Source organism: Actinoplanes sp. NPDC023801 (assembly GCF_040639655.1).
In the GTDB taxonomy this organism is placed as follows: Bacteria; Actinomycetota; Actinomycetes; order Mycobacteriales; family Micromonosporaceae; genus Actinoplanes.
Genome location: NZ_JBFAAI010000001.1, coordinates 851,364 through 908,135 on the forward strand (window position 1 = coordinate 851,364; position 56,772 = coordinate 908,135).

Consider the following 56,772-nt stretch of genomic DNA (forward strand, 5'->3'; position numbering starts at 1 on the left):
GCGACGACATCCTCCGCGGCGACGACAGTGTGCCCGCCACCGACGGCGCGATCGGCTGCGACGCCCTCGACGCCACCGGCATCGGCCGTATCCGCGGCCTCGACCAGGTGGTCACCGAACTGCCCATGCCCGCGAGCGGCGTCGCCAACCTGACCGGCCGGCCCTGCGACCTCACCGGCAACGTCTGGGGCGAGGGCAACATCCTGCTCGGCGGGGCCGGCGACGACCTCCTGCAGGGACGCGGCGGCAACGACATCATCGACGGCGACCGCTACCTCTCGGTCCGGCTCAGCGTCCGGGCCGCGGACGGCACCGAACTGCGTGCCGCGCGGAGCCTCACCGAACTCCGGGCCGACGTCTTCGCCGGCCGGATCAACCCCGACGACATCCAGACCGTACGGGAGATCGTGTCCTCCCACTCGGCCGCCGACCGGGACACCGCGCTCTTCACCGGCGCCCGCTCCGACTACGCCGTCACCCCGATCGCCGGCGGCGTCCTGGTCTCCGGCCCGGACGGCAACGACCTGGTCCGCAACGTCGAGTTGCTCCAGTTCGACGACCGACGCGTCGACGTCAGCGGAATGTCCGCCTTCCTCGGTGTCAGCGCCTTCGCCGGCGACTCGGCGGCGACCGTCCTGATCACCGTGCCGGACGCCACCGGCGGCGATGCGATCAGCGGCCTCACCCTGGAACGTACCGGCGGCGGCGACACCGTCCTGATGCCGCTCGCCGCGGACACCCGGAGCCTGATCGTCACCGGCCTCACCAACGGCACCGGCTACACCTTCCGGCTGCGCGCCGACACCACCGCCGGCCCCGGAGCCTTCACCGCCCCGTTCGGCCCGGTCACCCCGCTGGCCACGACTCCCGGCGACGACGGCCTCGGCGAACCCGGCGACGACGGCGTCCCGCCCGTGGTCACCCCCACCATCCCGCCCGTAACCCCCACGACGCCGCCGGTCGTCATCCCCACGACGCCGCCGGTCACCCCGACGACGCCGCCGGTCGTCACACCCACCACGCCGCCGGTTGTCACGCCGACCACGCCGCCGGTTGTCACGCCCACCACGCCGCCGGTCACCGGGCCGACCGTCAACCCGCCGCGCCCGGTCACCCCGGTGGCACCGGACGCCCCCGGTATCGGTGCCGCGACCGCCGGCCCCGAGAGCGCTGTGATCCGGTGGACCACTCCCGGCTACGACGGCGGAACCCCGATCTACGGCTACGAGGTTCAGGCACTCGACGCGGAGACCGGCATCGTGATCGGAGTCGACGTGGCCGACGCCGGGGTCACCGAACTGACCATGACCGGGCTGACCGGCGGAGCCGGCTACGCCTTCTGGGTCCGTGCCGTCAACGCGGCCGGTGCCAGCGCCTTCTCCGGCATCTCGAACACGGTCACCCCCACGGTGGTGACCGACCCCGGCACCGGCACCGACACCGGCGGAACCACGGACCCGGGAACCGGTGACCCGGGAACGACCGACCCTGGTACCGGCAACCCCGGCACGGGCAACCCCGACACCGGTAACCCTGGTACCGGTAACCCCGGCACCGGTAACCCCGGCACTGGCAATCCCGGTACTGGTAACCCCGGCACTGGCAATCCCGGTACTGGGAACCCCGGCCCGACGCCTACGCCGACCGTTCCCGGCACGCCCGTTCCTTCCGGCACGGCCACGCCTCGCCCGACGACGACCGCTACGCCCACACCCAGTGGACCGGCGACGCCGAACCCGACCGGTACCCCTGGCGGTCCCGGCCCGTCCCCCGACGTACGGACCGTCCCCGGAGCCGCCCGCATCGGCTCCCCGGCCCCGGCCGCCGGCGCGGCGGTGGTCCGCTGGACCGCACCCGCGGACAACGGCGGCAGCCCGATCCAGCGGTACGAGATCCAGGTCTTGACCGGAAACGATCGCCCCACCGGCAAGCTCCGTACCGCCTCCGCCTCGGCCGCCGTCCACACGGTGACCGGCCTCGCCAACGGAACCGGGTACCGCTTCCGGGTCCGCGCGGTGAACGCCCTCGGAGCCGGCGCATGGTCCGCCACCAGCACGGCGGTGACGCCGCGCACCACCCCCGCGAAGGTCCGCAACCTGACCGCCAAGCCCGGCGGCAAGGGCGGCAAGAACACGGCGTCCGCGTACTGGACGGCCCCCGCCACCACCGGGGGCGCCGGTATCACCGGTTACCGGATCACCTGGCAGCGTCTGAACGCCAAGGGTGCCCCACTCGGCTCGGCCGTGGTCACCACCGTGCCCGGCACGTCCCGGTCCGGGAGCTTCACCGCCCCCGGTGGAGTACCGGCCGGTGCCCGCTACCGGGTGACCGTTCAGGCCGTGAACACGGCCGGAGCCGCCGCCGGAGCCACGGTGACCACCACCGTCCGCTGACCCGTAACCGCCCCTCGACCGGCGCCGCCGACCCTGCCAGGGCCGGCGGCGCCGCCGTTTCCCGATCCGGACCGGCCGGACAGTGCCCGACCGCGTGGGGCAGGCTCACACGTCCGCTGGATGTCCGGCCATTGTGCTTGGTGCCTACGCTGAACCCGGCGGATGCCGGCTCACGAAAGGGCTGACGCGATGGCGAGTCCCCGGAGACGTTCGCGTGTTCATCCCCGGCGCCCAGCGGCGGACAGCGACCGTCCGGTCGTCCCCGCTCCACGCGGCGCGGCGGGCCGAGCCGCGGTCGATCAAACCGACGGCAAGGCCGGACCGCCGTCCGTGGCCGCTGGTCGAGCCAACGGCAACGCCGGACCACCGGCCGCCACCGCTGGTCAGACCAACGGCATTGCCGGACCGCCGTCCGTGGCGGCCGATGAGCCGGATCCCCGAAGCACGCCGTCCTATCCCGCCGTGATCAAGTCATCGGAGCCGGAGCCGGAGCCGGAGCCGGAGCCGGAGCCGGAGCAAGACCCGGGCTGGAAGGCGGAGGCGGAGGCGGGCAGGGCATCGGCGGCGCCGGTGGCCGCGCGGGAACAGCCGGCCTCGATGGTCAACACCCGGGAACTGGTGGCGATCGGCTCGGCGTTGCTACTGCTGCTCTTCCTGATCAAGATCTACGGAGTTGCGCGATACTCGCTGACCACCACGACCGCGCTGCTGGCCGCCACTCCGGTGCAGGTGGCGCTGGGTACGGTGACCATCTACGCCTACTTCGTGCTTCCCGCGATCGCGCTGGGCACGCTGTGGTTCGCGGTACGGTTCCGTGGCCGGATCCAGCCCGCCCTCTGGCCGCTGATCCTGATCGTCGCGTCCGTGACAGCGCTGGCGTCGCCGTACAAATATCTTCTTCAAGGTCTGGCTGTGGTCGTTGCCGCCCTCGGTGTGGAGCTTGTCGTGCGCCGTGTCCGCCATCGATGGCGGGACTCGTCCGATGAGCGGCTGGTCCGGCGTTCCCACCGGCTGTCCGGCTGGCAGGGTCTGTCGGTCGTCTACCTGGGCGCCGCCGCTCTCGCGTTTCAATTCATGCACAGCCTCGACGTGCCGTGGGTTTCCGCGCAGGCGTTTCTGCTGAACAGTCCGGCGGTGACCACGACCCAGGACCTGTTCGACGGCGCCAACCGGTTGAAGGTCCAGCCGGAGAGCCGGTTCGTCGGCTATCCCATCGCGGAGACCGAGGAGTGGCTGACGGTTCTGCACGTCGACACCCGCTACGTCATGCGTATCCCGCAATCCGCCGTGGACGCCCGCCTGACCTGCCACAACGAGGACGACCAACTGTCCGGTGACCAGCCTCTGGTGGAGGCTCTGCAGGGCAACACCTACAGCTCCCCGAACCTCGACTGTCGCGAGGTCATGCGTTACCTGTCCCAGAAGACGCCGGGGCAGCCCTTTCGCGCCGGCAACTGACCGCTGACCGGTTGATCACCTCGGCCGGCGCCCAGCGCTGTTTCGGGGCGCCGGATACAGCGCTGGGCGCTGGCCGGAGGGTGTTGATCTTCCGGGCTGGTACCCAGTGCTGTTTCGGGGCGCCGGATACAGCGCTGGGTGCTGGCCGGAGGGTGTTGATCTTCCCGGCTGGCACCCGGTGCTGGTGGATACAGCGCTGGATGCCGGCCGGTGGGTGTTGATCGATGCGGCGGAGGCCGGTGCTCGACCGGCCTCCGGAGGTGGAGCGATCCGGGCTATTCGGGGACGCGGCGGTAGGCGCCGTCGCTGGCCGCGGTCGCCATCGAGGCGTAGGCGCGCAACGCCGCGGAGACCGGCCGCTGCCGGTTGACCGGCGTGTACGGCTTGGGCCGCCGCTCCTGCTCGTGCCGTCGCTGGGCCAGGACGTCGTCGTGCACGTTGAGGGTGATGCTGCGTCCCGGGATGTCGATGGTGATCTCGTCGCCGGTCTCGACGAGGGCAATGAGCCCGCCGCCGGCCGCTTCGGGGGAGACGTGACCGATGGAGAGGCCGGAGGTGCCGCCGGAGAAGCGGCCGTCGGTGATCAGCGCGCACGCCTTGCCGAGGCCGCGGCCCTTGAGGAACGAGGTCGGGTAGAGCATCTCCTGCATGCCGGGGCCGCCGCGCGGGCCCTCGTAGCGGATGATCACGACGTCGCCCTCGACGACCTCTTTGCCGAGGATGCCGGTGACCGCGTCGTCCTGTGACTCGTAGACACGGGCCGGGCCGGTGAACTTCCAGATCGACTCGTCGACGCCGGCGGTCTTGACGACGCAACCGTCCGGGGCGAGGTTGCCGAAGAGGATGGCCAGGCCGCCGTCGACGGTGTACGCGTGCTCGACCGACCGGATGCAGCCCTCGGCCGCGTCGGTGTCCAGTTTTGCCCAGCGGTTCGTGGTGCTGAACGGCTCGACGGTGCGGACCCCGCCGGGTGCGGCGTGGAAGAGCTCGAGCGCCTCGGGCGACGGGTTCTCCCCCCGGATGTCCCATTTGCCGAGCCAGGACGACAGGTCGGGGGAGTGGACGGCACGCACGCCGTCGCGCAGGGCGCCGCCGCGGTGCAGCTCGCCGAGCAGGGCGGGGATGCCGCCGGCCCGGTGCACGTCCTCCATGTGGTACTTCGGGCTGTTCGGCGCGACCTTGGCCAGGCACGGCACCCGGCGCGAGACGGCGTCGATGTCGGAGACGCTGAAGTCGAGCTCGGCCTCGCGGGCGGCGGCCAGCAGGTGCAGGATCGTGTTGGTCGACCCGCCCATCGCCACGTCGAGGGCGACCGCGTTCTCGAAGGCGTCCCGGTTGGCGATCGCGCGCGGCAGCACCGACTCGTCGTTGTTCTCGTAGTACTCCTTGGCGATCTGCACGATCAGCCGGCCGGCCTCGGTGAACAGGGCCTTGCGGGAGGCGTGGGTGGCAAGTGTGGAGCCGTTGCCGGGCAGCGACAGGCCGATCGCCTCGGTGAGGCAGTTCATCGAGTTGGCGGTGAACATGCCGGAGCACGAACCGCAGGTGGGACAGGCCGAGCGTTCGATCGTCTCGAGCTGTGCGTCGGTGACCTTGTCGTTGGCGGCGGCGCTCATCGCGTCGACCAGGTCGAGCTTCTCGTGGACGATGCCCTCGATGGCGACGGTCTTGCCGGCCTCCATCGGGCCGCCGGAGACGAAGACCGTCGGGATGTTGAGCCGCAGCGCGGCGATCAGCATGCCGGGGGTGATCTTGTCGCAGTTCGAGATGCAGACCAGGGCGTCGGCGCAGTGCGCGTTGACCATGTATTCGACGGCGTCGGCGATCAGTTCGCGACTGGGCAGGGAGTAGAGCATGCCGCCGTGGCCCATGGCGATGCCGTCGTCGACGGCGATCGTGTTGAACTCGCGTCCGATGCCGCCCGCCTCGAAGATCGACTCGGCGACGAGGCCACCCATGTCCTTGAGGTGCACATGCCCGGGTACGAATTGGGTGTAGCTGTTGGCGATGGCGACGATCGGTTTGCCGAAGTCGTCGTCGGTCATGCCGGTGGCGCGCCACAGGGCGCGCGCGCCGGCCATCGTCCGACCGTGAGTAGAGGTCCGGGAGCGCAGCTCAGGCATGCCACCCATAGTGCCACTGCGCAGGCCGTCCACCACGGCTGACGTCCACAGCTCGGGACGCATGGGGTGTCGTAAAGCCCGGAGATCCGGCACAGTGTGTCCGTGCACTCACCGTCCGGTATGGAACTGGCGGGCCTCGCGGGCCTGCTCGTCGCCGTCCCGGCGGTCGCCTATCTGGGGCAGTCCGGCCGCCGGCACACCGGCGCGGCCCGGCGGGCACACCTGCTGATGGCGGCCGGCGGTGCGGTGGCGACCGGCGCGGCGCTGGCCGGCCTGGTCACCGCTCTGCTGACCGGGCACCACGACGTGCCGGGGCACAGCCGTGCGCTGGCCACCGCGGTGGCGGTCGGCATGGGACTGGGCACGCTGGCCCTGCTCGCCGGCACGGTGGCACTGCCCGGTGCGGCGCGCAGCCCGGCCGCCGCGATCCGGCACGTGCTCGACGGCCTGGTCATCGCGGCCGCGATCTGGTTCGTCGGCTGGGTGCTGCTGAGCCGGCCGACCCGGATCCTGGGCGACGCCACGCCGTACCGATGTCTGGCGGTCCTGATCCCGGCCGTGCTGCTCGTCCTCGGGCTGGGCCTGACCGCGGTGCTGGCGCTGCACGCCCACCGGCCCCGGCGGTACACCGTCCGGGTGGCGGCCGGGGTGACCGTGGTGGCCGCCGCGGCGAACGTGCTGGCGATCGGGATCTGCCGGCAACACGACGGGTATGCACTGGTCAGCGGTCTGCTGCTGACGGCCGGGCTGACGCATGTGGCGTGGGCGGTACGGGCTGCCGACCGGCCGGTCGAGGTGTCCGGCGACGTGCTCGAGCGCGGTGAGGCGTACGCGGTGGCCCCGATGATCGCGATGATCGTCGCCCTGGGCTACCACCTGTGCCGGGGCGGGAGCATGGACCTGTTCGGCTACCTCGGCGCCACCGTCGAGGGACTGGCCCTGGTCGGGCGTCAGTACCTGGCGCTCGGCGACGTGCGGCGTTACACCGTGCGGCTGCGGCAGAGCGAGGCGCACTTCCGCGAGCTGGCGCACACCGATCCGCTGACCGGGCTGGCCAACCGCCGTGGTCTGCAGCGGGCCCTGCGCGCGGAGCCGACCGCCCGGAAAGCGCTCGTCGGCATCGACATGGACGGCTTCAAGACCGTCAACGACATGCGTGGCCACGACGTCGGCGACCGGGTGCTGGCCGAGGTGGGCGCCCGGCTGCGGCGCAACCTGCTGGCCGGGGACGTGGCGGCCCGGCTGGGCGGGGACGAGTTCGCGGTGCTGATGCACGGCGACGCCGACGAGGCGGTGCTGGCCGCGCACCGGCTGCTTGCGGTGCTCGGCGAGCCGTACGAGGTGGACGGGGGTTCGATCTTCCTCTCGGCCAGCGTGGGCGTGGCCGCCACCGGTGAGCTGCTGCACGACGCCGACCTCGCGCTGCGGTACGCCAAGCAGCGCGGCAAGAACCGGGTCGAGCGCTATCAGGCCGAGTACGACGAGCTGCTGCGCCGCCGCGGCACGCTGACCGGTGAGTTGCGCCACGCCATCGACCGCGGCCAGTTGAGTCTGGTGTTCCAGCCGGTGGTGGCCCTGCCGTCGATGCGTCCGGTCGGCGCCGAGGCGCTGCTCCGCTGGACACATCCGGAGCTGGGCCGGGTCCCGCCGGTGGAGTTCATCCCGGTGGCCGAGGAGTCCGGGCTGATCAACCGGATCGGCGCCTGGGTGCTCGAGGAGGCCTGCAAACAGCTCGCGGAGTGGCTGGCCAAGGGGCACGACGTCTGGCTGTCGGTGAACCTGTCGCCGAAGGAGCTGCACGACGCGGACTACGCGGGCCGGGTCGCTGATGTGCTCGACGAGTACGGCGTACCCCCGCAGCGCCTGGTCCTCGAGGTGACCGAGCACGCCGTCGCCACCGACATGGAGGAGCTGGTCCGCAGGCTCGCCGAGTTGCGGGAGACCGGTGTCCGGATCGCGCTCGACGACTTCGGCGCCGGCTACTCCTCGCTGACCCAGCTGCGCACCCTTCCGGTGGATATTTTGAAGATCGACCACGCGCTGGTGGCCGAGCCGGAGTCGCGGACCGGGACGGCGGCGCCGCTGGTCGACGTGGTGGTCCGGCTCGGGCACCGGCTGGGACTGGAGGTGCTGGCGGAGGGCATCGGCACGCCGGCGCAGCGGGAGATCGTGGAGGAGGCCGGCTGCCGGCTGGGGCAGGGTTCGCTGTTCGGCTGGGGTGTGCCGGCCGAACACCTCGAATCGCGGCTGCTGTCGCTGCGGTCGCCGGGTCCGCGGCCGGCTCCGACGCCCCGCTCGACTCCGCAGAACGACGCGCCGGCCCGCAGCCAGGTGGTCCGCCTCGGTCCAGGAATGCGGCAGGTCAGAGCGCTGCTACCGAGCGATCCGGATTTCGCCACGGCGTCCCGTGATCAAAATGTGGGATCAGTTGACTCAGGCCGTGAGATGGGGCAAGGTTAGCCGCATGTGCTTCGCGTCCCGAGTACTTATCTGAGCGCACCGCTCCCCCTTGGGGAGGGTGCGCTAGGTCCCGTGCTTCCGCACGAGGGCCTTTTTTGTTGCTCAAGTGCCGGGACCGCTTACCGAAAAGGTCTGAATTGCCATGACTAGACCCACTCCTGAAACCCTCGCCCATCGAGCCACACCGGCCACCGTCGCGGCGGCCGTGAATACCGCTCCCACCACCGTGGCGCCGGTAGCCACGACCGGTGCCGGCGCGCTCGTCCGGTCGCTCGAGGCGCTCGGGGTCGAGGTCGCGTTCGGCATTCCGGGCGGGGCGATCCTTCCGGCGTACGACCCGCTGTTCGACTCGAAGGTGCGGCACATCCTGGTGCGCCACGAGCAGGGCGCCGGGCATGCGGCCACCGGGTACGCGCAGGCCACCGGCAAGGTCGGCGTCTGCATCGCGACCAGTGGGCCGGGCGCCACCAACCTCGTCACGCCGATCGCCGACGCGTACATGGACTCGGTCCCGATCGTCGCGATCACCGGGCAGGTGAGCCGGTCGTTCATCGGCACGGACGCCTTCCAGGAGGCGGACATCCAGGGCATCACCCTGCCGATCACCAAGCACAACTTCCTGGTGCAGACCCCGGAGGAGCTGCCCCGGATCGTGGCCGAGGCATTCCACCTGGCGCTGACCGGCCGTCCCGGCCCGGTTCTGGTGGACATCCCGAAGGACGTGCTGCAGGCACAGACCACCTTCCAGTGGCCGCCGACGCTCGACCTGCCGGGTTACCGCCCGACGCTGCACCCGCACGGCAAGCAGATCCGTGAGGCGGCCCGGCTGATCGCCGCGGCCAAACGCCCGGTGCTGTACGTGGGCGGCGGTGTCCACAAGGCCGGCGCGACCGACGGGCTGCGCAAGCTGGCCGAGCTCACCGGTATCCCGGTGGTCACCACGCTGATGGGCATCGGCGCCTTCCCCGACTCGCACCCGCAGCACCTGGGCATGCCCGGCATGCACGGCACGGTTCCGGCCGTCTACGCGATGCAGAAGTCGGACCTGCTGGTCACGCTCGGCGCCCGTTTCGACGACCGGGTCACCGGCCAGCTGGACTCGTTCGCGCCGGACGCCAAGATCGTGCACGCCGACATCGACCCGGCGGAGATCGGCAAGAACCGGCACGCGGACGTCCCGATCGTCGGCGACGCCCGGCACGTGATCGACGAGCTGATCGCGGCGGTCTCCGCAAGCGCCGGCGGCACCGAGCAGTACGCGGCCTGGTGGGCGACACTGAACGACATCCGGGAGCGCTACCCGCTGGGTTACGACGAGCCGACCGACGGCACGCTCTCCCCGCAGTACGTGATCGAGCGGCTCGGCGAGATCGTCGGCCCGGACGCGATCTACTGCGCCGGCGTCGGTCAGCACCAGATGTGGGCCTCCCAGTTCATCAAGTACGAGAAGCCGGGCACCTGGCTCAACTCGGGCGGCGCCGGCACGATGGGCTACGCGGTCCCGGCCGCGATGGGCGCGAAGGTCGCCCAGCCGGGCACCACGGTGTGGGCGATCGACGGCGACGGCTGCTTCCAGATGACCAACCAGGAGCTGGCCACCTGTGCTCTGGAGGGGATCCCGATCAAGGTGGCCGTCATCAACAACGGCAACCTGGGCATGGTCCGGCAGTGGCAGACGCTGTTCTACGACGGCCGCTACTCCAACACCGAGCTGGGCACGCACAAGCACCGGATCCCGGACTTCGTGAAGCTGGCCGAGGCGCTCGGCTGCATCGGCCTGCGCTGCGAGTCGAAGGACGACGTCGACAAGGTCATCAAGCAGGCCATGGAGATCAACGACGCTCCGGTCGTCATCGACTTCACGGTCGGCAAGGACGCCATGGTGTGGCCGATGGTCGCGGCCGGCACCAGCAACGACGAGATCATGTTCGCCCGGGACGTGCGCCCGACGTTCGAAGAGGACGACCTGTGACCAACAAACACACCCTGTCGGTGCTGGTCGAGAACAAGCCCGGTGTGCTCGCCCGGGTGAGCGGCCTGTTCTCCCGGCGCAGCTTCAACATCGACTCCCTGGCGGTCGGCGAGACGGAGAACCCCGACGTCAGCCGCATCACGATCGTGGTCAACGCGGACTCGAACCCGTTGGAACAGGTCACCAAGCAGCTCAACAAGCTGGTCAATGTCCTGAAGATCGTGGAGCTGGACCCGGCCCAGTCGGTCCAGCGCGAGCTCCTGCTGGTCAAGGTGCGTGCCGATCGGGCGCAGCGCAGCCAGGTGCTCGAGACCGTCGAGCTGTTCCGGGCACGAGTGATCGACGTCGCTCCGGACACCCTGACGATCGAGGCCACCGGTAATCCCGACAAACTGGATGCGTTGCTGCGCGACCTCGAGCCGTACGGCATCAAGGAGATGGTCCAGTCGGGTCTCGTGGCCATCGGCCGCGGATCCCGGTCCATCACCACGGGCCCCGCGCTCCGCGCCGCCTGATCCCCGTCCAACCGCCCCACCCGCCGCCCGAAAAGCGGACTGAAGGCGTTATCAGCCAGCCACAGAAGAAGGAAGTCATGACCGCGGAAGTGTTCTACGACGGCGACGCCGACCTGTCGATCATCCAGGGCAAGAAGGTCGCCGTTATCGGCTACGGCAGCCAGGGCCACGCGCACTCGCTGTCGCTGCGCGACTCGGGTGTCGAGGTCGTGGTGGGTCTGCAGGAGGGCTCCAAGAGCCGTCCGAAGGCCGAGGAGCAGGGGCTCACCGTGAAGACCCCGGCCGAGGCCGCCGCCTGGGCCGACGTGATCATGGTGCTCGCGCCGGACACCGCGCAGCGCAAGATCTACTCCGAGTCGATCGCCCCGAACCTGTCCGCGGGTAAGGCGCTCTTCTTCGGCCACGGCCTGAACATCCGCTTCGAGCTGATCAAGCCGCCGGCCGACGTCACCGTCGCGATGGTCGCTCCGAAGGGCCCCGGCCACCTGGTCCGCCGTCAGTACGTCGACGGCAAGGGCGTCCCCGCCCTGATCGCGGTCGAGCAGGACCCGACCGGCGACGGCCAGGCGCTCGCCCTGTCGTACGCGAAGGCGATCGGCGGCACCCGCGCCGGCGTCATCAAGACGACGTTCAAGGAGGAGACCGAGACCGACCTCTTCGGCGAGCAGGCCGTCCTCTGCGGCGGCACCGCGGCCCTGGTGCAGACCGGTTTCGAGGTGCTCACCGAGGCCGGCTACGCCCCGGAGATCGCCTACTTCGAGTGCCTGCACGAGCTCAAGCTGATCGTCGACCTGATGTACGAGGGCGGCATCTCCCGGATGCGCTACAGCGTCTCGGACACCGCCGAGTTCGGTGACTACGTCTCCGGCCCCCGGGTCATCAACGCCGAGACCAAGAAGGAGATGCAGGCGATCCTCGCCGACATCCAGTCCGGCGAGTTCACCCGCCGCCTGATCGAGGACGACGAGAACGGTGGCCCCGAGCTCAAGAAGTACCGCGAGCAGGGCGCCGAGCACCCGATCGAGATCACCGGCAAGAAGCTGCGCGGCATGATGAGCTGGGTGGACCGGCCCATCACCGAGACCGCCTGACAATCTCGGCACCTCGAAACGCCCGGCTGGGACATCCAGCCGGGCGTTTTCGTGTCTAACATCGACAGTCATGACTTCCGTCGTGCTGGTGACCGAGGAACTGGCCCCTGCCGCACTCGCTGTCCTGGCCGAGGAGTACGAGGTCAGACAGGTCGACGGCACCGATCGGGCGGCACTGGCCGCGGCGCTGCCGGACGCCGATGCGGTGATCATCCGGAGTGCCACCCGGATCGACGCCGAAGCACTGGCGCACGGCGTCCGGCTGCGGGTCGTGGCCCGCGCCGGGGTCGGCCTCGACAACGTCGACGTCCCCGCCGCCACCGCTCGCGGCGTGCTCGTCGTCAACGCGCCCACCAGCAACATCGTTTCGGCGGCCGAGCAGGCGGTGGCGCTGCTGCTGGCGGTGGCCCGGCACACCGCGGCGGCGAGCGCGGCGCTCAAGGCGGGCGCCTGGCGGCGGTCCGCCTACACCGGCGTCGAGGTGCACGGAAAGACCGTCGGGGTGGTCGGCCTGGGCCGGATCGGCGTCCTGTTCGCGCAGCGCATGGCAGCTTTCGGGGTACGGCTGATCGCCTACGACCCCTACGTGCAGCCGTCCCGCGCGGCCCAGCTCGGCGTGCATCTGGTGACGCTCGAGGAGCTGCTCCGGGAGAGTGACTTCATTTCGGTGCACCTGCCCCGTACGCCGGAGACCGTGGGTCTGATCGGGGAGAAGGAACTGGCCCTCGTCCGGCCGGGGCTCCGGATCGTCAACGCGGCCCGCGGCGGCCTGATCGACGAGGCCGCGCTTGCCGACGCGCTTGCCGACGGGCGGGTGGCCGGTGCCGGGCTGGACGTCTTCGAGACCGAACCGCTCACCGCGTCGCCGTTGTTCGCGTACGACAACGTGGTGGCCACCCCGCACCTGGGCGCCTCGACGGTGGAGGCGCAGGACAAGGCGGGACTGGCGGTGGCCCGCAGTGTGCGCCTGGCACTGCGCGGCGAGTTCGTGCCGGACGCGGTCAACGTGCGGGCCGGTGGTGCCGTCGACGAGGAGGTGCGCCCGCTGCTGCCGCTGGCCGAGAGGCTGGGCCGGCTCTTCACTGCGGTGGCCGGCGGGGTCGCCGACGGCGTCACGGTCGAGGCGCGCGGTGAGATCGCCGGGCGTGATCTGTCGGTGCTGCGGCTGGCCGCGGCCAAGGGACTGTTCGCCCCGATCGTGGACGAGCGGGTGACCTATGTGAACGCCACGCAGCTGGCCGCGGACCGTGGCGTGGAGGTGCGACTGGCCACGGCCGAGGACGCGGGCGAGCACGCGAACCTGGTCGTGGTGCACGGCGCGCTGCCCGACGGGCGTACCGTCACGGTGGCCGGTGCCGTGACCGTCACCGGGACCCGGCTCACCGAGGTCGACGGGTTCGACCTGGACCTTCCGGCCGAGGGGGTCCTGGTCTTCCTCGCCTACACCGACCGGCCCGGCGTGGTCGGGGCGATCGGCACGGCGTTCGGCACGGCCGGCATCAACATCGCCGCCATGCGGGTCGCCCGCCGGGCCGCCGGCGGCGAGGCGCTCATGGTGCTGACCGTGGACTCGCCGGTGTCGCCGGAGCTGCTGGCCGGCGTGGGCGCGGTGATCGGCGCGTCCCGTACCGCGGTGGCGGACCTGAGAGCCGACTGATCACACCGGGAAGGACCGGTAGACCGAGCCGTCCTGCAGGTCGAGCAGGTCGAGGCGGAACTGCACGGCGTACTTCTCGATCATCTCGAGCACGATGTCGGCGCAGTTCTCGTCGAGTTTCATGTGGATGTGGTCGGCTTCGGCGTGCAGCGGCGCGTGGGCCCACGGCGAACCGGGCTCGGCGACGTTCGGCCCGCGATCCGGGTAATGGCTGGTCACGGCGTCGTAGAACGCGACCACACGCGGGTCGGCGGGCCGATGCGGATGCTCGCCGCGAACGCAGCGTGCATTGGCGGCCCGGACCGCGTCCGGCTCGGCCGTCTGGCCCATGGCCCACACCACAAGGTCGAAACTCACCGGCGCATGGTGCCATCACCGGCAGGCGTACGCGACGAACCGGATGCCCGACACGCGGGCGTGCGCCTTGCGCGTCTTTAGTCCGCATCGCTAGCGTTGTCCCCTGACCGCACGTCTTGACCGGGCCTGTCTTCGGGTGATGGTGCCCGGATCCGGGCGAGCGGTGCGTATCCCGGCGGGACTTCTCGTCGCTTCAGCCCCCGTGACCGTTTGCCGCGGTCCGGGGGCTGTTCGCATCCTGTGTTCGTCCATTGGATGGGACTGTCCGTCCGATGATCGGGACAGGCGGGTAGCCTGGCCGTGGTTCACCAGAATGGTTGGGGGAGTTGACGTGAGCGTGGCGCGGATCGCGGTTGTCGGCGGTGACGGCATCGGTACCGAGGTGACCGCCCAGGCTCGCAAGGTCATCGACGCCGTGCTCCCCGGAGTCGCCTACAACGAGTACGACCTGGGTGCCCGCCTCTACCACCGCACCGGTGAGGTCCTCCCGCAGTCGGTCGAGGACGAGCTGGCCGGTCACGACGCTATCCTGCTGGGCGCCATCGGCGACCCGAGTGTGCCGCCGGGCGTCCTGGAGCGCGGCCTGCTGCTGAAGCTCCGCTTCGACTTCGACCAGTATGTGAACCTGCGCCCGTCCAAGCTGTGGCCCGGCACGTCCAGCCCGCTCTCCGGCGTCAAGGCCGGCGAGATCGACATGGTCGTGGTCCGCGAGGGCACCGAGGGTCTCTACGTCGGCGCCGGCGGCGTCCTGCACAAGAACACGCCCGCCGAGATCGCCACCGAGGAGAGCCTGAACACCCGGCACGGCGTGGAGCGGGTCATCCGTGACGCGTTCGCCCGCGCCCAGCGCCGCGACCGCCGCCACGTCACCCTGGTGCACAAGACCAACGTGCTCACCCACGCCGGCAACCTGTGGTCGCGTGCGTTCGCCGCCGTCGCCTCGGAGCACCCCGAGGTCACCACGGAATACCAGCACATCGACGCGGCCAGCATGTTCATGGTCAGCAACCCGCAGCGGTTCGACGTGGTGGTGACCGACAACCTCTTCGGTGACATCCTCACCGACATCGCCGCGGCCGTGACCGGTGGCATCGGCATGGCAGCAAGCGGTTCCGTCAACCCCGAGCGGATCTACCCGTCGACGTTCGAGCCGGTGCACGGCTCCGCGCCGGACATCGCCGGCAAGGGCATCGCCGACCCGGCAGCCGCCATCCTCTCCGCCGCCCTGCTGCTGGAGCACCTGGGCAAGCCCGACGAGGCCCGGCGAGTAACCGAGGCGGTCGCGGCCGAGGTCGCGTCCCGGACTCCGGGCGCGCCGCTGCGTACCGCCGAAGTCGGCGACCGCGTCGCTGCCGCTCTCTGAGCCTGCCGCTTCCTGAGGTCGCCGCCGCCGTCCGAGCGAGTCGGCCCGTCACCGAGCCCCACGGGGCTCATCACCCATGGTCATTATTTTTTAACGACCGTTCGGGGTAAATTCATGGGGCACTACGGGTGCCCCCATGCATGCTTCCAAACTTCTGCGCAGAAAGCAGGTCCACCTGTTATGAGCGGTGGTGACCACCTCGACTTCGAGATCCGTCCGAACCCGGCACCCGTCAGCGACGCGGACCGCGCCGCCATGCTGGCCAGCCCCGGTTTCGGCCGCATCTTCACCGACCACATGGTCACGGTGCGCTACGCCGACGGCAAAGGCTGGTATGAGCCTCGCGTCGAAGCCCGCGCGCCGATCCCGATGGACCCGGCAAGCGCCGTCCTGCACTACGCGCAGGAGATCTTCGAGGGCCTGAAGGCGTACACGACACCGGACGGCGGTGTCGCGATGTTCCGCCCCGACGCCAACGCCAACCGGTTCAACCAGTCCGCGGCCCGGATGGCGATGCCGGCCCTGCCGGTCGAGACGTTCCTCCAGTCCCTGCACGAGATCATCAAGATCGACCGCAACTGGATCCCGGAGGATCCCGAGGGCAGCCTCTACCTGCGCCCGTTCGCCTACGCGAGCGAGGTGTTCCTCGGCGTCCGCCCCGCGAACGAATACCTCTACCTGGTCATCGCCTCCCCGGTCGGGCCGTACTTCTCCGGCGGCGTCAAGCCGGTCAGCATCTGGGTGACCCCCGACTTCACCCGTGCGGCCCCCGGCGGCACCGGTGCGGCCAAGTGCGGCGGCAACTACGCGGCCGGCCTCTCCGCCCAGGCGGAGGCCTCCGAACACGGCTGCGACCAGGTCGTCTACCTCGACGCGATCGAGCGCAAGTACATCGACGAGCTCGGCGGCATGAACGTTTTCCTCGTCCTCGACGACGGCAGCCTGATCACCCCGCCGCTCACCGGCACCATCCTGCCGGGCATCACCCGCGACTCGGTTATCAAGCTGGCCGAACGGGCCGGCCGCAAGGTCGAGGAGCGTCCGATCAGCCTGGCGGAATGGCGCGAGGGTGCCGCCTCCGGCCGGGTCCGGGAGGCCTTCGCGTGCGGCACCGCCGCCGTGATCACGCCGATCGGCACGATCAAGAGCGAGGACGGCGCCTTCACCGTCGCCGACGGCGGCTCGGGCGAGGTCACCATGGCCATCCGCAAGGAACTGGTCGACATTCAGCGTGGCCGGGCCGAGGACCCGTTCGGCTGGGTCCACCGAGTCCTTTAACCCTTCTCCGGTACGGGTGGGAGCGCCGGCAAACGCACCCACCCCGTCCCGTGGCTACCACGCGAGCGCTGCGGTCCGTCCGGACCGCAGCGCGCCCGCCGGGCGTGAGCGATCCCCCGCCGGTCATCGGCACCGGGTCACCGTATGACCGCCCGGTCCCGGGAGGCGGGGTGTATACCGGTTGGCACTCACTCGGCGAGAGCGCCGCCCAGGTCCTCGACGCGTTCAGCGACGGTGGCGCGCTCAAGCCACTGATCAAGCTGTGCGCGATCGATGCAGGCCGTGATCTTCGCTTGAGCCTCGTCGGAGACGTCAATTCCGCGCGCCTTGAGGACCTTGATGATGGAGTGCGCCTCACCGGCGGCGTATTGGCGTTGCGCCCACTCGCTCTTGTACGGGTGATCTGTGGTGGTCATGTAATCCTCCAGCAGCTTGCGGGTCGCAGCCGGCAGCACCGTGAGTACAAAGTCATGGTACAGAGCTGCGCGGTCGGCCTCGATGGCGTCAAGGGCGCGAAACAACGCCTTGAACAGGGGAATCGGGTCGTTCTGGTCGGCGTGGGCGAGGGTGGACAGAATCGTCAGTTCAGGGAGGCGTTGCGCGGTCTCCGGGTCGGTGATGAGCGGTGTTTGTGCCGGGCCGAACGCCACCGGAAAGATCCGTGATGGCGGCAGGCTGATGAGGATCGGCTTGGCCGCCCAGTCGGCGACCGGCTGTTGCGGGCACAGCACCAGAAGAGTGACCGGGCAACCCAGCCGGGCATACAGAGTGGCCACGTAGGCGGGCCAGCTCCGCAGCTTTCGAGGGTCGATCTGACGCTGCACCTCGACCACGACTGAGAGGACCTTCTTCTCGCCGCGGGTCAGTGTGACGACGGCGTCGGCTCGGTACTCGGTAGGGGCTACGTCGGTCAGGTCGGCTGAGGCGAGGTGAGCCTCGTCGTAATCGGGGAGGGCGCCTTGAAGGGGGCCGTCCAGGAGTTCCGCGGCCAGGGAGGGGCGGCCGCGGAACATGTCGATGAGGACTTCGTGCACCTGTGAGGGCATGGGGTTAGCGTACCGCTAGGTGTCGTATGAACGGTAGTCGCTAGTCACCATGACACGCGCCGAGTGCTGTCTAGAGGTCGGTGAGCAGGTGGGACCTCATGGCGGCCAGTTCGTCGTCGGTGATGCCGATGTCCTTGGCGTAGGCCTCGACCGATCCGTGCAGTGCCCGCAGGTCGTCGAGGAACAGCAGTATCGCCTCGGCGGGGGAGTCGAACATGTGCTCATTGCCCTTGACCGCCTCGGGAGCGGTGCGCAGGAGGTACTCGGTGAGCGGGCGCATCGCCTCGGTGGTCAGGGCGTAGTCGGCGGCGATGTCCCCGTCGGACACCCCGAGCAGGGACAGCGTCAGCGCGCACACCGTGCCGGTCCGGTCCTTGCCGGCCATGCAGTGCACCACGACGGGGGCGGCCGCCGGGTCGGCGATCACACGCAGCGATTCGGCGATGCCCTCGCGGCCGTCCTCGACGAAGTTCAGGTAGCGGTCGGCGAGCCAGCGTTCGTGCCGGGCGTCCTCGGGATGTTCGATCTCCTCCCAGTCGACGTGCCGGATCACCAGGTTGCGGTAATCGACGCCGTGTTCCTCGGGGACGCGGCCGAACTTCTCCACCTCCAGCTCGCGCCGCAGGTCGATCACGGTGCGGATGCCGAGGGCGGCGAACGCCTCCCCGTCGGCCTCGCGCATCCGGTGCAGGGAGTCGGCCCGGAACATCCGCCGCCAGCGGACCCGGCGTCCGTCGAGGCCGGCATAACCGCCGACGTCACGGAAGTTGTAGGCCTTCGTGAACGGAAGATTGCGTGAATACGATTCGGCCACCACGGCTCCAACCTAGCCGGAGCCGGCGACCTCCTCACCGGTCGATTTCGTCACCCTCGTCGTCTCAGCAAGTGGATTTCGGGCTCATGCCGTCCCATCCCGTGGCATGCTTCGGATCGTGACCCACACCGTGCTGATTATTCGCACCTAGCGCGCCGGCTGACTTCTCGCCGACGCGCAGACCTCCCGCATCCGCGGGGGGTCTTTTTGTTGTTGCTTGTGGGTGATCGATGAAAGGACTTCCCCGATGGACTACCAGGTGTTCGACACGACGCTGCGCGACGGCGGACAACGTGAGGGAATCAGCTACACGGTCGCCGACAAGCTCGCGGTCGCGCGCCTGCTGGACGAATTCGGTGTGGGTTTCATCGAGGGCGGGTGGCCGGGTGCCATGCCCAAGGACACCGAGTTCTTCGAACGGGCGAAGACCGAACTCGATCTGAAACACGCGGTTCTGGTCGCTTTCGGCGCGACCCGTAAGGCGGGCGTCGACGTGGCCGCGGACGCCCAGGTTCAGGCGCTGCTGGACGCCGGTACGCCGGTGGTGTGCGTGGTGGCGAAGTCCGACATCCGGCACGTGGAACGGGCGCTGCGCACCACCGGGGACGAGAACCTGGCCATGGTCCGCGACACCGTGCGGCACCTGGTCGCCAACGGCCGCCGGGCGTTCGTCGACTGCGAACACTTCTTCGACGGCTTCCGGTACGACCCGGAGTACACGGCGAGTGTGGTGAAGGCGGCGATCGAGGCCGGTGCCGAACGGGTCGTCATGTGCGACACCAACGGCGGCATGCTCCCCTCCATGATCACCAAGGCGATCGACGAGGTGGTGGAGCGGACCGGCGTGACCCCGGACCGGCTCGGCATCCACTGCCAGAACGACACCGCCTGCGCCGTCGCGAACACGGTCGCCGCCGTCGAGGCCGGTGTGAAGCACTTCCAGTGCACGGCCAACGGGTACGGCGAGCGCCCCGGCAACGCCGACCTGTTCGCCACGGTCAGCAACCTGCAACTCAAGCTCGGGCTGAAGGTCCTACCGGACGGATGCCTGGAGAAGGCGACGCGGGTCTCGACCGCGCTCGCCGAGATCGCGAACATCGCCCCCGACACCCACCAGGCCTACGTCGGGGCTGCCGCATTCGCTCACAAGGCGGGGCTGCACGCGAGCGCGATCAAGGTGGATCCGCTGCTCTACAACCACGTCGACCCGTCGGTTGTGGGCAACGACATGCGGATCCTGGTAACCGAGATGGCCGGCCGGGCCAGCATCGAGCTCAAGAGCCGTGAGCTCGGGCTGGACCTGGCCGGCCACCCGGACACCCTGACCGCTGTGACCCGCAAGGTCAAGGACCTGGAGGCGACGGGCTGGTCGTTCGAGGCCGCCGACGCCTCGTTCGAGCTGCTGGTTCGCAGCGAACTGCCGGGTGCCGAGCTGGCCCGGCCGTTCACCCTGGAGTCGTACCGGGTGCTCGTCGAGCACCGCGAGGACGGCACGGTCGTCTCCGAGGCGACGGTCAAGGTCCGGGTCCGTGGCGAGCGGGTGATCGCCACGGCCGAGGGCAACGGCCCGGTCAACGCGCTTGACGAGGCGTTGCGTACCGCTCTGACCGGCCACTACCCGCACCTGCAGTCGTTCGAACTGACCGACTACAAGGTGCGGATCCTGGAGGGCAGCCACGGCACGAACGCGGTGACCCGGGTGCTGCTGGAGACCAGCGACCACAACCGGGAGTGGACCACGGTCGGCGTGCACGAGAACATCGTCGAGGCCAGCTGGACCGCCCTCGTCGACGCCTTGACCTACGGTCTGGCCCGCACTGAGCCTGCTGGCTCCGCTGGGCTTGCCGGCTCCGCTTCGCTCCGCGGGTAATCGCTGGGCCTGCTGGCTCCGCTTTGCTCCGCGGGTAATCGCCTTGTAACCGGTGAGTTGGCATCCGGTTTCCCGCCGCCCGCAAACCCCGCGGGCGTCGATAAATCGGATGCCAACTCACCGGCGGCGATTACCGGTCCTGGCAGTAACGTCTTAGGGGCGGGCGGCGGCTCTGATCAGTTCGAGCGCCGCCGCCCAGGGCATCGGGTCCATGTGACTGCCGTGCCGCAGCCGTAGGCTCACTTCGCCTGATGCGGCCTCGCGGGTGCCGATCACTGCGATGTATGGGACCTTGCGGTTGTCGCGGATGCGGGCGCCGACCGAGCCCTCGTGGAGGACCTCGACGCGCAGGTCGGGTGCCGCGGCGGCGAATGAACGGGCCGCGGCGTCGTGATCGGCGCCGACCGGTAGCACGGCTAGCTGGACCGGTGCGTACCAGACCGGAAACGCGCCCTCGTGCACCTCGATCAGGTGCCCGAAGAGCCGCTCCATCGACCCGGCGAGGCTGCGGTGCACCATCACCGGCCGCCGGCGTTCGCCGCCCGCGTCCACGTACTCCAGCTCGAACTGTTCCGGCTGGTGGTAGTCGATCTGCACGGTGGCGAGGGTCCACTCGCGGCCGGACGGATCGGCGACCTGGATGTCGATCTTCGGTCCGTAGAACGCGGCCTCACCCGGCACCGCCACGTACTCCACCCCGGCATCCGCCAGTGCGCCACGCAGCAGCGACTCGGCCCGTGCCCACGAGTCGTCGTCCCCGCCGTACTTCTTTCCCGGCCCGCGCAGCGACAGCTGGTAGGAGACCGGTCCCATGCCGAGCGCCGCGTGCACCTGCCGCATCAGCGCCAGCACTCCGGCCACCTCGGCACCGGCCTGATCCTCGGCGCAGAAGATGTGCGCGTCGTGAGGAGCATCGAACGCACCCGGGACAGTCCGCCGAGGACCCCGGACCGTTCCGCCCGGTACATCGGGCCCAGTTCGGCGATCCGCAACGGCAGGTCACGGTACGACCGCCCGCGCGACCGGAAGATCAGCGCGTGATGCGGGCAGAGGCTCGGGCGCAGCACCAGTTCGTCGTCGCCGAGCCGCATCGGCGGGAACATGTCGTCGGCGAAGTTGCGCCAGTGGCCGGACAACTCGTACAGCCGGCGTTTGCCGAGCGCCGGGGAGTAGACGTGCCGGTACCCGGCGCGGCGCTCCAGGTCGTGCAGGTAGGACTCCACCTCGTGGCGGGGGGCCGCGCCGGCCGGAAGCCAGAACGGCAGGCCCGCACCGATCAGCGGGTCGGAGTCGAAGAGGTCCAGCTCGCGGCCGAGCCGGCGGTGATCGACGGACATTTCAGGGTCTCCCTCGCATCGGGACCCCGGACGACAAAGCCCCGGGCATGTCGCCCGGGGCCGGTCGTCGCTTCTAGCTCAGCATCGACTCGTCGCCGGGTCTTCCCGGCGTGGTCGTCATCAAGCTGAGCATCATGGAAGAGGATGTTAGGGAGCGCCGGTGCGGCCGGCCAACCAGTTTTCCGAGAGGATCTGGTAAAGGTAGTGGTCCTGCCAGCTGCCCGCGATCTTGAGGTAACCGGGTGCCATGCCGAAGCGCTGGAAGCCGTTGCGTTCGAGGACGCGCTGCGACCGTACGTTGTGAAGCATGGTGCCCGCCTCGACCCGATGCAGACCGTAGGTGAGGAAGGCCGCCTCGAGCACCGCCGCGACCGCGGCAGTGGCGACGCCGCGCCCTGCGGCGTCCGCAGCCACCCAGTAGCCCAGGTTGGCCGACTGGAAAGCGCCGTGCACGACGTTGGAGAGGTTGACCCGGCCGATGATCCGGCCACCCTCGACGATCGCGTGCGGCAGCGCGTTGCCGGCCCGTAGCGAGTCGGAGATGATCCGCCACTGACCCTCGATGGTGTAGTAGCTCTCGTCGCGCAGCGGATCCCAGGGGGCCAGGTGTTCCCGGTTGGCCCGGATCAGGGCCGCCATCTCCTCGGCATCGGCCGGGCTGATCAGCCGGATCGCCACGTCGCTCATGCCGCCGGAACCGTCACCCAGGCGATCACCGCGCGGTGATCGGAATCCTTCACATCGTGCACCTGGACATCCTTCACGCCGATGCGCTCGTCCACCAGCACGTGATCGATCGTCACCGGGGGAATCGGATCGGAGTCGTACGGCCCCCACGTGCCGATCCAGCCCTTCCCGACGGCGTCGGCGGCGTCCCGGTAACCGGTCGCGATCAGGTCCCGCATCAGCCTGTGGTCGAGGGTCGCGTTGAAGTCGCCCAGCAGGATCTTGGGAAGACCGCCCTCCGCGGGCAGCTGGGCGCGCTGGTCGGCCGACCAGCCGGGGAGCACGTCGGGGTGGGACGGGGCGAGCGGGTGCACCGACTCGACGTAGATCGTCCCGGCGCCGGGCACCTGCACCGCCGCGTGGGCCTGCTGGAAACCGCCGTCGTTGCGTTTGGCGGCCTGCTCGGCGAAGTCGTGGCGGGAGTACAGGCCGGAGCCGCTCGCGCCGGGTTCCGGGGCGAGCTGGTTGAACGGCAGGATCGCCTCCAGCCCGGCCGCCTTCAGAGCCGCCTGGCCGCCCTCGGTGAACTCCTGCACGGCCAGCACGTCGACCTGATTCTCCCGGACCAGCCGGACGATCTCGTTCGCGTCGGCGCCACCGAACAGCATGTTCGCCGTCATGACGCGCAGCTCGACACCGGTGGACGGGCCCCGGTCACGGTCGGTGACGAGCCGCGGCACCACGGCCGCCCCGAAACCGAAGGCGATCAGCACGGCCACCGCGGCGGCGGCCCAGCGCCGCGCGATCAGTGCCACCACGGCGGGGACCAGGGTCCAGACCGCGACGTACGGCGTGAAGGCCAGGAACTGCACCCACAGGCCGGCGTCCCAGCCGAACGTCCGGGCCGGGAGCCAGATCGCCGCCGGGACCAGCGACAGCCACAGCAGTACGGTCCAGACGATGCGCCGCCGGCGGACCGGTCGGGTCACGGGCGGCGCGTCGGTGATCGTCATGGCGGCGACGTTATCCGGCCGCCGCCACCCGCCACCGGTGAAGGAGGCCCAGGTCACATCATCCAGACATGGCCATATACGCAGGTGAGGCCGGGTGCGCGGCGGAACACCGCACACCCGGCCCGTCGTCAGATGTCCGCGTCGACCAGCTCGCCGAACTCGCCCAGCTCGTCCCGGATTACCGAACCGTCGCCCTCGACCACGAGGGTCAGCGCGTCCACGGCCAGGTGCTCGGCGGCCGCCTTCGACACCTGCTCGACGGTCGCCTCGAGGTATTCCGTGCGCAGCGTCTCGTAGTAGTCGTCCGGCAGGCCGTGCACCACGAGCGTCGACAGCGCACCGGCGATCGCGCCCGGCGTCTGCATCTCCACCGACAGCTGACCGGCCCGCCACGAACGGGCGACCTCCAGCTCCGCCTCGGTGACGCCCTCCGCCTGGGTACGGGCGATCTCACCGAGCGTGTCCCGGATCGCCGGGGCGGTCACCGCGGTCTGCACCCCGGCGGCCACCTCGAAACGACCCCAGCGGCGGCTCATGGCGTACGACCCGCGGATGCCGTACGTGTACCCCTTGACCTCCCGGATCAGGTGATTCAGGCGGGACGTGAACGCGCCGCCGAGCACCGTGGCGGCAAGCGTCATCGGCACGTAGTCGGGGGTGGCCCGTTCCGGTGCCCGGTGCCCGAACCGCAGCGTCGACTGCACCGAGTCCGGCCGGTCCACCAGGATGGTGCGCCGGCGTGGCGGCAGCACCACGCCGAGCGGGCCGGCCTGCTCCAGCGGCTCGCCCGAGGTGCCCTCGAACGCGGCCTCGGCCAGCGCCGCCAGATCGAGTGCGTCCAGGTCACCGGCGACCAGCAGGACACCCGGCCGCCGCAGCCACGCCTCGTGGAAGGCCAGCACGTCCTCCACGGTCACCGCCGCGACCGACGTGGGATCGCCGTGCAGCGGGCGGCTGTACCGCCCGTCGGCGCCGAACAGGTCGGCTCGCAGCGCGGCGTCGGCCCGGGGGCCCGGCTGCGCCCAGTCCATCCGCAGGGCGGTCACCTCGTCGTCGCGAACCCGTGCCACGTCCGCCGGATCCAGTTTCGGGGTACGGGCCGCCTCGGCGGCCAGGCGCACCGCGTCGGCGAGCAGCGGACCCGGTGCCGACACCCCGACCCGGAACGTGTCCCAGTCGACCGCTGGGGACAGCTCGGCACCGAGGCTCTCCAGCGCCAGGGCGTACGCCGCCGAATCGCGTTTGCGGGTGCCCTCCTCCAGCGACTTGGCGAGCACGGTGGCCGTGCCCTCGCGGCCGTCGGACTCGCGGGCCGCGCCCGCGTCCAGCACCAGCAGCGCGCTGGCCAGGAGCTGCCCCGGCAGGTGCGCGGCGATGACCGTACCGCCGTGTGCGGTGACCCGGCGGATCTGCGGGAACGCGTACGGCCGGGCCGTGCCGGTGCCCGGGCGGGTGGTGACGAGGCTCATGAGGGCTCCCCGGGAACGTAGGTGAGGGTGACGCGGGACTCGGGGCGCAGCACCTGCCTGGCCGCCTCGGTGACGTCGGCGGAGGTGACGGCCAGCCACTTCGGCAGGCGGTCGGCGGCGGTGGCCGGGTCACCGAACTGGGTCGCGTACCGCCCCAGCAGGTCGGCGCGGCCGCCGACTGTCGAGACGCCGCGCCACCACGCGGTCGTCAGCAGCGCCTTGGCCCGGTTCAGCTCGTCGTCGGTCACCGGCTCGTCGATCAGGCTCTGCACCACCTCGGCCAGACCCGCCTCCAGGGTCTCCAGCGAGACGCCGTCCTTGGCGGTGGCCGTGATGATCAGCGGGGCCGGCGCGTGCGCCAGATCCACCCCGTAGGCGCCGATGTAGTCCGGCTGGGCGATCCGCGCGCCGTCGGCGAGCCGCTGGTAGAGCCGGCTGCCCCGGCCGCTGCCGAGCACCATCGAGAGCACCGTCACGGCGTCGTACCCGGCCGTCCCGAACGGGAACGTCCGGTGCGACAGGTAGATCCGCGGGGCCGGCACCTTCGCGGTGACCGTCTCCCGTACCGCCTCGGTCGCCGGATCCGGAAGCGAACCGTCCGGCGCGGCCGGGATGTCCGGAACTGCGGCGATCGCGCCGAAGTACTTCTCCGCCAGCGCGAACACCTCGGCCACGCTCGTGTCGCCGACGACCGTCAGGACCGCGTTGTTCGGTGCGTAGTACTGCTGGTGGAACGCCTTGAACGTGTCCAGCGCGGCGGAGTTCAGATCCTCCATCGACCCGATCGTGGAGTGGTGGTACGGGTGACCCTCCGGGTACAGCAGCGGCAGCAGGCGCAGCCACGCGTCGCCGTAGGGCACGTTCTCGTACCGCTGGCGGCGTTCGTTCTTGACCACCTCGCGCTGGTTGTCGAGCGTCTCCTGGGTGAGCGCCGGGACGAGGCCGCCCATCCGGTCCGCCTCCAGCCAGAGCGCCAGCTCCAGGTGCTCGGACGGCATCGTCTCGAAGTAGTTCGTCCGGTCCGGGTTCGTGGTCGCGTTCAGCGAACCGCCGTTGCCCTGCACCAGCTTCATGTGCTCGGTCTTCTTCACGTGCTGCGAACCCTCGAACATCAGGTGCTCGAAGAGGTGCGCGAACCCCGTCTGGCCTGGCGGCTCGTGCCGGGAGCCGACGTCGTACCAGAGGTTGACGCAGACGACGGGGGCCGTCCGGTCCTCGCTGACGACGACGCGCAGACCGTTGGCGAGCTGCGTGGTTTCGATGGGCCACGGATACCCGGTCGTGGCGACCGGTGCGGTTGGTGACGTCACCCGACCAATCTTGCCCTGTATGTGTCGACTGCGTCGCCTTCGATCCCGCCCCGCCGGGCACGATTGCCGCATTACTACGTGGCGCGCGATGATCGGCAGTGCGATGCTGGGCGGCGTGCTTGAGGACGTACGGGTGAACGACCGCCTGACCATCCCGGCGGCCGAACTCTCGTGGCGTTTCTCCCGCGCGAGCGGCCCGGGCGGTCAGGGCGTCAACACCACCGATTCGAGGGTCGAGCTGTCATGGGACGTGCTCGGCTCCGACCTGCTGCCCCCGATGCTGAAGGAACGCGCCGCCGAGCGGCTGGGTCCACGGCTCGTCAACGGTGTCATCACGATCACCGCCGCCGAGCACCGCTCGCAGCTGCGTAACCGGGAGGCCGCCGCCGGCCGGCTGGCCGCGCTGATCGCGGGAGCCGTCGCGGTACCCCCGCGTGCCCGCCGGGCCACGAAACCGACCCGCGGTTCCGTCGAGCGCCGCATCGCCGAGAAGAAACGGCGTGCCCAGACCAAGCGCAACCGGCGCGGCGACCAGGACTGACCCGGCGCGTTTCCGGCTCCGCTGCACCAAGACCGCGACCGTGTTCGATCCCCTGCCCGGAGGTGCGTTGCACGCCTGGTCGGCGGAGGCTGCGGAGCACGGGGCCGCAGAGGGACGCCCCGGGCACGTCTGTGTCGAGGGCGGGTTCACCGGCCGTTGACCATCCGGCTCGGTCCGGTCCCTCCGAAAGGCGCGTCAGCGCTGGTTGAAGGGGGCGACAGCCTCACGGTTACGAGCGGCGGCGTCCGGGCCGAGCAGTGCCTCGCAGACACGGATGAGGCGGCTGCGCAGGGCGGCCGCGCGGCGGGCGAGTTCGCGCTGGCGTGCGACGTACTCCGCCTTGCCCTCCGGGGTCTCGATCTTGACCGGTGGGTGGCCGTAGGAACTCAGGTCGTACGGGCTGGCCTGCATGTCGAGCAGACGGATCTCGCCGGCCAGGGCGAAGCAGTCGAGCGCCAGAGCGCCGGGGACCGCCGGGCCCAGTTTCTGCGCCCACTTGTGCACGTCCATCGCGGCGTGCAGGCAGCCGGGCTGGTCCAGGTCGACCTGGGTGGCGCGGGTCGGCTGCAGCCGGTTGAGGCCGACCGCCTCGGGCGTGAAGAAGCGGAACGCGTCGAAGTGGGTGCAGCGGATGCTGTGCTGCTCGACCACCTCGTCGGTGCCCGCCTGGCCGAGGCGCAGCGGCAGCTCGTGGCGGTGCTCGGCGTCGCGGTAGACCATGGCCCACTCGTGCAGGCCGAAGCAGCCGGAGAAGACCGGCCGGGACGCGGTCGCGGTGAGCAGGCCGTGGATGTAGCGGACGCTCTCGGCGCGGGCGTGCATGAACGCGTCCTGATCGAGGGTGACGACACCGTCGGGATAGGACATGTAGAACTTCCACCCGGCGTGCTCGGCCAGGCCGCCGGGGGCCGCGGCCAGGCCGGTGCCCACGCCCGGATGCCAGCGGCGCAGCAGTGACGGGCGGGTGCCGTAGTAGTCGTAGAGGAAATCCTCGATGGCATGCTTCTCGCCCGCCGCACGGCGAGCACGGTGGCCCGCGGTCATCTGGTCGGCGCGCTCCGAGTGCGCCCGGGCGAGGGGAATCCAGGTAACCGAGGGCAGCGTGGTGGTGAGTGCCCTCACCTGCTTGATCCCCATCGCACCAATGTATCCAGCCGAGGCGATCAACACGATCACCGTTTGGCGCGAATGAGTTCCGCCACGGAATCTGGCATGAGAGACGTACGCCGATGTGTAGTAGGTCTACTACATCTTTGATAATCTGCTGGACATGACTGGATCGGTATTGGCCGCGGGTGCCGCGGTCGACACGCCGGGGGCGGGACACGTCATCGAGGTCCGCGACCTCCGCATGCGTTACGGGGCAAAGGAAGTGCTGGCCGGCGTCGACTTCACGGCGGCGGCCGGCGAGGTGGTCGTGCTGCTCGGGCCCAACGGCGCCGGCAAGACGACCACGATCGAGATCCTGGAGGGCTTCCGGGTTCGCTCCGGTGGGCACGTCCTGGTGCTGGGCACCGATCCGGCCGACGGCGACGAGCACTGGCGCTCCCGGCTCGGTGTGGTGCTCCAGTCCTGGCGCGACCACAGCAAGTGGCGCGTCCGCGAGCTGCTCGCGCACCTCGGCGCCTACTACCGGCTGTATTCCACCGCCGACCGGGTGCGTCCGTGGCCGGTGGACGATCTGCTCGACGTGGTCGGCCTGACCGCCGCAGCGGACACCCGCATCGCCCGGCTCTCCGGGGGTCAGCGGCGCCGGCTCGACGTGGCGATCGGCATCGTGGGGCGGCCCGAGTTGCTCTTCCTCGATGAGCCGACGGTCGGCTTCGACCCGGAGGCCCGGCGTGAGTTCCATGACCTGGTGCACCGGCTGACCGATGTGGACTCCACGACGATCCTGCTCACCACGCACGACCTCGACGAGGCGGAGAAGCTGGCGGACCGCATCCTCATCCTGGCGCGGGGTGAGATCGTCGCGAGCGGTTCGGCCGACGAGTTGACCCGGCAGGTGGCCGGGGAGTCGGAGATCCGCTGGACCCGCGACGGGCAGCGGTTCGTGCACTCGGCCGACGACGCCACCGGGTTCGTCCGCGAGCTGTTCCGCCAGCACGGTGACGCGATCGGTGACCTGGAGGTACGCCGGTCCAGCCTGGAGGAGACGTATATGAAGCTGGTCCGTGCCGCCGAGGAGGACGTGTGATGACGAGGATCGTCCGGCTCGGCCTGTCCCGTGGTCTGGTCGAGTTGCGCCAGACGCTCACCAACGGCTTCGACGTCTTCGGGTACGCCCTGCCGGCCCTGTTGCTGGTCGGCACCCTGCTGCTGATGCGGGACGACACCATCCCGGGCACCGATTTCAGCCTCGGCGCGCACAGCCTGGTCGGATCGCTCGGCATGCTCACCGCCATCGGTGGCGTGATGACCACCGCGCAGTACCTCGCGATGGACCGGGAGGACGGCACCCTGCTGCGGGCCAAGGCCACGCCCGACGGGATGAGCGCCTACCTGATCGGCAAGATCGTCCTGGTCGCCGGCGCGACCGTGGTCGGCTGCCTGTTCGTACTGGTGCCGGGGGTGTTCCTGGTGGACGGGCTGCGGCTGGACGCCACCGGTCTGCTCACCCTGGTCTGGCTGCTGCCGCTCGCCTTCCTCGCCACCATGCCGCTCGGTGCGATGCTCGGCGCGCTCTTCGACAACGCCCGCAGCGTGTCGGTCATCCTGCTGCCGATCATCGGGGTGACCGCGGTCTCCGGCATCTTCTACCCGATCACGGCGATGCCCGGGTGGTTGCAGGGCGTCGCGCAGGTGTTCCCGATGTACTGGCTAGGGTTGGGTCTCCGGTCGGCGCTGCTGCCCGGTTCGCTGGTGGTCGCCGAGCTCGGCGACTCGTGGCGGCATCTGGAGACGTTCGTGGTGCTGGGGGTGTGGTCGGTGATCGGGCTGGCGGTCGCGCCGGGGATCCTGCGGCGGATGGCTCGCCGGGAGTCGGGCTCCGCGGTGGCCGCACGTCGCCAGCGGGCGCTGTCCCGTGTGACGGTCTGAGGGCGCCGGTGGGTAGCGAGACCACGTACAACCGGATCGCGATGCTGCGCGCCGAGCGCGGCATCACCCGCCGGCAGCTCGCCGACGCTCTCGGGGTGCACTACCAGACGGTCGGCTACCTGGAGCGCGGCGAGTTCAGCCCGAGCCTCCATCTCGCGCTGCGGATCTGCGCCTACTTCGAGGTGCCGGTCGAGGTGATCTTCTCGCTGGAGCCGTTCCCGCGGCTCGGCGCGGAGGCACGACCGGCATAGGTTGTAGGGGAACGCTCGCACCGCTAGAGATGGGAATACCCGTGCGCTTCGCCCGTTTTGTTCACCCTGGTGGAGTCTCGTTCGGCGTCGTCGAGGGCGACAGCTCCTCGGGACTGACGGTGGCCGAGATCGACAGCATCCCGTTCAACGAGGTGCGCTTCACCGGTCAGCGATGGGCCCTGGCGGACATCCGGCTGCTCGCTCCGATCTTCTCCAGCAAGGTGATCGGAATCGGCCGCAACTATGCCGACCACGCTGCTGAGATGGGCAACGAGGTCCCCAAGGAGCCGCTGATCTTCATCAAGCCCTCCACCTCGGTGATCGGTCCCAACGACGCCATCCGCATCCCGGGCGTCACCGATCAGGTCGAGGAGGAGGCCGAGCTCGCCGTCGTGATCGGTGCGTCCGGCGCCCGCCGCGTCGACCGGGCCGGCGCCGAGAAGGCGATCTTCGGATACACCTGCGGCAACGATGTCACCGCCCGTGACCTGCAGCGCAAGGACCCGCAGTGGACGCGGGCCAAGGGCTTCGACTCGTTCTGCCCGATCGGCCCCTGGATCGTCACTGGCCTCGACGTCAGCGACATCGAGGTGCGCTGCGAGGTCGGCCGGGACCCGGAGAACATGGAGGTGCGCCAGATCGGGCGGACCAAGGACATGGTCTTCGACATCCCGAGCCTGATCTCGTACGTGTCGCACGTCATGACGCTGCTGCCCGGCGACATCATTCTGACCGGCACGCCGGCCGGGGTCAGCCGGATCGTGCCCGGTGACACCGTGTCGGTCAGCATCCAGGGCATCGGGGAGCTGCGTAACCCGGTCGTCTCACTCGACTGACCGTTCCGCTCCGCCGGCTCGTTCTGCCCCGTCAGTTTCCATGCCGTCCAAGAGCAGGGCCAGGCCGTAATCAAAAGCGGTCTGGCCCTCGTCGTCGAACCCGCCCGCGTTCCACAGCGCCGTCATCGCCGGGTGGCTCTCGACGTCGAACCACTTCTCCCAGAACTCGCCGCGATCCTGCCACCACGCCTCGGTGGACTGGCCGCTGGCCCGGCTCAGCCGGGTGTCCTCGCCGGCCTGACGGGCGAAGGCGTAGACGTACGCGGTGATCGCGAGTGCCGCCCGGTTGATCTTCCCGGCCGGCAGCCCGGCCGCGGACATCGTGGCGATCAGGAACTCCCGCTCCGCCATGGTGCCGGGCCCGAGCGGCGGCCGGACCAGGGAGACCTCGGTCAGCCAGGGATGGGCCACGAACATCTCCCGGGTACGCGCCGCGAACAGCGCCACCCGTTCGCGCCAGGACTCCTCGCCGGCGGTCAGGTCGCGCGCCAGCAGCACGTCGTCCACCATCAGCGCGACCAGATCCCCTCGCGACGGCACGTAGGTGTAGAGCGTCATCGTCGCCACCCCGAGATCTGCCGCGACCCGTGCCATCGAGGCCGCCTCCAGCCCGTCCGCGTCGGCGATCCGGATCGCCGCGGCCACCACGACGTCGACGCTGAGCCGGGGCGGGCGTCCGGCGGCCTTCCTCGCGGGCCGGGTCCGCCGCCAGAGGAGTGGGAAGTTGTCCATGATTCCGTATACCCTACGGGAAACAGTTCCCGTAGGGAGTACGAGAATGACGATCCTGGTAACCGGAGCCACCGCGAACATCGGCCGCATGGTCGTCGACGAACTGCTCGCACTCGGCGCCACCGACGTGCGCGCCCTGACCGTCGACCCGGCCCGCGCCGCGCTCCCGCCCCAAGTCGAAGTGGTCACCGGATTCTTCGACCAGCCCGACGCGGTCGCGGCCGCACTCGACGGCGTCGACAAGCTCTACCTGGCACCGCACCGCTCCACCGTCGCCGACACCTGCCGGGCGGCCGCCAAGGCCGGGGTGCGCCACATCGTCGACCTGGCCGGCTTCAAAGGCCTGCACTGGCAGGTCATCGAGGACGCCGTCGAAGCCACCGGCATCCCGTACACCCACCTCGAACCGGGCGAGTTCATGTCCAACACCACCAACTGGGCGCCGCAGATCCGGGCCGGCGACGAGATCCGCGACGCTTGGGGCGACGCCGCCGGCGCACCCATCGCCCAGGAGGACATCGCCGCCGTCGCCGCCCGCGTGCTGCTGTCCGGCGAACACGAGGGGCAGTCGTACGAACTGACCGGCCCCGAAACCATCAGCCGACGGCAACAGCTGGCCGCCATCGGTGACGCCCTCGGCCGCGATCTCGTCTACGTCGAACTCACCGGCGAGGCCGCCCGCGCCCACTACCGCGAACTGATGGGGGAGTTCGGCGACTGGTACCTCGACGGCCTCGCGCAACAGGCCGCCCACCCGCAGCCCGCGCAGCAGACCGTCGCGACCCTGCTCAACCGCCCCGCGATGACCTACAGCGAGTGGGCACGCCGTCACGCTGATCTATTTAGGTAACCCGATTTGGCGGGCAGGTAGGGCTCAGGTAAAGTTCTCTGCGGCACGGCAAGCCGGGCCAAATGGGGTATGGGGTAATTGGCAGCCCGGCTGATTCTGGTTCAGCTAGTCTAGGTTCGAGTCCTGGTACCCCAGCGCAGTCCTCCCTCCGGGGAGGGCAGTGCTGGAGCAAGACAGCACGTTCTGGTCCCGTCGTCTAGCGGCCTAGGACGCCGCCCTCTCAAGGCGGTAGCGAGGGTTCGAATCCCTTCGGGACTACATCGAGAAACTGCCCGCGTCTTCGGATGCGGGCAGTTTTGTTTTCGGTACGTCCGGCCTTTTCCGTCACCTGTCTCCGCGGGCCTTGCTGCTCAGCGGCTCGATGTGTAGCTCCGGAGTTCGGCGTAGCTCATCGGCTCGTGCGCCTGATCGGCTCGTGTAGCTCATCGGCTCGTGTAGCTCATCGGTTCGCGCGGCTCATCGGCTCGCGCGCCGCCGCCTGCCTCGGCGTAGCCCACGGGCGGATCTTGTGGCTTTGTGGTGAGGCATCGCACCGCAAACTCACGAGATCGGCGAAGACGATGCGATGCGAGGAGGCGCAGCAGGCTGTGAGGTGCGATGTGCCTTCCGGCTGGGCGGTGCCGATGTGGTTGATCGCGGATGATCCGGACGGCTGAGTCGGGAAGCCATGGCCGGTAAGGCGGGACGAGTGAGGCAGGCGGCGGGCTCGTACCGGCGGTCCGCAAGACGATCAGTGGTGCGGGTCACCCTGGTTGAGGTGGGTGGATATCCAATTTCGGCTGCGGCTGAGGGGCTGATACAGTTCAGTCCGCCGCCGCAACCGGGCGGTGGAAGGCAAGTTCTGGTCCCGTCGTCTAGCGGCCTAGGACGCCGCCCTCTCAAGGCGGTAGCGAGGGTTCGAATCCCTTCGGGACTACCAAAAAATCGGCTCGCATCGTAATGGTGCGAGCCGATTGCTTTTGATGCACTGCCCGAGCTGCCTCGGGGTGCCGCCCACGCCCGGTGCCGGTGGCTGTTCGCTCGCCGCGGTGTGCTGCCCGAGCCGGCCGGCCCTCCAGATCGGCCCCGGGATCGTCACCGGCCTCGACGTCAGCAATGCTTACCGGGGATCTAGGGACGCCCTCGTGCGCTGGCCGCCGGTGTGCTGACTCGCGTTGGCTTTCGGTGTGCTGCTCGTACTGACTGATGTAGTGACTCGGGTTTCGCTTCCGGCGCTCTGCTCCCGCTAGCTTCCGGTGTAGTGGCCCGCGCTGGCTTCGAGGTATTGCTCGCGATCCCGAGCGCCCGAGTGAAGCGGTCTGTACGGACCGAGCGACTGTGCGGACCGAGCGACTGTGCGGACCGAGCGACCGGGCGGACCGAGCGGTCTGGGTGGATTGAGCGACTCGGTGGACTGGGCGGTCTGTGCGGACCGAGCGGTCTGGCCGGCCTGGGCGGCAGCTCGGATTCGGTCAGCGACGGGTTGCGTTCTGCCCTGCGGAGATCCGGTCGCTGTCGGAGCACGTTCACGGCAATACTTCGGCGATGACTGACCTCACAGTGCGTCGTGTCGACTTCGGTTTGCTCATCCGGCCGCCTGAGGAGACCGGCACCGGGGCCGCCCGGGTGGAGCCGGCCCTTGGATACCTGATCGATCATCCGCGGGGACTGCTTCTCGTGGATACCGGGATGGGCAGTCATCCCGACGTCGACCGGCACTACCAGCCGCGCCGCATTCCGCTCGAGGTGGCGCTCGCCGGTGCCGGTGTGGTGATCGGGGACATCCGGTACGTGGTGAACTGTCATCTGCATTTCGACCACTGTGGCGGGAACCCGCGGTTCCCCGGCAACCCGGTCTTCACGCAACGTTCCGAGTTGGAGATCGCCCGGCATTCGGCCCATCACACGCTGCCGGAGTTGATCGATCATCCCGGAGCGCGTTACGAGGAGCTGGACGGCGCGGCGGAGATCCTGCCGGGTGTCCGGATCGTGCCTACTCCGGGCCATACTGCGGGGCACCAGTCGGTGGTGGTGACCACTGCGGACGGCACGGTTGTCGTGGCGGGGCAGAGTCACGACCATGCGTCCGGGTTCACGGGTGACGTTCTCGGGCACCGGGCCGGCGTGGGCGTACCGCCGGCCTGGATCGAGACGCTCCTGGCCTTCGACCCTCGCCAGGTGGTATTCGCCCACGACAACGCCGTCTGGACGCCGTGAGTTGCGGGCGGTTCAGCGTCGTAGGTCACCACGCGGTCAGGCGATCGCCGGGACGCGGTGAGGTGCGGGCGGTTCAGCGCCGTAGGTCACCACGCGGTTGAGGGTGAGCCGGCGGGCCCTGGCGTGGGCCCGCCGAGTCCGTGAACCGCACGAGGAAGTGACCGCGCGGGACGGCGGACCGTCAGAGGCCGGAGAGTCGCTGGCCGGCCCGTACGACGGCCATGGCGTGCCGCTCGCCGGGGCGGCGGCCGAGGCGTTCGATCGGACCGCTTATCGAAATGGATGCGATGACCCGTCCGGTGCGGTCGCGGATCGGCGCGGAGACGCTTGCCACACCGGGCTCGCGTTCGGCGACGCTCTGTGCCCAGCCGCGGCGGCGGACCTCGGCGAGGGTGCGGCCGGTGAACTTGCAGCGCGGCAGGAGCGGCATCACGGCCTCGGGGGGCTCCCATGCGAGCAGGATCTGTGCGGCTGATCCGGCGACCATCGGCAGCACCGAGCCGACCGGAACGGTGTCGCGCAGACCACTGGCGCGTTCGGCGGCGGCGACGCAGATTCGCTCATCGGCACGGCGGAGGTAGAGCTGAGCGCTTTCCCCGGTGGCGTCCCGAAGTGCGGACAGGAGGGGTTCGGCGGCGGTCAGCAGAACGTCCGGTGCGGCGTTGGCCAACTCGCCCAATCTGGGTCCCGGGCGCCATCTTCCTTGAGTGTCGCGCACCAGCATCCGATGGATCTCCAGGGCCTGGGCCAGGCGATGTGCGGTCGCCCGCGGCAGCTTGGTGCGTTCGACCAACTCGGCAAGGCTGGCGCCGTCGACACATGCGGCGAGGATGACAACCGCCTTGTCGAGAACGCCTACACCGCTCATACTGTGTCCCACAAGCCGAAACATACATTCCAGAATTTAGGATGTCCAGATGGTGGGAGTCACTCCCCAGAGCGGGAAACCCAGGACCCTGGCCGAGAAGGTCTGGGATGACCACGTGGTGCGCACGGCCGAGGGTGAGCCCGACCTGCTCTTCATCGACCTGCACCTGCTGCACGAGGTCACCAGCCCGCAGGCGTTCGACGGTCTGCGGATGGCCGGTCGCCCGGTCCGCCGTACCGACCTCACGCTCGCGACGGAGGACCACAACACCCCGACCGGATATGCGGATCCCGCGTTCAACACCCGCCGTGGTGACCTTCTCACGATCACCGACACGGTCTCGCGGACGCAGATCGAGACCCTGCGCAAGAACTGCGCCGAGTTCGGTGTGGAGATCCGGCCGCTGGGCGACGTCAACCAGGGCATCGTGCACGTGATCGGCCCGCAGCTGGGGCTCACCCAGCCCGGCATGACGATCGTCTGCGGCGACTCGCACACCGCGACCCACGGCGCCTTCGGGGCGCTGGCCTTCGGCATCGGCACCAGTGAGGTCGAGCACGTGCTCGCCACCCAGACGCTGCCGCAGTCCAAGCCGAAGACGATGGCCGTCACGGTCGTCGGCGAGCTGGGCGAGGGTGTCACCGCGAAGGACCTGATTCTCGCGCTGATCACGCAGACCGGCACGGGCGGCGGCAACGGCCACATCGTGGAGTACCGCGGCGAGGCCATCCGGAAGCTCTCCATGGAGGGCCGGATGACCATCTGCAACATGTCGATCGAGTGGGGCGCCAAGGCCGGCATGATCGCGCCGGACGAGACCACGTTCGCGTACCTCAAGGACCGTAAGCACGCCCCGCAGGGCGAGCAGTGGGACGCCGCGGTCGAGTACTGGAAGACTCTCGCCACCGACGCGGACGCCGAGTACGACACCGAGATCATCCTGGACGCCTCGGCAATCAGCCCGTTCATCACCTGGGGCACCAACCCGGGTCAGGGCGCCGCACTGAACAGCGTCGTCCCCAGCCCCGAGGACTTCCTCGACGAGGTCGAGCGCAGCGCCGCCCAGCGCGCCCTCGACTACATGGACCTCACTCCCGGTACCCCGTTCCGCGAGGTCCCGGTGGACGTGGTCTTCGTCGGCTCGTGCACCAACGGCCGCCTCGAGGACCTGCGGGCCGCCGCGGACGTGATCCGGGGCCGCAAGGTCGCCGACGGCGTACGCATGATGATCGTGCCCGGCTCCTACCTGGTGCGCGAGCAGGCCGAGGCCGAGGGCCTGGACAAGGTCTTCACCGACGCCGGCGCCGAGTGGCGGTTCGCCGGCTGCTCGATGTGCCTCGGCATGAACCCGGACACGCTCAGCCCCGGCCAGCGTGCCGCGTCCACCTCCAACCGCAACTTCGAGGGCCGGCAGGGCAAGGGTGGCCGTACCCACCTGGTCTCGCCGCAGGTCGCCGCCGCCACCGCCGTGGTCGGCAAGCTGGCCGCCCCCGCCGACCTCTGAGTAGGGGAGACCTACCAATGGACAAGTTCGTCACCCACAGCGGCAAGGTCATGCCGCTGCGCCGTTCCGACGTGGACACGGACCAGATCATCCCGGCGGTCTATCTGAAGCGGGTCACCCGCACCGGATTCGAGGACGGCCTCTTCAACGCCTGGCGTGAGGACCCCGGCTTCGTGCTGAACCGTCCGCAGCACGCGGGCGCCACCATCCTGGTCGCCGGGCCGAACTTCGGCACCGGATCGTCCCGGCAGCACGCCGTCTGGGCGCTGCGTGACTGGGGCTTCAAGGCGGTCATCGCCTCCCGCTTCGGCGACATCTTCCGCGGCAACTCCCTCAAGGAGGGCCTGCTCCCGATCCAGCTGGACCAGAAGATCGTGGAGAGCCTCTGGGACCTGGCCGACAGCGAGCCGGAGAAGGAGATCACGGTGGACCTGGAGGGCCGCGTGGTCCGGGTCGACGACGCCGCCTACGGTTTCCCGATCGACGACTTCAGTCGCTGGCGCCTCATGGAGGGCCTCGACGACATCGGACTGACGCTGCGCCACGAAGAGGCCATTACCGCGTACGAGAAGGGCCGCCCCGCTTTCAAGCCGGTCGTAGTCCTTTAGCCGCCGCGTTGAATTCGCCCCTGCCGGGTCACCCGGCAGGGGCGAATTCGTTAGGACACAACGGTTTTTTCGCCCGAATGTTTCTGTAACCAGGTCACAGGGCATACCGTGCGCGCAGAATGGCCCGTGACGGGCCAGTTCTCACGTCCGGGAGGAAACCGTGAACAAGGCCGAGCTCATCGAGGCGCTCGCAGTCAAACTGGGGGACAAGAAGACCGCGACCGCGGCGCTCGACGCGTTCATCAGTGAGGTGCAGAACGCCGTTGCGAAGGGCGACAAGGTGGCGCTCACCGGATTCGGCTCCTGGGAGAAGCGGGTCCGTAATCCGCGTGTGGCAAGGAATCCGCGAACCGGCGAGCCGGTGAAGGTGAAGAAGACGTCGGTCCCGGTGTTCAAGGTCGGCAACACATTCCGGGAACTGGTTGCCAGCGGAAAACCGGCCAAGGCGGCCGGCGCGGCGAAGAAGGCCGCGACGAAGGCGACCGCGACGGCGACGAAGGCGACCGCCACCAAGGCGACGGCGACAAAGGCGACGGCGACAAAGGCCGCCGCGACGAAGGCGACCGCCACCAAGGCCGCGGCCACCAAGGCGACCACCACCAAAGCGACGGCAACAAAGGCGACGGCGACAAAGGCCGCCGCGAAGAAGACGACGACCAAGGCGGCACCGGCGAAGAACACGGCGACGGCCGCCAAGAAGACGACGGTCAAGGCCACGCCGGCGAAGACCGCGACCACCGCTTCGGCGGCCAAGAAGACCGTGGCGAAGAAGACCACCACGGCGGCCAAGGCCACCCCGGTGACGAAGGCGGCACCGGCCAAGCGGACCGGCCGCAAAACGGCAGCTCCCGCTCCGGCTCCGGCCCGTGCGGCGTCACCCCGCCGCAGCCGCTGACCGAACCACCGAAGGCGTCCACCCGTACGGTGGACGCCTTTTCGGTGTTCCGGCGCGGCCCCGCCCCGGGGCCCTAGCGTCCGCATCATGCAGCGAGGATCGAGGCCACGCGGCCTGACCAGCCGGGCGGTCATCGCCGCGGCGCTGTTCGCGGTCGCGGTGGTGCCCGGGTGGACACTCGGTGACCTGGCCGAGGACAGGACCGGCTGGCCGGTGCTGGACTGGCTGATCACCTGCGGCTGGTCCGGCGTCTCGGTGGCCGTGGGTGCGCCGTACGCCTCTTACCGGCGTCTGGACGGGCTCGCCGGGGCGGTGCCCCTCTACGGCTGGTACCTGGCCGGCGTGCTCAGCTGGCGGCTCGCGCTGCTGCCCTATCGCGACTGGGAACCACGCCGCGACGAGCTGTGGCAGGCCCGCTGGCTCACCGGCGACCTGATCGGGTACTGGCGGGCCGACGCTTCGGCCCACCGGGCGGTCACAGCCGCGAAGCACCAAGCAACCGCTCGCCGGACCAGGTCAGCAACCAGCCGTCGCCCTTGGGCGTCTTGAACGGATGGTGGTCCTCGGTGCCGGACAGGGACGCCAGCAGGTGCGGCATCAACTTGCCCTGACTGCACACCACGACCCGTCCGGACCCGCGCAGCTCGGCCAGTCTGATCTGCGCCGCCGCCACCCTGGCCGGCAGACCGTCGGGGCTGAACGGCTCGGCGAACGCGGCGTCGTTCACGATCGGCCGGTCGCCGAGCGCGGCCGCCAGCGGTTCCAGTGTCTGTGTGCACCGCAGCGGCGGCGCGGCCACCAGCCGGCGCGGACGCAGAGCCGTGAGCAGGGAGGCGATCCGGTCCGCCTGCTTGGCGCCGACCGGATCGATCGGCCGCAGTTCGTCCCGGCCGGCCCATTTCCTCCGCTCACCGGCCCGGGCGTGCCGGACCAGCGCGATCACCGCGGTCACCGGCGGCAGCGCGGCGACCTCGGCCAGGACGGCCTTCTCGGCGGTGTACGTCAGACGCGCGACCGCCTCCGGCAGGGGGAGCCAGGCCTGCTCGTCCACCTCGTCGGTGCCGGACACCGTGCCCTCCGCGCCCACCGACATGAGCCAGTACGCCACATGCTTCGGCCGCCCGTCCGGCATCACGTAGTCGGTGGCCGTCAGCTGCAACTCGGGGATCGCGGCCACGCCGGTCTCCTCCGCGACCTCCCGCAGGGCACCGGCAAGCGGCAGCTCGCCACCGTGCAGCTTGCCCTTGGGCAGGCTCCAGTCGTCGTAGCGGGGCCGGTGCACGAGGCACACCTCGACCCGATCGCCGGACCGGCGGTGGACGACACCGCCGGCCGCTTGCTCCACGTCCTTCATGTGGCCCGTGCTTCTCAGGTGTTCTTCTTGCCGATGATCCGGCGCAGCATGGCGGCCTGGAGGTGCACCTGCGGACGGCCCGGCGCGCCCTGGTTGCGGTGCCAGACACCGTCGCCGTCGAGGTCCCAGCCCTCGGTGTGCTCGCCCATCGACAGTTCCAGCACGTGCCGGATCTCCTCACGCGCTGACGGCAGAGTCACCTTGACGAGGGCTTCCACCCGGCGGTCGAGGTTCCGGTGCATCAGGTCGGCCGAACCCATCCAGTACTCCGCATCGGCGCCGGGACCGAACCGGAACACCCGCGAGTGTTCCAGGAACCGGCCGACGATCGACCGCACCCGGATGTTCTCCGACATACCCGGGACGCCCGGCCGCAACGCACACATTCCGCGGATGATCAGATCGACCTTCACCCCGTCCTGCGAGGCCCGGTACAGCGCGTCGATGGTCTTCTCGTCGACGAGCGAGTTCACCTTGAACTGGACCAGCGCCTCGCCGCCCTCCCGGGCGATCCGGGCCTGCTCCTCGACCCGCTCGAGCAGGCCCTTGCGGACACCGTGCGGCGCCACCAGCAGACGCCGGAACGTGGTCTGCCGGCTGTACCCGGTGAGCACGTTGAACAGGTCGGTGACGTCGGCGCCCACCTCCGGGTCGGCGGTCAGCATGCCGAAGTCCTCGTACAGCCGGGCGGTCTTGGGGTGATAGTTGCCCGTGCCGATGTGGCAGTAGCGCCGGATCTGGTTGCCCTCCTGGCGTACCACCAGGGAGGTCTTGCAGTGGGTCTTGAGGCCGACCAGGCCGTAGACGACGTGGCAGCCGGCCCGCTCCAGCGTCCGGGCCCAGGCGATGTTGGCCACCTCGTCGAACCGGGCCTTCACCTCGACCAGCACCACCACCTGTTTGCCGGCCGCGGCCGCGTCGACAAGCGCATCCACTATCGGCGAGTCACCCGAGGTGCGGTAGAGCGTCTGCTTGATCGCCAGCACGTGGGGGTCGGCCGCCGCCTGCTCGATGAACCGCTGCACGCTGGTGGAGAACGAGTGGTACGGGTGGTGGACCAGGATGTCGGACTCGCGCAGCCGGTTGAAGACGCTGCGCGGCACCTCCCCGTCGGCCAGGTGCGGGTGGGTCGCCGGGACGAACGGACGGTCCTTCAGATCGTCGCGGTCGCATTCCCCGAACACCTGCCACAGCGACGACAGGTCGAGCAGGCCGGGCACCCGCAGCACGTCCTGGCTGTCCATGTCGAGTTCGCGTACCAGCAGATCGAGCACGTGGTCGCTGATCGAGGCGGCCACCTCCAGCCGGACCGGCGGCCCGAACCGCCGCTGCGCGAGCTCCCGCTCCAGTGCCTGCAGCAGGTCCTCGTCGCGGTCCTCGTCGACTTCGAGCTCGGCGTTGCGGGTCACCCGGAACAGATGCCACTCGAGGATCTGCATGCCGGGGAAGAGCTGGCCCAGGTGGACGGCGATCAGTTCCTCGATGGGCAGGAACCGCGCGCCGCGATGATCGTTCTGCACGGTCACGAACCGGTGCACGTTGTTCGGCACCTTGACCCGGGCGAACAGCTCCGGCGCGTCGCCGTCGGGATAACGAAGGGCGACGGCGAGATTCAAGGACCGGCTCGAGATGTACGGGAACGGGTGCGCCGGGTCCACGGCGAGCGGGGTCAGCACCGGGAAGACCTGCTCCCGGAAGAAGGTCCGCAACCGGCCCTGCTGGGCCGCGTCGAGCTCCTTCCACGACACCAGCTCGATGCTCTCGGCCGCCAGCTTCGGCCGCACCTCGTCAGCGAAGCAGGCCGCGTGCCGGGTGACCAGGTCGGCGGTCCGCTCGGTGATCATCTCGATCTGGTGGCGCAGCGGGGACCGGTCGCCGCCGCGCATCGGCAGGCCCGCGCTGAGCCGCCGCTTCAGGCCCGCCACCCGGACCATGTAGAACTCGTCCAGGTTGCTCGCGAAGATCGCCAGGAACTTCGCACGCTCCAGCAGCGGGGTGCCCGGGTCCTCGGCCAGGGCCAGCACCCGGGCGTTGAAGTCCAGCCAGGACAGTTCCCGGTTGAGGAAACGGTCCTCCGGCAGTTCGTAGCCCGGCTCGTCGTCGTGCTCGTCCTCGTCCTCGTCGTCGTCCAGATCGGGGACGGCGAGATCGGCCACCATCTCACTCGCCGTGAGCTCCACGACCTCGCGTTCGGTGATCACGGGCTCCGGCGCCGGTTCATCGGCCGTCTCGGCCGCGGGCGCGGGGTCGGGGGCCTCGATCAGCTGTGCTTCTGTCGGCTCGGGCCTGGGCAGAAAGCGGCCGTTGGGGCCACGCCGGCGGGGCTCGGGAGTCCGGGGCGGGGTCGTCATGGGTCCATCATTGCCGTTTCCGCAGAAACGTGAAACGAACTACCGGATGATCACATCAAGCCACTCCGGGAATTAACACCCGCCGAACCACACCAGTCGCGTCAGACTCCACCGTGACGCGCTGGCCGAGGCGAAGAAGCCGCAGGCCGGAGCGGTTGAAGGCGTCCGCGCCGAAAGTCAGCGGGGTGCCGTCGTCGAGCAACAGCGAGCCGGTGCGGGTGTCCGGGTCGAAATTCGCGATCGTCCCCTGCATGGGACGGAACGCTACCCGTCTCAGGCGGCCGGCGCGCACTCCGTGGCGCGGCCGAGTTCACGCAACAGCCCGCAGGTCCGCCGGCCCGCACCGAGGGTGAGCACCGAGTCGAGGTCGGCGGCCGTGTCCACATCCTGCCGCAGACCCGGCCAGTCCCCGTGCAGCACGGTCGCTCCGGACTCGGCATGCGCCGCCGCCGACGGCCCGCCGAAACGGGGATCCAGCGACCACCCGGCCCGTGCCGCCAGGAGCACCGTGCCGATGCCCGCCGCGTCCGGCACGAAACCACGGCCGGACACCCCGGCCAGCGCCTCGTCCAGCTGACCAGGCCGCAGAGCGGGCAGATCGCCGGCCAGCACCGCCCGGTTCGCCGACAGCCCGGCCGCCTCGTCGGCACCGAACCGCATCGCCGCGTTCAGCCCGCCGCCCGGATCCGGCACCACCCCGGCGCCGAGCTCGCGTACCGCCGCGCCGACCTCCGGATCGTCGGTGACCACCAGAAGCCGCGCCACCGACGAGGCGGCCAGGACCGCGGCCGCCGTGTCGCGCACCATGGCGAGGGCCAGTTCCGGATGACGGTCGGCGGGCACGGCGCCGCGCAGGCGTGTCTTCGCCGCGTTCAGCCGCTTCACCGGTATGACAGCCGTCCAATTCCGCACCCGACCATCCTGCCTGACGGGCGCGCGCAGCCGTGATCCGCGAGCCGCCCGCCCCCGCTTCCGGTCACCGGCGGCTTGCCGCGGAGCGGCGGGGAGTCGTCGATCGGACGTGATTCCGGAGACCCCTGCCTGGTCCCGGGGGAGGTGAGCGGGCATGATTTCGTCGCAGGTGAACGACGGGAGGCGGAGTGGACGCCGCCGTTCGAGGGACGGGGGACGCCATGAGACGGCTCAGGCTCGGCTTCTGGCAGCGTGTCGCCGTGATGCTGGTGCTCCCAGTCATGACCGTCCTGACGCGCAAGACGTGGCTGAGGCAGGACCGCATCCCGGCCACCGGCCCGGTCATCCTCGTGCCGAACCACGTCTCGCACTTCGACCCGCTCGTCGTCGCGCACTACCTCTACCGGGCCGGACGATGGCCCCGCTTCCTGGGCAAGGCCAGTGTCTGGCAGGTTCCGATCATCGGGTACCTGCTCACCAAGACCCGGCAGATCCCGGTCGAACGGGGCAGTGTGGAGGCGGTGAAGTCGCTGGACACCCTGATCGAGGCGTTGAGGGAGGGCGGCGCCGTGGTGATCTACCCGGAGGGCACCACGACCCGGCACCCCGACCTGTGGCCGATGCGCGGCAAGACCGGGGCGGCCCGGCTCGCACTCCTCACCGGTGCCCCGGTGGTGCCGATCGCCAACTGGGGCCCGCAGGCGATCTTCGATCCGCGTACCAACCGGCTGAAACTGCGCCGGTCGCACGTCACCGTCACCACCGGTGAACCCGTCGATCTGAGCCGGTGGGCCGGCCTCGAGCCGACCCGTGCGGTACTCGAGGAGATGACCGAGAAGATCATGCTGAGCGTCCGTGATCTGCTCGCCGAGATCCGCGACGGCGAACCGCCGGCGCTCTACGACCGGCCCGCGCGACGGGCCACTACCGCGGAGGAAGCGCCATGAAGGCCGCCGTCATCGGATCCGGCTCCTGGGGAACCGCGTTCGCGAAGGTGCTCGGCGAGGCCGGTTCGGCGGTGACCATGTGGGCCCGGCGGGAAGCCGTGGCCGCCGAGATCCGCGACAAGCACGGCAACGACGGCTCGCTCCCCGGCGTCCGGCTCTCCGACAGCGTCACGGCCACCACCGACCTGGCCGAGGCGGTGAGCGGGGCCGAACTGATCGCGATCGCCGTACCGTCCCAGACGTTGCGCGGCAACCTCGCCGACTGGGCCGGGCTCTTCCCGTCCGACGCGACCGTGGTGTCCCTGATGAAGGGCATCGAGCTCGGCACCCTCAAACGCATGAGCGAGGTGATCGTCGAGACCGCCCGGGTCGCACCCGATCGGGTGGTGGTCGTCTCCGGGCCGAACGTGGCCCCCGAGATCGCCGCCGAGCAGCCCACCACGACCGTCGTGGCGTGTTCCGACGAGGGCCGTGCCAAACAGGTGCAGCACGCTCTCGCCACGCCCTACTTCCGGCCGTACACCAGCGACGACGTGATCGGCTGCGAGCTCGGCGGGGCCTGCAAGAACGTGATCGCGCTGGCGTACGGCATGGCCGTGGCACTCGGTCTGGGCGACAACACCCGGGCCTCGCTGATCACCCGCGGGCTCGCCGAGACCGCCCGGCTCGGCGTCGCGCTCGGCGCCGACCCGCTGACCTTCGCCGGCCTGGCCGGCCTGGGCGACCTGGTCGCCTCCTGCTCGTCGCCGCTGGCCCGCAACCGCAAGTTCGGAGAGCACCTGGGCCGTGGCGAGACCCTGGAACAGGCGCAGATCGCCACCCGGCAGACCGCCGAGGGCGTCAAGAGCTGCCTGTCCATCCGCGACCTGGCCCGCGCGAACGGCGTCGAGATGCCGATCGTCGAGCAGGTCGAGCGCGTGTGCCACGAGGGTGTGGACCCGCGGGTCGCGGTCAAGCTGCTGATGACACGAGAGATGAAACCCGAGTGAGCTCGTACTCCGACGGCACCCGTGCCGTACACGCCGGTCTCCCCACGCCGGAGGTCGGTGAGCCGTTCCTGCCCGGGCCGGTGTTCGCCGCGCCCTACCACCTGGACCCGGTCACCGGGCCGGGGGCGAACGGTTACGCCCGTACCGAAAATCCGACCCGGCAGGCGCTGGAAACGGCGATCGGAGCCCTCGAGGGTGCGCCGACGCTGGTCTTCTCCAGCGGGCAGGCCGCCATCACCGCACTCCTCCTCGCCGTTCTGCGGACCGGCGACACCGTCGTGATCCCCGCGGACGGCTATTTCACCGTACGGGCATTCGCCGAAGGCACCCTGCGTGATCTGGGCGTCCGCACCCTGCTGGCGCCGACGGCCGGGCCCTACCCCGACTTCGGCGGGGTACGGCTCGTGCTCCTGGAGACGCCGGCCAACCCGGGACTGGACGTGTGCGACGTGCGGGCGTTGTCCGCTGCGGCCCACGAAGCCGGTGCACTGGTGGCCGTGGACAACACGACGGCGACGCCGCTCGGGCAGAACCCGCTGGCGCTCGGCGCCGATCTGGTCGTCGCGTCCGGGACGAAGGCTCTCACCGGGCACTCCGACGTCCTGCTCGGCTACGTGTCGGCGACCGACCCGGCGCTGCTCGGCAAGGTGGAGACCTGGCGCAAGCAGACCGGTGCCGTGCCGGGCGCGTTCGACGCGTGGCTGGCGCACCGGTCGATCGCCACGCTCGACCTGCGGCTGGCCCGGCAGAGCGCGAACGCGGCGGCCGTCACCGAGCTGCTCCTCTCGCGCTCCGACGTGACCGGGGTGCGCTGGCCGGGACTGCCGTCCGACCCGTCCTATCCGGTGGCGTCGGCCCAGATGCGGCGGATCCCCGGCATCGTGTCGTTCGACCTCGGCACCGCCGAGCGGGTCGGCCGGTTCCTGTCGGCGGCCCGGCTGGTGTTCGCGGCCACCTCGTTCGGCGGGGTGCACACCACGGCCGACCGCCGGGCCCAGTGGGGTGACGACACGTCCCCCGGGTTCGTCCGGTTCTCCTGCGGCATCGAGGACACCGCGGACCTGCTCGCCGACATCGGCGCGGCTCTCGACGCCGCATGACCGCCTGGAGCGGTTTCAGCGGCGACGAGGTGGCGGCGCTCACGCGGGGCGAGAGTTTCTTCACCGATCCGGGCGAGCGGGACTGTCCGTCGTGCGGGCAGCGGCGGCTGCGGGCCTACTTCACGGTCCCGGAGAACGCCAGACGGCCGACGGTTGTCAGTTACGTCTGGTGCGGTGCCTGCGACAAGTTCGTCGGCACCCGCGCCCGGCACCCGGAGGGCCTGATCTTCTCCGACCCGCTGGCGACCCTGACCGCCGCCGAACGCCGCGAACTGGAGCGCAGCCTGACCGGCTTCCTGGCCCACCTGGACACCCTGTGGGACACCGGAGCCCTGCCCCAGACCTTCACCGCCTGAAGCCCGAGTTCGGCGGCTCGGGTTCGGTGGCTGGGCGCCACCGTTGTCTCAGCGCCGCTGAGACAACGGTGTGCGACAGCTAGTGGTTCGCGACGAAGTCGTGCAGCCAGTCGGGGGTCACTTCCCCGTTCGGGGCGGTACGGCGGAGGGCTTCGCCGGGGCGGATGCCGAGCAGGGTGAGAGTCATGGTGGCCAGCAGGGTGGAACGGCCGTTGTCGGGCGCCGCCTGGGTGACCACGAAACGGCCGGCCCGCACCTCACGGGCGAGCCGGATGGCGAGCGCGACCACCTCGTGGGCTTCCTGCTGACCGGCCGCCGCCGAGGAAGAGGCACCCGGTGCGGGCGACCCGGTATCCGGTGGGGGCGCCGACCCGGTCGAGGTGGGGAACGGCACCACCTCGATGCCGGCGGTGTCCGGGCCCGGCTCGGCGGACGAGACGAGCACCTGCACACCGGCTTTCGCGAGTGCGCCGAGCTCCTGCGGCGTCCACGGCTCGTGCACGGGGTGTGCCATCGTCGCCAGCTGCCCCGGGCCGGGGCCCGCGATCACGTGGAGTGCTGGAGCCATCGACGCTTCGTCCTCCGCTGCCTTGGGTGATCGTCATGAGTGCCGTCACTGATCCCATATTCGGCTTACGCAGAGTAGGGTCACCCCCGGCATGCCCGCTAGCTGGAAGGCACGGAGAAGAGTGACGTCCCCTCGCAAGACCCGCGTCGCGATCGTTTTCGGCGGTCGCAGCACTGAGCACGCTATTTCCTGCGTCAGTGCCGGTGCGATCCTGGCCGCTCTGGACCCGGATCAGTACGAGGTCGTCCCGGTCGGAATCACCCGTGAGGGTCGGTGGGTCCTCGCTTCGGGTGACGCCTCCCGGCTCGCCATCAGCGGCCGGACGCTGCCTGAGGTCACGGCTGAGTCCGGCAGCGCGGTGGTGCTCTCCGCAGACCCGACGTCGAGCGAGCTGATGGTCCGCGAGCCCGCCGACGGGGTCTCCGACCTGGCCGGCGTGGACGTGGTGTTCCCGGTGCTGCACGGGGCCTACGGGGAGGACGGCACGATCCAGGGCATGCTGGAGATGGCCGGTATCCCGTACGTGGGCGCGAACGTCTTCGCCTCGGCGGCGGCCATGGACAAGGAGTTCACCAAGAAGCTGGCGGCCGCGGAGGGCATTCCGGTCGGGCCGTACGCGGTGCTGCGTGCCGGGGCGTCACTGTCCGAGGCCGACAAAGAGCGCTTGGGCCTGCCGGTCTTCGTGAAGCCGTCCCGGGCCGGATCGTCGATGGGCATCAGCAAGGTCACCGACTGGGCCGAGCTGGACGCGGCCGTCGCCGCGGCTCGTCAGGTCGACCCCAAGGTGCTGGTCGAGGCCGCGATCGTGGGCCGTGAGATCGAGTGCGGGGTGCTCGAGGGCGAGGCCGGCGGCGTGCCCGAGGCCTCACTGCTCTCCGAGATCCACATGGACGACGTGGAGTGGTACGACTTCGAGACGAAGTACCTGGACGGCAGCCGGTACAGCATTCCGGCCCCGCTCGACGAGGCGACCACCCGGAGGATCCAGGAGTACTCGCTGCGGACCTTCACGGCGCTTGACTGCGCCGGCCTGGCCCGGGTCGACTTCTTCCTCGCCGAGGACGGGCAGATCTTCCTCAACGAGATCAACACGATGCCGGGGATGACGCCGAACTCGATGTTCCCGCGGATGTGGGCAGCCACCGGCCTCGAGTACCCCAAGGTGGTGGACCGGCTGATCCGGATCGCGCTCAGCCGGGGCACCGGCCTGCACTAGCCGGCCAGCACCAGCCGGCCCGTCACTCGCACCCGCTCGGCATGGTGCCGGGATCCTTCGACTTCACGGTTTTCACGATCGTGTCGGAGAACTCGTTCGCCCACTGGGCTGGATTTTCGTACGACGACGGCACGGTCACCCGCACCGGGACCTCGCGGTCCATCGTGGTGAGGGTGGCCGCGTCGGTGCCGGGTGCGCCGTACCAGCAGACGTTGTTCATGAAAAGCAGCTCGGTCTCCAGCGGGACGCAGCCCGGGGTGGAGTCGCCGGGGACCTTGCACATCTGGGGCTGGGCGACCCCGCAGGACACCGTGATCGGCGGTTCGCCGTAGGCGGCGTTCTGCTCGGGCCCGGCCGTGACCGGGCGGCCCGGAAGGTCCCGGATCTTCGCCGGGAGCTGGGACGTCACGGCCAGGCAGACCTGGGTGGCCCGCTCGTCGAGCCGTGGCGCTTCCATCACTACCGGGGTATTCGGAACCGGAACCGTCCGCTTTTCTGTTTTGTCCGTATTGTCAGGCATTATGGTGAAGAAGGCGACAGCGCCGACGATCAGTGTCACCGGAATGGCCACCACCGTCGCCCACAGGGCAGCTGCCCTGCGGGCCGGGTCCTTCTCCGGGGTCTGCTTCGGCGTGTCGACATCCACCATGTCAGAGGTTTACCACGGAGCAGGTGAGCGTCCGCGTGATGCCCGGAACGAACTGGACCTTGCTCACAATGAGGCCACCCAGCTCGTCCACCGTGTGGGCCTCGGTGAGGACCACCACGTCGTACGGCCCGGTCACCGCGTCGACTCGAACCACTCCCGCTATCTTCTCGATCGCTGCGGCCACGTCACGGGCCTTACCGACCTCGGTTTGAATGAGGATGTATGCCTGGACCACGATCGACTCCTATCCGCCACCGCGTCGGTGATCCCCGGTCGTGAAACTACCGTACGAAGCGGCGCGGCAGCGGCACGCCACCATCGAAGGACTTAGACGTGAGCATCGCAGAGACCGGTGAATTCGGGCTGATCGGCCGAATCGTTACCCGGCTCGGTACCGGAGACGCCACCCTGATCGGTCCCGGCGACGACGCGGCGGTGGTCAAGGCCTCCGACGGACGGGTCGTCGCCTCCACCGACGTGCTGGTCGAGGGCCGGCACTTCCGGCGTGACTGGTGCGGTGCCGCCGACATCGGTCACCGGGCGGCAGCCGCCAACCTCGCCGACATCGCGGCCATGGGCGCGGTGCCGACGGCCCTGCTGGTGGCCCTGTGCGTGCCGGTCGGCCTCGACGTCGCATGGGCCGAAGGACTCGCCGACGGCCTCACCGCCGAAGCCGGGCTGGTCGGCGCGTCGGTCGTCGGCGGCGACACCTCGGCCAGCCCGACGCTCACCATCGCGGTCACCGCACTCGGCGACCTGCGCGGCGCCGAGCCGGTCCGGCGCGGCGGCGCCCAGCCCGGCGACGTCGTGGCCCTCGCCGGGCGGATCGGTTACGCGGCGGCGGGACTCACGGTTCTCTCCCGAGGATTCCGTACGCCCAAACTGCTCGTGGAGGCGTACCGGCGCCCCGCCGTCCCGTACCAGGCGGGTCCCGTGGCGGCGCGGCTCGGCGCGACCTCGATGATCGACGTCTCGGACGGGCTGCTCCAGGATCTCGGTCACATCGCCGAGGCGAGCGTCGTCGGTATCGACGTGCGCAGTGACGCGTTCGAACTCCCCGGCCAGATGCGGGACGCGGCCAAGGCGCTCGGCGTCGACCCGTACCAGTGGCTGCTTGCCGGCGGCGACGACCATCCGCTGGCCGCGACGTTCCCGCCCGGGGTGACGCTGCCGCCGGAATGGCGGGTGATCGGCTCGGTGCACGACGGCTCGGGTGTCACCGTCGACCGCAAGCCCTGGACCGGCGGGACGGGCTGGGATCACTTCCGCTGACGTGACTACGCTGGCCGGGTGCAGGACATCAAGATCAAGTCAGTGCGGTTCGACGAGGCCGAGGTGCAGAGCCTCGTCGCGGAGAACCTGCGTGACCTCTCCGAACGGTACGGCGGCACCGGCGACGACACCCCGGTCACGGCTGATGACTTCGCCGCGCCCAACGGCGACTTCCTCGTGGCGGTCGCCGACGGCGAGCTGATCGCCAGCGCGGGGTGGCGCCGCCACGGCGACGACGCCGAACTCAAGCGCATGTTCACCACCAAGGCCGCGCGGGGCCGGGGCATCGCCCGCCGGATGCTCGCCGCGATCGAGGAATCCGCCCGCGGCGCCGGCTGCCGCCGGATGATCCTGGAGACCGGTGACCGACAGCCGGAGGCAGTCGCGCTCTACGAATCGGCCGGTTACGTGCGCGTCGAGAATTTCGGCTACTACAAGGATCACCCGGACGTGCTCTCGTACGGCAAGCCCCTTCTGCCGCAGCCCCGGCCCGCCGCGGACTGATCGCTTCCCGCGGCTGTGCCCCACAGCTGTCACCCGCGGCCCGAGGCAGCGCTCCGCCACAGCCACACCCCGCGGCTGGCCCTCCCCGCTGTCTCAGGCGCCTCGAGGCAGCGGTCTGTCCCAGCCGCCGGGTTCGGGCTGGCTGTCGCCGTTGTCTCGGGTGTGTTGAGGCAGCGATGTGTCACAGCTGGCGGGCCGTTGTTCACAGCGGAGAGCCGCTGAGCCGAGACGCTGGATACGGCGAAAAGCCGTCGAACCCGAGGGCTCGACGGCTTTCGACTGGGCCTGCTCAGGCCTCGATCAGGCGCGGACGACCTTGCCGGCCTTGATGCAGGAGGTGCAGACCTGAAGCTTCTTGGTGGTGCCACCACCGGCCGGGGTGCGAACAGACTGGATGTTCGGGTTCCACCGGCGGTTCGTCTTCTTCTTCGACCACGGCACGTTGTGACCGAAGCCGGGTCCCTTGCCACAGACGTCGCACACGCTAGCCACGGGATACTCCTGGGTGTGATTCGAAAGCTGACCTGCTCCAGGACTGCCTGTCGAGGCAGTTTCTGAAGGCGCCCAGGGAGGCATCGCCCAGGCAACCCGGCAAGGTTACCCGATCCCCGGGGAGTACAGCCAATCGCCCCCGGTCAGGGCGCGTGCCCGGCGATTGTCAGGGGTGGTTAGTACGATTTTCGCGTGCTGGAGACCCTCGATGCCGCCGCGGTACGCCGCTGGTGCCACGGTGGGCTGGAGGCGCTCCGGGTGCATCAGCGTGAGATCGACGATCTGAACGTCTACCCGGTTCCCGACGGCGACACCGGCACCAACCTGGTGCTCACCCTGACCGCGGCGCACGAGGCACTGGCCTCCTCGCCCGACTTCCCCGAGCCGGCCGATCCGGCCGATCCGGGGCAGACCGGGGGAGCGCCGGGTGTGGGCGGGCTCATGCGGCGGATGGCCCGGGGAGCGCTGCTCGGGGCCCGTGGCAACTCCGGTGTCATCGTCTCCCAGATCCTGCGCGGGATGGCCGACGCGTTCGCCGGCGGGGGCGCGGTGCGGGGGAACGAGCTGGCGCGGGCGCTGCGGACGGCTACGGACGCCGCCTACGCCGCGGTGGCCCGGCCGGTCGAGGGCACCGTCCTCTCGGTGGTCGCCGCGGCGGCCGAGGGTGCCGGCCGGATCAAGTCCGACAACCTGGTCACCGTGGCCCGGGCGGCCGCGCGTGCCGCTGCCGAGGCCCTGGCCCGCACCCCGCAGCAGCTCCCGGTGCTGGCTATGGCGGGTGTGGTCGACGCCGGCGGCCGGGGCCTCTGCGTGCTGCTCGACGCGCTGGTCGACGCCGTCGGCGGCGGCAGCCCGCCGGGGCGTGCGGCGGGCGACGATGCGACCGAGCAGGACCCACCCGGACCGATGGGGGACGAGGACCGGCCGCCGGCGGGCCACGCCCGTGACGTCGGAGGAGATCAACCGGCGGAGGGTCGGATCGGCCGGGCCGGAAGCGATCAGCCGGCGGGGGGCCGGACAGGTCGGACTGGAAGCGATCAACCGGCGGGGGGCCGGACAGGTCGGACTGGAAGCGATCAGGCGGCGGGGGGCCGGACCGGCCGGGTTGGAAACGATCAGCCGGCGGTCGGCCGATGGGCACGAACCGGAAGCGAACAGCCAGCGGTGGGCCGATGGGACCGGAGAGGAAGCGATCAGCCGACGGCGGGCCGGTGGGAGCGAACCGGAAGCGATCGGCTGGCGGGCGACACGGATAGGCCCAGCGGGGATCGTCCGGAGACGGGACACGAGCGCCAACCGGCCTGGGAGGAACGTCCAGACGGGTGTGCCCCGGCCTGGGAGGAGCGACCGGACAGGAGCGCCCCGGCTCGGGAGGAACGGCCGGACGGGAGCGCCCCGGCTCGGGAGGAACGTCCGGACGGGAGTGCCCCGGCTCGGGAGGAACGTCCGGACGGGTGTGCCGGGTTCGGTTACGAGGTCCAGTACCTGCTGGACGCCACCGCCGAGGCTGTCGACCGTCTGCGCCTCGTCCTCGACGGGCTAGGTGACTCGCTGGTCATCGTGGGCACCGGCGACGGCGATCCACCGACCTGGAACGTCCACGTGCACGTCACGGAGATCGGACCGGCCATCGAGGCGGGAATCGGCGCCGGTCGTCCGTACAAGATCAATGTCACTCCTCTGGAGGAGCACCGGGCCGGAGGTGATCGCAGAGGTGCCGTGGTCGTCGCCGCCGGCGACGGCCTGACGGCGCTGTTCGAGGCGGAGGGCGCGGTCGTCGTCGACCGCAACCCGTCGACGGCCGAGATGCTGGCCGCCGTGCGCGCCACCGGCGCCCGTTCGGTGGTGCTGCTGCCCAACGACGCCAACACGCAGGCTGTCGCCGTCTCCGCGGCCCGGGAGGCCGAGGCCACCGGTGCCCGGGTGAGCGTCGTCCCCACCCGGTCACCGGTCCAGGCGCTCGCTGCCCTGGCCGTGCGGGATCCGCAACGGTCCTTCGCCGACGACGTCATCGCGATGGCCGAGGCGGCCGGTGCCTGCCGGTACGGCGAGGTCTGCACCGCCCAGCGGGACGCGTTCACGGTGGCCGGCCAGTGCCGGGCCGGTGACCTGCTCGGCCTGGTCGACGGCGAGGTGCACGTGATCGGCGAGGACCTGGCCGAGGTGAGCCGGCGCCTGCTCGACCGGATGCTCGGCGGCGGTGGCGAACTGGTGACCCTCGTGCTCGGGGCGGGCGCACCACCGGGTCTCGAGGATGACCTCCGCGGTCACGTGCACCGCACCTGGCCGTTCATCGAGTTGCAGAGCTACGCGGGCGGCCAGCCCCGTTACCACCTGTTGGCAGGAGTCGAATGACCACGACCGACACCCCGTTGACCAAAGTGCTCGGCGCAAAGACCGCGAAGGCCCTGGAGCAGCATCTCGAGCTGCACACCGCGGGCGACCTGATCTACCACTTCCCGCGGCGGTACGACCAGCGCGGCGAGCACACCGACCTGCGCAGCCTGGCGGTCGACGAGCAGGTCACGGTGCTGGCGCAGGTGCAGGGGATGAGCGTGAAGCCGATGCGGCAGCGGCGCGGCAACATGCTCGAGGTGACCATCGGGGACGGCTCCGGTGCAACGCTGACCTGCACGTTCTTCAACCAGGCGTGGCGGGAACGGGAACTGCGCAAGGGCGTGTGGGGACTGTTCGCCGGCAAGGTGACCGAGTTCCGCGGCAAACGTCAGCTCAACGGCCCGGCCTACCAGCTGCTGAGCGCGGACGCGTCCAAGGACGACGCGGCCGCCGAGATCGAGGAGTTCGCGGGGGCGCTCATCCCGGTCTACCCGGCCGCGCAGGCGGTGCCGACCTGGGTGATCGCCAAGTGCGTGCGGACCCTGCTGGACACCTTCGAGCCGCCGGACGACCCGATGCCGGCCGAGGTACGCGCGAAACGGAACCTGGTCGGCATCGGGACGGCGCTGCGCGAGATCCACCGGCCGAGTTCCGACGCCGGCCTGTACTCGGCGAAGCACCGGCTGAAGTGGGATGAGGCTTTCGCCGTACAGCTGACTCTCGTGCAACGCCGTGCGAGGGCCGCCGCGGCGCCCGGCACCGCCCGGCCCCGCACCGACGCCGGGATCCTGGCGAAGTTCGACGCCGGGCTGCCCTACGAGCTGACCGAGGGGCAGCGGGAGGTCGGCGAGGAGATCGCGGCCGACCTGGCCCGGCCCCACCCGATGCACCGGCTGCTGCAGGGCGAGGTCGGGTCCGGCAAGACCCTCGTCTCGGTACGCGCGATGCTGCAGGTCGTCGACGCCGGCGGGCAGGCCGCGCTGCTGGCCCCGACCGAGGTCCTGGCCACCCAGCATTTCCGCGGGATCAGCGCCCAGCTCGGCGCGCTGGGCCGGGCCGGTGAGCTGGACGGCGACCCGGAGGGCACGCAGCTCACCCTGGTCACCGGCTCGCTCGGTGCGGCGGCCCGGCGTGCGGCGCTGGCCAAGGTCGCCGACGGGACGGCCGGGATCGTGGTGGGCACACACGCCCTGTTGTACGAGGGGGTCGACTTCTCCGATCTGGGGCTGGTCGTCGTGGACGAGCAGCACCGGTTCGGGGTCGAGCAGCGGGACGCGTTGCGGGCCAAGGCCGCGAAACCGCCGCACGTGCTGGTGATGACCGCGACGCCGATTCCGCGGACGGTGGCGATGACCGTCTACGGCGACCTGGAGACCTCGGTGCTGTCGCAGCTGCCGCGCGGCCGGTCGCCGATCGCCTCGCACGTCATCCCGGCTCTGGAGAAACCGGCCTACCTGGACCGCGCCTGGGTGCGGATCAAGGAGGAGGTCCGGTCCGGCCACCAGGCGTACGTGGTGTGCCCGCGGATCGGGGAGGACGAGGACACCCCGCCCAAGGACGGCGAACCCGCCCGGCGCCCGCCGCTGGCCGTCACCGAGGTCTTGCCACTGTTGCGCGGCGAATACCTCAAGGGTCTGCGGATCGAGATGCTGCACGGCAAGATGCCGCCGGAGGAGAAGGACGCGGTGATGCGCCGGTTCGCCGCCGGTGACGTGGACGTGCTGGTGGCGACCACGGTGATCGAGGTCGGGGTGGACGTGCCGAACTCGACGGTGATGCTGATCCTGGACGCCGACCGGTTCGGCGTGTCCCAGCTGCACCAGCTGCGTGGCCGGGTCGGCCGGGGCTCGGCGCCGGGCATCTGCCTGCTGCACACCGAGGCCATGGAGGGCTCGGCGGCGCGGGAGCGGCTCGACGCGGTCGCCTCCACCACCGACGGTTTCAAGCTCTCCGAGATCGACCTGGAGCAGCGCCGGGAGGGTGATGTGCTGGGTGCGTCCCAGTCCGGCAAGCATTCGCATCTGCGGCTGCTGTCGCTGCTGCGCGACGAGAAGCTGATCAAGGAGGCCCGGACCGAGGCGTCCGAGCTGATCGGCGACGACCCCGACCTCTCCCGTTATCCGGCGCTGGCGGCCTCGGTGGCCGCGCTGGTCGACGAGGACCGTGCCGAGTACCTGGAGAAGGGTTGATCTTCCATCTCTGCCCGCGTGACGCGTGGGCCCGCATCGAGGCCGACGGCGGTCTCGAGGAGTCACCGTTCATCCACTGCTCCCCGGCGGACTGGGTCCACGTCGTGGCGAACCGGATCTTCCGGGGCCGCGACGACCTGGTCCTGCTGGAGATCTCCGTGACGGAGATCCGGGTGGTGTGGGAGGACGGCGATCCGCCGGAGCCGGACGGGCGGCAGTTCCCGCACATCTACGGCCGGATGCCCAAGGACGCCGTGGTGGCCGTGCATCCCTACCCACCGGGCGCCGACGGGACCTTTCCGCAATGGGAAGGGCGCGCCGGCCACTGAGGCCGACGCGCCCTCCGGGGTGTACTACCGGGATCAGGCGGTGAAGTTCACCTTGCGGCGGCGGGCCATGATGAACAGCACGGCACCGGCCACGAGCAGCAGGAACGCGCCACCCGCGACGCCGGCGGCGGCCGAGCCGGTCAGCGGCAGCTCGGGGTCGCCCTCACCGGCGGCCGGGGTGGTCGCGACCGGGCTGGTGCTGGTGGAGGTCGTCTCGGACGGGGTCTCCTCCGGCTCGGTGGTGACCGGCGTGGTGGGCTTGTCGCAGTCCGCCGGCTTGGTCCAGGCGGCTTCGCCGTTCAGCACGTCAAGGCCGCCGGAGACGGCCACCTTCAGGCCCTCGGTGCCCTCGAAGGAGACCTTCTCGGTGGTGCCGGGCTTGATGGTGACGGTCTGGGCCGCACCCTTGTTCGGGGTGAAGGTGGCGGTGACCGGGACGCCGTTCTCCGGGTTCTTCACCGTGAAGGTGAGGCCCTTGCAGTCGCTGGTCACGGTGCCTTCGGGCTTACCGGCCTCGGGGGCCTTGCAGTCCGCGGGCTTGGTCCAGCCGCCCTCGTAGACGACCTTGTTGCGCGAGGTGACCTTGATGTTCTTCGCGTCGGCGGCCGGCACCTTGACGCTGACCGGCTCCTGGCGGACCGCGAGCGTCTCGGTCTTGGAGAAGCCGTTGTCCGCGGTGATCACGAACGGGGCGC

Annotated in this window: 51 protein-coding genes, 3 tRNA genes and 1 pseudogene (2 of these 55 running past the window's edge); 34 read left to right on the plus strand and 21 right to left on the minus strand. The window is 70.3% G+C overall.

Annotated features, from left to right (window positions below):
* Together AB0G04_RS04080 and AB0G04_RS04085 are read left to right on the plus strand one after the other, a co-directional pair.
* Positions 1 to 2,393, plus strand: partial view of a peroxidase family protein gene (locus AB0G04_RS04080; RefSeq protein ID WP_360975930.1) — the final stretch only. The gene continues 3,169 nt to the left of window position 1, outside the view; only the last 2,393 of its 5,562 coding nucleotides appear in the window; its start codon lies off the left edge, out of view; the stop codon is at positions 2,391 to 2,393.
* Positions 2,394 to 2,855: 462 nt separating this feature from the next.
* A complete protein-coding gene (locus tag AB0G04_RS04085; protein WP_360975933.1) occupies positions 2,856 to 3,851 on the plus strand; it encodes a hypothetical protein in 996 nt (331 codons plus the stop codon).
* A 275-nt stretch (positions 3,852 to 4,126) separates the two neighbouring features.
* On the opposite strand, the gene ilvD is transcribed toward AB0G04_RS04085, so the two are convergent.
* Positions 4,127 to 5,974, minus strand: a complete 1,848-nt coding sequence (ilvD, locus tag AB0G04_RS04090; RefSeq protein ID WP_360975936.1) for a dihydroxy-acid dehydratase — start codon at positions 5,972 to 5,974, stop codon at positions 4,127 to 4,129.
* Between the two features lie 102 nt (positions 5,975 to 6,076).
* Here ilvD and AB0G04_RS04095 point away from each other — a divergent pair, with 102 nt between their 5' ends.
* The 5 genes from AB0G04_RS04095 to serA all read left to right on the plus strand — a co-directional run bounded on the left by AB0G04_RS04095 (position 6,077) and on the right by serA (position 13,669).
* Positions 6,077 to 8,434, plus strand: a complete 2,358-nt coding sequence (locus AB0G04_RS04095; protein WP_360975939.1) for a bifunctional diguanylate cyclase/phosphodiesterase — start codon at positions 6,077 to 6,079, stop codon at positions 8,432 to 8,434.
* Positions 8,435 to 8,576: 142 nt separating this feature from the next.
* On the plus strand, positions 8,577 to 10,406 hold the full coding sequence (locus AB0G04_RS04100) for an acetolactate synthase large subunit (protein WP_360975942.1): 1,830 nt from the start codon (positions 8,577 to 8,579) through the stop codon (positions 10,404 to 10,406).
* Positions 10,403 to 10,921, plus strand: coding sequence for an acetolactate synthase small subunit (gene ilvN, locus AB0G04_RS04105; RefSeq protein WP_109590959.1), 519 nt, complete (start codon positions 10,403 to 10,405; stop codon positions 10,919 to 10,921). The genes AB0G04_RS04100 and ilvN overlap by 4 nt, the downstream gene beginning before the upstream one ends.
* 77 nt (positions 10,922 to 10,998) lie before the next feature.
* Positions 10,999 to 12,012 carry a ketol-acid reductoisomerase gene (gene ilvC, locus AB0G04_RS04110; RefSeq protein WP_360975946.1) on the plus strand — a complete coding sequence of 338 codons (1,014 nt, stop codon included), beginning with the start codon at positions 10,999 to 11,001 and terminating at the stop codon, positions 12,010 to 12,012.
* Positions 12,013 to 12,082: 70 nt separating this feature from the next.
* Positions 12,083 to 13,669 (plus strand): phosphoglycerate dehydrogenase, encoded by a 1,587-nt coding sequence (gene serA, locus AB0G04_RS04115; RefSeq protein ID WP_360975949.1) that lies wholly within the window; start codon positions 12,083 to 12,085, stop codon positions 13,667 to 13,669.
* Here the strand turns inward: serA and AB0G04_RS04120 are convergent, their stop codons facing one another.
* Positions 13,670 to 14,026, minus strand: a complete 357-nt coding sequence (locus tag AB0G04_RS04120) for a hypothetical protein (RefSeq protein WP_360975952.1) — start codon at positions 14,024 to 14,026, stop codon at positions 13,670 to 13,672.
* A 337-nt stretch (positions 14,027 to 14,363) separates the two neighbouring features.
* Between AB0G04_RS04120 and AB0G04_RS04125 the strand changes: the two genes are divergently transcribed.
* Together AB0G04_RS04125 and AB0G04_RS04130 are read left to right on the plus strand one after the other, a co-directional pair.
* A complete protein-coding gene (locus AB0G04_RS04125; protein ID WP_360976278.1) occupies positions 14,364 to 15,389 on the plus strand; it encodes a 3-isopropylmalate dehydrogenase in 1,026 nt (341 codons plus the stop codon).
* 180 nt (positions 15,390 to 15,569) lie between these two features.
* Positions 15,570 to 16,667 (plus strand): branched-chain amino acid aminotransferase, encoded by a 1,098-nt coding sequence (locus AB0G04_RS04130; protein WP_360975955.1) that lies wholly within the window; start codon positions 15,570 to 15,572, stop codon positions 16,665 to 16,667.
* Positions 16,668 to 16,855: 188 nt separating this feature from the next.
* Here AB0G04_RS04130 and AB0G04_RS04135 read toward each other — a convergent pair whose 3' ends face one another.
* A complete protein-coding gene (locus AB0G04_RS04135) occupies positions 16,856 to 17,713 on the minus strand; it encodes a hypothetical protein (RefSeq protein ID WP_360975958.1) in 858 nt (285 codons plus the stop codon).
* Positions 17,714 to 17,783: 70 nt separating this feature from the next.
* Complete coding sequence (locus tag AB0G04_RS04140; protein WP_360975961.1) at positions 17,784 to 18,530, minus strand: tyrosine-protein phosphatase; 747 nt, start codon at positions 18,528 to 18,530, stop codon at positions 17,784 to 17,786.
* A gap of 244 nt (positions 18,531 to 18,774) precedes the next feature.
* Between AB0G04_RS04140 and cimA the strand changes: the two genes are divergently transcribed.
* A complete protein-coding gene (cimA, locus tag AB0G04_RS04145) occupies positions 18,775 to 20,397 on the plus strand; it encodes a citramalate synthase (protein ID WP_360975964.1) in 1,623 nt (540 codons plus the stop codon).
* A gap of 153 nt (positions 20,398 to 20,550) precedes the next feature.
* Here the strand turns inward: cimA and thrS are convergent.
* From thrS to AB0G04_RS04170, 5 genes and pseudogenes are all read right to left on the minus strand, one after another.
* Positions 20,551 to 21,734, minus strand: a pseudogene (gene thrS, locus AB0G04_RS04150) (threonine--tRNA ligase).
* A 147-nt stretch (positions 21,735 to 21,881) separates the two neighbouring features.
* Complete coding sequence (locus tag AB0G04_RS04155; protein ID WP_360975967.1) at positions 21,882 to 22,421, minus strand: GNAT family N-acetyltransferase; 540 nt, start codon at positions 22,419 to 22,421, stop codon at positions 21,882 to 21,884.
* Positions 22,418 to 23,413 (minus strand): endonuclease/exonuclease/phosphatase family protein, encoded by a 996-nt coding sequence (locus tag AB0G04_RS04160; protein WP_360975970.1) that lies wholly within the window; start codon positions 23,411 to 23,413, stop codon positions 22,418 to 22,420. Before AB0G04_RS04160 ends, AB0G04_RS04155 begins: the two co-directional genes overlap by 4 nt.
* A 128-nt stretch (positions 23,414 to 23,541) precedes the next feature.
* Positions 23,542 to 24,882, minus strand: coding sequence for a pitrilysin family protein (locus AB0G04_RS04165; protein WP_360975973.1), 1,341 nt, complete (start codon positions 24,880 to 24,882; stop codon positions 23,542 to 23,544).
* Complete coding sequence (locus AB0G04_RS04170; protein ID WP_360975976.1) at positions 24,879 to 26,192, minus strand: pitrilysin family protein; 1,314 nt, start codon at positions 26,190 to 26,192, stop codon at positions 24,879 to 24,881. Before AB0G04_RS04170 ends, AB0G04_RS04165 begins: the two co-directional genes overlap by 4 nt.
* Positions 26,193 to 26,295: 103 nt before the next feature.
* On the opposite strand from AB0G04_RS04170, the gene arfB reads away from it, so the two are divergent.
* The gene (gene arfB, locus AB0G04_RS04175; protein WP_360976281.1) at positions 26,296 to 26,733 is read left to right on the plus strand and encodes an alternative ribosome rescue aminoacyl-tRNA hydrolase ArfB; all 438 of its coding nucleotides are present in this window, start codon (positions 26,296 to 26,298) and stop codon (positions 26,731 to 26,733) included.
* Between the two features lie 195 nt (positions 26,734 to 26,928).
* Here arfB and AB0G04_RS04180 read toward each other — a convergent pair whose 3' ends face one another.
* Positions 26,929 to 27,870, minus strand: coding sequence for a 3-methyladenine DNA glycosylase (locus AB0G04_RS04180; protein ID WP_360975979.1), 942 nt, complete (start codon positions 27,868 to 27,870; stop codon positions 26,929 to 26,931).
* A 133-nt stretch (positions 27,871 to 28,003) separates the two neighbouring features.
* Here AB0G04_RS04180 and AB0G04_RS04185 point away from each other — a divergent pair, with 133 nt between their 5' ends.
* Genes AB0G04_RS04185 through AB0G04_RS04200 form a run of 4 tightly spaced genes read left to right on the plus strand, consistent with a single transcriptional unit; the run spans position 28,004 to position 30,859 of the window.
* Positions 28,004 to 28,930, plus strand: a complete 927-nt coding sequence (locus tag AB0G04_RS04185) for an ABC transporter ATP-binding protein (RefSeq protein WP_360975982.1) — start codon at positions 28,004 to 28,006, stop codon at positions 28,928 to 28,930.
* On the plus strand, positions 28,930 to 29,772 hold the full coding sequence (locus tag AB0G04_RS04190; protein WP_360975985.1) for an ABC transporter permease: 843 nt from the start codon (positions 28,930 to 28,932) through the stop codon (positions 29,770 to 29,772). Before AB0G04_RS04185 ends, AB0G04_RS04190 begins: the two co-directional genes overlap by 1 nt.
* A gap of 41 nt (positions 29,773 to 29,813) precedes the next feature.
* A complete protein-coding gene (locus AB0G04_RS04195) occupies positions 29,814 to 30,023 on the plus strand; it encodes a helix-turn-helix transcriptional regulator (RefSeq protein ID WP_360976284.1) in 210 nt (69 codons plus the stop codon).
* A gap of 41 nt (positions 30,024 to 30,064) precedes the next feature.
* Positions 30,065 to 30,859, plus strand: a complete 795-nt coding sequence (locus tag AB0G04_RS04200) for a fumarylacetoacetate hydrolase family protein (RefSeq protein WP_360975988.1) — start codon at positions 30,065 to 30,067, stop codon at positions 30,857 to 30,859.
* Here AB0G04_RS04200 and AB0G04_RS04205 read toward each other — a convergent pair.
* Complete coding sequence (locus tag AB0G04_RS04205) at positions 30,848 to 31,591, minus strand: TetR/AcrR family transcriptional regulator C-terminal domain-containing protein (protein WP_360975991.1); 744 nt, start codon at positions 31,589 to 31,591, stop codon at positions 30,848 to 30,850. The two genes, AB0G04_RS04200 and AB0G04_RS04205, sit on opposite strands and share 12 nt — an antisense overlap.
* Before the next feature lie 46 nt (positions 31,592 to 31,637).
* Here AB0G04_RS04205 and AB0G04_RS04210 point away from each other — a divergent pair, with 46 nt between their 5' ends.
* From AB0G04_RS04210 to AB0G04_RS04230, 5 genes are all read left to right on the plus strand, one after another.
* Positions 31,638 to 32,441: an NAD(P)H-binding protein gene (locus AB0G04_RS04210; protein WP_360975994.1), complete on the plus strand. Its 804-nt coding sequence runs from the start codon at positions 31,638 to 31,640 to the stop codon at positions 32,439 to 32,441.
* Between the two features lie 63 nt (positions 32,442 to 32,504).
* Positions 32,505 to 32,576 (plus strand) — tRNA-Gln (locus AB0G04_RS04215).
* 50 nt (positions 32,577 to 32,626) lie between these two features.
* Positions 32,627 to 32,699 (plus strand) — tRNA-Glu (locus AB0G04_RS04220).
* A gap of 585 nt (positions 32,700 to 33,284) precedes the next feature.
* Positions 33,285 to 33,360 (plus strand) — tRNA-Glu (locus AB0G04_RS04225).
* A 605-nt stretch (positions 33,361 to 33,965) separates the two neighbouring features.
* Entirely contained in the window at positions 33,966 to 34,637 is a 672-nt protein-coding gene (locus tag AB0G04_RS04230) for an N-acyl homoserine lactonase family protein (protein ID WP_360975997.1), read from the plus strand.
* A gap of 181 nt (positions 34,638 to 34,818) precedes the next feature.
* On the opposite strand, the gene AB0G04_RS04235 is transcribed toward AB0G04_RS04230, so the two are convergent.
* Entirely contained in the window at positions 34,819 to 35,505 is a 687-nt protein-coding gene (locus tag AB0G04_RS04235; RefSeq protein ID WP_014447202.1) for an IclR family transcriptional regulator, read from the minus strand.
* 49 nt (positions 35,506 to 35,554) lie between these two features.
* Here AB0G04_RS04235 and leuC point away from each other — a divergent pair, with 49 nt between their 5' ends.
* The 4 genes from leuC (at position 35,555) to AB0G04_RS04255 (ending at position 39,061) form a co-directional block, all read left to right on the plus strand.
* Entirely contained in the window at positions 35,555 to 37,009 is a 1,455-nt protein-coding gene (gene leuC / locus AB0G04_RS04240) for a 3-isopropylmalate dehydratase large subunit (protein WP_360976000.1), read from the plus strand.
* Between the two features lie 17 nt (positions 37,010 to 37,026).
* On the plus strand, positions 37,027 to 37,617 hold the full coding sequence (gene leuD, locus AB0G04_RS04245; RefSeq protein ID WP_360976003.1) for a 3-isopropylmalate dehydratase small subunit: 591 nt from the start codon (positions 37,027 to 37,029) through the stop codon (positions 37,615 to 37,617).
* A gap of 160 nt (positions 37,618 to 37,777) precedes the next feature.
* Positions 37,778 to 38,512, plus strand: coding sequence for an HU family DNA-binding protein (locus AB0G04_RS04250; protein WP_360976006.1), 735 nt, complete (start codon positions 37,778 to 37,780; stop codon positions 38,510 to 38,512).
* A gap of 87 nt (positions 38,513 to 38,599) precedes the next feature.
* Entirely contained in the window at positions 38,600 to 39,061 is a 462-nt protein-coding gene (locus tag AB0G04_RS04255; RefSeq protein ID WP_360976009.1) for a hypothetical protein, read from the plus strand.
* Here the strand turns inward: AB0G04_RS04255 and AB0G04_RS04260 are convergent.
* From AB0G04_RS04260 to cofC, 4 genes are read right to left on the minus strand one after another with little or no spacing between them, the layout of a single operon-like run.
* Positions 38,988 to 39,866: an NUDIX hydrolase gene (locus AB0G04_RS04260; RefSeq protein WP_360976012.1), complete on the minus strand. Its 879-nt coding sequence runs from the start codon at positions 39,864 to 39,866 to the stop codon at positions 38,988 to 38,990. The genes AB0G04_RS04255 and AB0G04_RS04260 overlap by 74 nt on opposite strands.
* 14 nt (positions 39,867 to 39,880) lie before the next feature.
* Positions 39,881 to 42,217 carry an RNA degradosome polyphosphate kinase gene (locus tag AB0G04_RS04265; RefSeq protein ID WP_360976015.1) on the minus strand — a complete coding sequence of 779 codons (2,337 nt, stop codon included), beginning with the start codon at positions 42,215 to 42,217 and terminating at the stop codon, positions 39,881 to 39,883.
* 55 nt (positions 42,218 to 42,272) lie between these two features.
* A complete protein-coding gene (locus AB0G04_RS04270) occupies positions 42,273 to 42,470 on the minus strand; it encodes a cold-shock protein (protein WP_360976018.1) in 198 nt (65 codons plus the stop codon).
* A 20-nt stretch (positions 42,471 to 42,490) separates the two neighbouring features.
* Positions 42,491 to 43,129, minus strand: coding sequence for a 2-phospho-L-lactate guanylyltransferase (gene cofC / locus AB0G04_RS04275; protein WP_360976021.1), 639 nt, complete (start codon positions 43,127 to 43,129; stop codon positions 42,491 to 42,493).
* A 221-nt stretch (positions 43,130 to 43,350) separates the two neighbouring features.
* Here cofC and AB0G04_RS04280 point away from each other — a divergent pair, with 221 nt between their 5' ends.
* From AB0G04_RS04280 to AB0G04_RS04295, 4 genes are read left to right on the plus strand one after another with little or no spacing between them, the layout of a single operon-like run.
* Complete coding sequence (locus AB0G04_RS04280) at positions 43,351 to 44,076, plus strand: lysophospholipid acyltransferase family protein (RefSeq protein ID WP_360976024.1); 726 nt, start codon at positions 43,351 to 43,353, stop codon at positions 44,074 to 44,076.
* Positions 44,073 to 45,065, plus strand: a complete 993-nt coding sequence (locus AB0G04_RS04285; protein ID WP_360976027.1) for an NAD(P)H-dependent glycerol-3-phosphate dehydrogenase — start codon at positions 44,073 to 44,075, stop codon at positions 45,063 to 45,065. Before AB0G04_RS04280 ends, AB0G04_RS04285 begins: the two co-directional genes overlap by 4 nt.
* Positions 45,062 to 46,165: a cystathionine gamma-lyase gene (locus tag AB0G04_RS04290; protein WP_360976030.1), complete on the plus strand. Its 1,104-nt coding sequence runs from the start codon at positions 45,062 to 45,064 to the stop codon at positions 46,163 to 46,165. Before AB0G04_RS04285 ends, AB0G04_RS04290 begins: the two co-directional genes overlap by 4 nt.
* Complete coding sequence (locus AB0G04_RS04295; protein ID WP_360976033.1) at positions 46,162 to 46,521, plus strand: hypothetical protein; 360 nt, start codon at positions 46,162 to 46,164, stop codon at positions 46,519 to 46,521. Before AB0G04_RS04290 ends, AB0G04_RS04295 begins: the two co-directional genes overlap by 4 nt.
* 79 nt (positions 46,522 to 46,600) lie before the next feature.
* Here AB0G04_RS04295 and AB0G04_RS04300 read toward each other — a convergent pair whose 3' ends face one another.
* Entirely contained in the window at positions 46,601 to 47,089 is a 489-nt protein-coding gene (locus tag AB0G04_RS04300) for a hypothetical protein (protein WP_360976036.1), read from the minus strand.
* 121 nt (positions 47,090 to 47,210) lie between these two features.
* Here AB0G04_RS04300 and AB0G04_RS04305 point away from each other — a divergent pair, with 121 nt between their 5' ends.
* Entirely contained in the window at positions 47,211 to 48,305 is a 1,095-nt protein-coding gene (locus AB0G04_RS04305) for a D-alanine--D-alanine ligase family protein (RefSeq protein WP_360976039.1), read from the plus strand.
* Between the two features lie 22 nt (positions 48,306 to 48,327).
* Here AB0G04_RS04305 and AB0G04_RS04310 read toward each other — a convergent pair whose 3' ends face one another.
* Positions 48,328 to 48,954, minus strand: coding sequence for a DUF3515 domain-containing protein (locus tag AB0G04_RS04310; protein WP_360976042.1), 627 nt, complete (start codon positions 48,952 to 48,954; stop codon positions 48,328 to 48,330).
* A gap of 1 nt (position 48,955) precedes the next feature.
* On the minus strand, positions 48,956 to 49,189 hold the full coding sequence (locus tag AB0G04_RS04315) for an Lrp/AsnC ligand binding domain-containing protein (protein WP_360976045.1): 234 nt from the start codon (positions 49,187 to 49,189) through the stop codon (positions 48,956 to 48,958).
* A 98-nt stretch (positions 49,190 to 49,287) separates the two neighbouring features.
* Here AB0G04_RS04315 and AB0G04_RS04320 point away from each other — a divergent pair, with 98 nt between their 5' ends.
* Positions 49,288 to 50,226: a thiamine-phosphate kinase gene (locus AB0G04_RS04320; protein WP_360976048.1), complete on the plus strand. Its 939-nt coding sequence runs from the start codon at positions 49,288 to 49,290 to the stop codon at positions 50,224 to 50,226.
* A gap of 18 nt (positions 50,227 to 50,244) precedes the next feature.
* Positions 50,245 to 50,730 (plus strand): GNAT family N-acetyltransferase, encoded by a 486-nt coding sequence (locus AB0G04_RS04325; protein WP_360976051.1) that lies wholly within the window; start codon positions 50,245 to 50,247, stop codon positions 50,728 to 50,730.
* A 300-nt stretch (positions 50,731 to 51,030) separates the two neighbouring features.
* Here AB0G04_RS04325 and rpmB read toward each other — a convergent pair whose 3' ends face one another.
* Positions 51,031 to 51,222 (minus strand): 50S ribosomal protein L28, encoded by a 192-nt coding sequence (gene rpmB, locus AB0G04_RS04330; protein ID WP_106316350.1) that lies wholly within the window; start codon positions 51,220 to 51,222, stop codon positions 51,031 to 51,033.
* 192 nt (positions 51,223 to 51,414) lie between these two features.
* Between rpmB and AB0G04_RS04335 the strand changes: the two genes are divergently transcribed.
* The 3 genes from AB0G04_RS04335 to AB0G04_RS04345 are packed head-to-tail and all read left to right on the plus strand — an operon-like array spanning position 51,415 to position 56,077.
* Positions 51,415 to 53,577: a DAK2 domain-containing protein gene (locus AB0G04_RS04335; RefSeq protein ID WP_360976055.1), complete on the plus strand. Its 2,163-nt coding sequence runs from the start codon at positions 51,415 to 51,417 to the stop codon at positions 53,575 to 53,577.
* Positions 53,574 to 55,748: an ATP-dependent DNA helicase RecG gene (recG, locus tag AB0G04_RS04340; protein WP_360976058.1), complete on the plus strand. Its 2,175-nt coding sequence runs from the start codon at positions 53,574 to 53,576 to the stop codon at positions 55,746 to 55,748. Before AB0G04_RS04335 ends, recG begins: the two co-directional genes overlap by 4 nt.
* Positions 55,745 to 56,077 carry a DUF952 domain-containing protein gene (locus AB0G04_RS04345; RefSeq protein ID WP_360976061.1) on the plus strand — a complete coding sequence of 111 codons (333 nt, stop codon included), beginning with the start codon at positions 55,745 to 55,747 and terminating at the stop codon, positions 56,075 to 56,077. Before recG ends, AB0G04_RS04345 begins: the two co-directional genes overlap by 4 nt.
* Before the next feature lie 33 nt (positions 56,078 to 56,110).
* Here AB0G04_RS04345 and AB0G04_RS04350 read toward each other — a convergent pair whose 3' ends face one another.
* Positions 56,111 to 56,772, minus strand: the 3' portion of a protein-coding gene (locus AB0G04_RS04350; protein WP_360976064.1) for a hypothetical protein. Its footprint extends 610 nt past the window's final position; only the last 662 of its 1,272 coding nucleotides appear in the window; its start codon lies off the right edge, out of view; the stop codon is at positions 56,111 to 56,113.

Bases quoted from the DNA above. Each gene is read 5' to 3' on its own strand.
- arfB (WP_360976281.1), top strand. From the start codon at position 26,296: ATGCTGGGCGGCGTGCTTGAGGACGTACGGGTGAACGACCGCCTGACC.
- cimA (WP_360975964.1), top strand. From the start codon at position 18,775: ATGGACTACCAGGTGTTCGACACGACGCTGCGCGACGGCGGACAACGT.
- AB0G04_RS04165 (WP_360975973.1), bottom strand. From the start codon at position 24,882: ATGAGCCTCGTCACCACCCGCCCGGGCACCGGCACGGCCCGGCCGTAC.
- AB0G04_RS04260 (WP_360976012.1), bottom strand. From the start codon at position 39,866: ATGAAGGACGTGGAGCAAGCGGCCGGCGGTGTCGTCCACCGCCGGTCC.
- AB0G04_RS04135 (WP_360975958.1), bottom strand. From the start codon at position 17,713: ATGCCCTCACAGGTGCACGAAGTCCTCATCGACATGTTCCGCGGCCGC.
- leuC (WP_360976000.1), top strand. From the start codon at position 35,555: ATGGTGGGAGTCACTCCCCAGAGCGGGAAACCCAGGACCCTGGCCGAG.
- AB0G04_RS04280 (WP_360976024.1), top strand. From the start codon at position 43,351: ATGAGACGGCTCAGGCTCGGCTTCTGGCAGCGTGTCGCCGTGATGCTG.
- AB0G04_RS04190 (WP_360975985.1), top strand. From the start codon at position 28,930: ATGACGAGGATCGTCCGGCTCGGCCTGTCCCGTGGTCTGGTCGAGTTG.
- AB0G04_RS04230 (WP_360975997.1), top strand. From the start codon at position 33,966: ATGACTGACCTCACAGTGCGTCGTGTCGACTTCGGTTTGCTCATCCGG.
- AB0G04_RS04160 (WP_360975970.1), bottom strand. From the start codon at position 23,413: ATGACGATCACCGACGCGCCGCCCGTGACCCGACCGGTCCGCCGGCGG.
- AB0G04_RS04205 (WP_360975991.1), bottom strand. From the start codon at position 31,591: ATGGACAACTTCCCACTCCTCTGGCGGCGGACCCGGCCCGCGAGGAAG.
- AB0G04_RS04300 (WP_360976036.1), bottom strand. From the start codon at position 47,089: ATGGCTCCAGCACTCCACGTGATCGCGGGCCCCGGCCCGGGGCAGCTG.
- AB0G04_RS04130 (WP_360975955.1), top strand. From the start codon at position 15,570: ATGAGCGGTGGTGACCACCTCGACTTCGAGATCCGTCCGAACCCGGCA.
- AB0G04_RS04270 (WP_360976018.1), bottom strand. From the start codon at position 42,470: ATGCAGGGGACGATCGCGAATTTCGACCCGGACACCCGCACCGGCTCG.
- AB0G04_RS04255 (WP_360976009.1), top strand. From the start codon at position 38,600: ATGCAGCGAGGATCGAGGCCACGCGGCCTGACCAGCCGGGCGGTCATC.
- AB0G04_RS04285 (WP_360976027.1), top strand. From the start codon at position 44,073: ATGAAGGCCGCCGTCATCGGATCCGGCTCCTGGGGAACCGCGTTCGCG.
- AB0G04_RS04100 (WP_360975942.1), top strand. From the start codon at position 8,577: ATGACTAGACCCACTCCTGAAACCCTCGCCCATCGAGCCACACCGGCC.
- AB0G04_RS04180 (WP_360975979.1), bottom strand. From the start codon at position 27,870: ATGGGGATCAAGCAGGTGAGGGCACTCACCACCACGCTGCCCTCGGTT.
- AB0G04_RS04195 (WP_360976284.1), top strand. From the start codon at position 29,814: ATGCTGCGCGCCGAGCGCGGCATCACCCGCCGGCAGCTCGCCGACGCT.
- AB0G04_RS04295 (WP_360976033.1), top strand. From the start codon at position 46,162: ATGACCGCCTGGAGCGGTTTCAGCGGCGACGAGGTGGCGGCGCTCACG.
- ilvD (WP_360975936.1), bottom strand. From the start codon at position 5,974: ATGCCTGAGCTGCGCTCCCGGACCTCTACTCACGGTCGGACGATGGCC.
- AB0G04_RS04235 (WP_014447202.1), bottom strand. From the start codon at position 35,505: ATGAGCGGTGTAGGCGTTCTCGACAAGGCGGTTGTCATCCTCGCCGCA.
- AB0G04_RS04210 (WP_360975994.1), top strand. From the start codon at position 31,638: ATGACGATCCTGGTAACCGGAGCCACCGCGAACATCGGCCGCATGGTC.
- AB0G04_RS04155 (WP_360975967.1), bottom strand. From the start codon at position 22,421: ATGAGCGACGTGGCGATCCGGCTGATCAGCCCGGCCGATGCCGAGGAG.
- ilvC (WP_360975946.1), top strand. From the start codon at position 10,999: ATGACCGCGGAAGTGTTCTACGACGGCGACGCCGACCTGTCGATCATC.
- leuD (WP_360976003.1), top strand. From the start codon at position 37,027: ATGGACAAGTTCGTCACCCACAGCGGCAAGGTCATGCCGCTGCGCCGT.
- recG (WP_360976058.1), top strand. From the start codon at position 53,574: ATGACCACGACCGACACCCCGTTGACCAAAGTGCTCGGCGCAAAGACC.
- serA (WP_360975949.1), top strand. From the start codon at position 12,083: ATGACTTCCGTCGTGCTGGTGACCGAGGAACTGGCCCCTGCCGCACTC.
- AB0G04_RS04265 (WP_360976015.1), bottom strand. From the start codon at position 42,217: ATGACGACCCCGCCCCGGACTCCCGAGCCCCGCCGGCGTGGCCCCAAC.
- AB0G04_RS04185 (WP_360975982.1), top strand. From the start codon at position 28,004: ATGACTGGATCGGTATTGGCCGCGGGTGCCGCGGTCGACACGCCGGGG.
- AB0G04_RS04310 (WP_360976042.1), bottom strand. From the start codon at position 48,954: ATGGTGGATGTCGACACGCCGAAGCAGACCCCGGAGAAGGACCCGGCC.